Source organism: Erythrobacter sp. (assembly GCF_040217515.1).
Lineage (GTDB): Bacteria > Pseudomonadota > Alphaproteobacteria > Sphingomonadales > Sphingomonadaceae > Erythrobacter.
The window spans coordinates 54,867-109,826 of sequence record NZ_JAVJPT010000004.1 but is presented as its reverse complement, the minus strand read 5'-3'; the positions used below and the strand labels follow the sequence as shown (position 1 = coordinate 109,826).

At 65.2% G+C, this 54,960-nt stretch carries 52 protein-coding genes, 2 tRNA genes and 1 other RNA gene (1 of these 55 cut by a window edge); 32 read left to right on the top strand and 23 right to left on the bottom strand.

The genetic code is table 11. The annotated features are described in order from the left end of the window. A protein-coding gene (gene aroQ, locus RIB52_RS04530; protein ID WP_350173367.1) for a type II 3-dehydroquinate dehydratase crosses the window boundary here: on the bottom strand, positions 1-301 show its 5' portion. The gene continues 140 nt to the left of window position 1, outside the view; only the first 301 of its 441 coding nucleotides appear in the window; it begins with the start codon at positions 299-301; the stop codon falls past the left edge of the window. Positions 302-389: 88 nt separating this feature from the next. Here aroQ and RIB52_RS04525 point away from each other — a divergent pair, with 88 nt between their 5' ends. After that, positions 390-1,964 (top strand): phospholipase D-like domain-containing protein, encoded by a 1,575-nt coding sequence (locus RIB52_RS04525; RefSeq protein ID WP_350173364.1) that lies wholly within the window; start codon positions 390-392, stop codon positions 1,962-1,964. A 9-nt stretch (positions 1,965-1,973) separates the two neighbouring features. Here RIB52_RS04525 and RIB52_RS04520 read toward each other — a convergent pair whose 3' ends face one another. The 3 genes from RIB52_RS04520 to RIB52_RS04510 form a co-directional block, all read right to left on the bottom strand. Continuing rightward, complete coding sequence (locus tag RIB52_RS04520) at positions 1,974-2,387, bottom strand: holin family protein (RefSeq protein ID WP_350173362.1); 414 nt, start codon at positions 2,385-2,387, stop codon at positions 1,974-1,976. Between the two features lie 77 nt (positions 2,388-2,464). Next, the gene (locus tag RIB52_RS04515; RefSeq protein WP_350173360.1) at positions 2,465-3,385 is read right to left on the bottom strand and encodes an HpcH/HpaI aldolase/citrate lyase family protein; all 921 of its coding nucleotides are present in this window, start codon (positions 3,383-3,385) and stop codon (positions 2,465-2,467) included. 42 nt (positions 3,386-3,427) lie between these two features. Next, a complete protein-coding gene (locus RIB52_RS04510; protein ID WP_350173358.1) occupies positions 3,428-5,572 on the bottom strand; it encodes a TonB-dependent receptor plug domain-containing protein in 2,145 nt (714 codons plus the stop codon). Positions 5,573-6,104: 532 nt separating this feature from the next. Here RIB52_RS04510 and RIB52_RS04505 point away from each other — a divergent pair. The 3 genes from RIB52_RS04505 to RIB52_RS04495 are packed head-to-tail and all read left to right on the top strand — an operon-like array spanning position 6,105 to position 9,543. Beyond that, positions 6,105-6,431: a DUF3604 domain-containing protein gene (locus RIB52_RS04505; protein ID WP_350173356.1), complete on the top strand. Its 327-nt coding sequence runs from the start codon at positions 6,105-6,107 to the stop codon at positions 6,429-6,431. Further along, positions 6,371-8,224, top strand: a complete 1,854-nt coding sequence (locus RIB52_RS04500; protein WP_350173354.1) for a methyl-accepting chemotaxis protein — start codon at positions 6,371-6,373, stop codon at positions 8,222-8,224. The genes RIB52_RS04505 and RIB52_RS04500 overlap by 61 nt, the downstream gene beginning before the upstream one ends. A gap of 56 nt (positions 8,225-8,280) precedes the next feature. Further along, a complete protein-coding gene (locus RIB52_RS04495) occupies positions 8,281-9,543 on the top strand; it encodes an alginate export family protein (protein ID WP_350173352.1) in 1,263 nt (420 codons plus the stop codon). A gap of 160 nt (positions 9,544-9,703) precedes the next feature. Here the strand turns inward: RIB52_RS04495 and RIB52_RS04490 are convergent. After that, positions 9,704-9,780 (bottom strand) — tRNA-Pro (locus RIB52_RS04490). A 234-nt stretch (positions 9,781-10,014) separates the two neighbouring features. On the opposite strand from RIB52_RS04490, the gene yajC reads away from it, so the two are divergent. From yajC to secF, 3 genes are all read left to right on the top strand, one after another. Beyond that, positions 10,015-10,338 (top strand): preprotein translocase subunit YajC, encoded by a 324-nt coding sequence (gene yajC / locus RIB52_RS04485; protein WP_350173350.1) that lies wholly within the window; start codon positions 10,015-10,017, stop codon positions 10,336-10,338. 70 nt (positions 10,339-10,408) lie between these two features. Next, positions 10,409-12,007 (top strand): protein translocase subunit SecD, encoded by a 1,599-nt coding sequence (secD, locus tag RIB52_RS04480; RefSeq protein ID WP_350173348.1) that lies wholly within the window; start codon positions 10,409-10,411, stop codon positions 12,005-12,007. A 19-nt stretch (positions 12,008-12,026) separates the two neighbouring features. After that, positions 12,027-13,007, top strand: coding sequence for a protein translocase subunit SecF (gene secF / locus RIB52_RS04475; protein WP_350173346.1), 981 nt, complete (start codon positions 12,027-12,029; stop codon positions 13,005-13,007). 4 nt (positions 13,008-13,011) lie between these two features. Here the strand turns inward: secF and RIB52_RS04470 are convergent, their stop codons facing one another. Continuing rightward, the gene (locus tag RIB52_RS04470; RefSeq protein WP_350173344.1) at positions 13,012-14,199 is read right to left on the bottom strand and encodes a glycosyltransferase; all 1,188 of its coding nucleotides are present in this window, start codon (positions 14,197-14,199) and stop codon (positions 13,012-13,014) included. A 31-nt stretch (positions 14,200-14,230) separates the two neighbouring features. Next, complete coding sequence (locus tag RIB52_RS04465) at positions 14,231-14,809, bottom strand: helix-turn-helix domain-containing protein (RefSeq protein WP_350173342.1); 579 nt, start codon at positions 14,807-14,809, stop codon at positions 14,231-14,233. Positions 14,810-14,913: 104 nt separating this feature from the next. On the opposite strand from RIB52_RS04465, the gene RIB52_RS04460 reads away from it, so the two are divergent. Next, positions 14,914-15,387, top strand: a complete 474-nt coding sequence (locus RIB52_RS04460) for a DUF6456 domain-containing protein (RefSeq protein ID WP_350173340.1) — start codon at positions 14,914-14,916, stop codon at positions 15,385-15,387. Positions 15,388-15,390: 3 nt separating this feature from the next. On the opposite strand, the gene RIB52_RS04455 is transcribed toward RIB52_RS04460, so the two are convergent. Together RIB52_RS04455 and RIB52_RS04450 are read right to left on the bottom strand one after the other, a co-directional pair. Beyond that, positions 15,391-15,972 carry a uracil-DNA glycosylase family protein gene (locus RIB52_RS04455; RefSeq protein ID WP_350173338.1) on the bottom strand — a complete coding sequence of 194 codons (582 nt, stop codon included), beginning with the start codon at positions 15,970-15,972 and terminating at the stop codon, positions 15,391-15,393. Then, positions 15,969-17,783: an ABC-F family ATP-binding cassette domain-containing protein gene (locus tag RIB52_RS04450; protein WP_350173337.1), complete on the bottom strand. Its 1,815-nt coding sequence runs from the start codon at positions 17,781-17,783 to the stop codon at positions 15,969-15,971. Before RIB52_RS04450 ends, RIB52_RS04455 begins: the two co-directional genes overlap by 4 nt. Before the next feature lie 126 nt (positions 17,784-17,909). On the opposite strand from RIB52_RS04450, the gene RIB52_RS04445 reads away from it, so the two are divergent. From RIB52_RS04445 to RIB52_RS04415, 7 genes are all read left to right on the top strand, one after another. After that, complete coding sequence (locus RIB52_RS04445) at positions 17,910-18,644, top strand: SIMPL domain-containing protein (RefSeq protein ID WP_350173335.1); 735 nt, start codon at positions 17,910-17,912, stop codon at positions 18,642-18,644. 67 nt (positions 18,645-18,711) lie between these two features. After that, positions 18,712-19,050 (top strand): hypothetical protein, encoded by a 339-nt coding sequence (locus tag RIB52_RS04440; RefSeq protein ID WP_350173333.1) that lies wholly within the window; start codon positions 18,712-18,714, stop codon positions 19,048-19,050. 111 nt (positions 19,051-19,161) lie between these two features. Further along, complete coding sequence (locus RIB52_RS04435; protein WP_350173331.1) at positions 19,162-19,839, top strand: response regulator transcription factor; 678 nt, start codon at positions 19,162-19,164, stop codon at positions 19,837-19,839. A 100-nt stretch (positions 19,840-19,939) separates the two neighbouring features. Beyond that, entirely contained in the window at positions 19,940-21,313 is a 1,374-nt protein-coding gene (locus tag RIB52_RS04430; RefSeq protein WP_350173875.1) for a sensor histidine kinase, read from the top strand. A 108-nt stretch (positions 21,314-21,421) separates the two neighbouring features. Then, entirely contained in the window at positions 21,422-21,544 is a 123-nt protein-coding gene (locus tag RIB52_RS04425) for a hypothetical protein (RefSeq protein WP_350173329.1), read from the top strand. Positions 21,545-22,154: 610 nt separating this feature from the next. Next, positions 22,155-22,484, top strand: coding sequence for a hypothetical protein (locus RIB52_RS04420; protein ID WP_350173327.1), 330 nt, complete (start codon positions 22,155-22,157; stop codon positions 22,482-22,484). Between the two features lie 339 nt (positions 22,485-22,823). Then, entirely contained in the window at positions 22,824-23,261 is a 438-nt protein-coding gene (locus RIB52_RS04415; RefSeq protein WP_350173325.1) for a hypothetical protein, read from the top strand. 4 nt (positions 23,262-23,265) lie between these two features. Here the strand turns inward: RIB52_RS04415 and RIB52_RS04410 are convergent, their stop codons facing one another. Continuing rightward, positions 23,266-23,580, bottom strand: coding sequence for a chorismate mutase (locus RIB52_RS04410; RefSeq protein WP_350173873.1), 315 nt, complete (start codon positions 23,578-23,580; stop codon positions 23,266-23,268). A gap of 96 nt (positions 23,581-23,676) precedes the next feature. Between RIB52_RS04410 and RIB52_RS04405 the strand changes: the two genes are divergently transcribed. After that, positions 23,677-24,687: a polyprenyl synthetase family protein gene (locus RIB52_RS04405; protein WP_350173323.1), complete on the top strand. Its 1,011-nt coding sequence runs from the start codon at positions 23,677-23,679 to the stop codon at positions 24,685-24,687. A gap of 58 nt (positions 24,688-24,745) precedes the next feature. Here RIB52_RS04405 and RIB52_RS04400 read toward each other — a convergent pair whose 3' ends face one another. Beyond that, positions 24,746-25,558 carry a hypothetical protein gene (locus tag RIB52_RS04400; protein ID WP_350173321.1) on the bottom strand — a complete coding sequence of 271 codons (813 nt, stop codon included), beginning with the start codon at positions 25,556-25,558 and terminating at the stop codon, positions 24,746-24,748. Between the two features lie 175 nt (positions 25,559-25,733). On the opposite strand from RIB52_RS04400, the gene hrpB reads away from it, so the two are divergent. The 8 genes from hrpB to hbs all read left to right on the top strand — a co-directional run bounded on the left by hrpB (position 25,734) and on the right by hbs (position 34,482). Beyond that, a complete protein-coding gene (gene hrpB / locus RIB52_RS04395; RefSeq protein WP_350173319.1) occupies positions 25,734-28,166 on the top strand; it encodes an ATP-dependent helicase HrpB in 2,433 nt (810 codons plus the stop codon). A 113-nt stretch (positions 28,167-28,279) separates the two neighbouring features. Continuing rightward, entirely contained in the window at positions 28,280-28,558 is a 279-nt protein-coding gene (locus RIB52_RS04390) for an ETC complex I subunit (RefSeq protein ID WP_034900814.1), read from the top strand. 134 nt (positions 28,559-28,692) lie between these two features. After that, an RNA gene (gene ffs / locus RIB52_RS04385) (signal recognition particle sRNA small type) lies at positions 28,693-28,787 on the top strand. Positions 28,788-28,852: 65 nt separating this feature from the next. Further along, positions 28,853-30,712: a DNA polymerase III subunit gamma/tau gene (locus RIB52_RS04380; protein ID WP_350173317.1), complete on the top strand. Its 1,860-nt coding sequence runs from the start codon at positions 28,853-28,855 to the stop codon at positions 30,710-30,712. A 19-nt stretch (positions 30,713-30,731) separates the two neighbouring features. Further along, positions 30,732-31,073, top strand: a complete 342-nt coding sequence (locus RIB52_RS04375; RefSeq protein WP_350173315.1) for a YbaB/EbfC family nucleoid-associated protein — start codon at positions 30,732-30,734, stop codon at positions 31,071-31,073. Positions 31,074-31,102: 29 nt separating this feature from the next. Next, positions 31,103-31,447: a hypothetical protein gene (locus RIB52_RS04370; protein ID WP_350173313.1), complete on the top strand. Its 345-nt coding sequence runs from the start codon at positions 31,103-31,105 to the stop codon at positions 31,445-31,447. 105 nt (positions 31,448-31,552) lie between these two features. Continuing rightward, entirely contained in the window at positions 31,553-33,961 is a 2,409-nt protein-coding gene (gene lon / locus RIB52_RS04365; RefSeq protein WP_350173311.1) for an endopeptidase La, read from the top strand. Positions 33,962-34,209: 248 nt separating this feature from the next. Then, the gene (hbs, locus tag RIB52_RS04360; RefSeq protein WP_350173309.1) at positions 34,210-34,482 is read left to right on the top strand and encodes a non-specific DNA-binding protein Hbs; all 273 of its coding nucleotides are present in this window, start codon (positions 34,210-34,212) and stop codon (positions 34,480-34,482) included. Positions 34,483-34,610: 128 nt separating this feature from the next. On the opposite strand, the gene RIB52_RS04355 is transcribed toward hbs, so the two are convergent. Both RIB52_RS04355 and RIB52_RS04350 read right to left on the bottom strand, forming a co-directional pair. Then, positions 34,611-35,480 (bottom strand): hypothetical protein, encoded by an 870-nt coding sequence (locus tag RIB52_RS04355; protein ID WP_350173307.1) that lies wholly within the window; start codon positions 35,478-35,480, stop codon positions 34,611-34,613. Between the two features lie 34 nt (positions 35,481-35,514). Next, the gene (locus RIB52_RS04350; RefSeq protein ID WP_350173305.1) at positions 35,515-36,357 is read right to left on the bottom strand and encodes a TrmH family RNA methyltransferase; all 843 of its coding nucleotides are present in this window, start codon (positions 36,355-36,357) and stop codon (positions 35,515-35,517) included. 97 nt (positions 36,358-36,454) lie between these two features. Between RIB52_RS04350 and RIB52_RS04345 the strand changes: the two genes are divergently transcribed. Beyond that, positions 36,455-36,540, top strand: a tRNA-Tyr gene (locus RIB52_RS04345). Between the two features lie 21 nt (positions 36,541-36,561). On the opposite strand, the gene RIB52_RS04340 is transcribed toward RIB52_RS04345, so the two are convergent. From RIB52_RS04340 to RIB52_RS04315, 6 genes are read right to left on the bottom strand one after another with little or no spacing between them, the layout of a single operon-like run. Then, positions 36,562-37,296, bottom strand: coding sequence for an energy-coupling factor transporter transmembrane component T family protein (locus tag RIB52_RS04340; RefSeq protein WP_350173303.1), 735 nt, complete (start codon positions 37,294-37,296; stop codon positions 36,562-36,564). After that, complete coding sequence (locus tag RIB52_RS04335) at positions 37,293-39,479, bottom strand: ATP-binding cassette domain-containing protein (RefSeq protein WP_350173301.1); 2,187 nt, start codon at positions 39,477-39,479, stop codon at positions 37,293-37,295. Before RIB52_RS04335 ends, RIB52_RS04340 begins: the two co-directional genes overlap by 4 nt. Positions 39,480-39,490: 11 nt before the next feature. Beyond that, positions 39,491-40,225 (bottom strand): energy transducer TonB, encoded by a 735-nt coding sequence (locus tag RIB52_RS04330; protein WP_350173299.1) that lies wholly within the window; start codon positions 40,223-40,225, stop codon positions 39,491-39,493. Then, on the bottom strand, positions 40,222-40,635 hold the full coding sequence (locus tag RIB52_RS04325) for an ExbD/TolR family protein (RefSeq protein ID WP_350173297.1): 414 nt from the start codon (positions 40,633-40,635) through the stop codon (positions 40,222-40,224). Before RIB52_RS04325 ends, RIB52_RS04330 begins: the two co-directional genes overlap by 4 nt. Next, positions 40,632-41,042 (bottom strand): ExbD/TolR family protein, encoded by a 411-nt coding sequence (locus RIB52_RS04320; protein ID WP_350173295.1) that lies wholly within the window; start codon positions 41,040-41,042, stop codon positions 40,632-40,634. The genes RIB52_RS04325 and RIB52_RS04320 overlap by 4 nt, the downstream gene beginning before the upstream one ends. Further along, entirely contained in the window at positions 41,039-41,812 is a 774-nt protein-coding gene (locus tag RIB52_RS04315) for a MotA/TolQ/ExbB proton channel family protein (protein WP_350173293.1), read from the bottom strand. The genes RIB52_RS04320 and RIB52_RS04315 overlap by 4 nt, the downstream gene beginning before the upstream one ends. Positions 41,813-41,961: 149 nt before the next feature. Here RIB52_RS04315 and RIB52_RS04310 point away from each other — a divergent pair, with 149 nt between their 5' ends. Both RIB52_RS04310 and RIB52_RS04305 read left to right on the top strand, forming a co-directional pair. Then, on the top strand, positions 41,962-43,383 hold the full coding sequence (locus tag RIB52_RS04310) for a glutamate-cysteine ligase family protein (RefSeq protein ID WP_350173291.1): 1,422 nt from the start codon (positions 41,962-41,964) through the stop codon (positions 43,381-43,383). Then, positions 43,367-44,398, top strand: a complete 1,032-nt coding sequence (locus tag RIB52_RS04305) for a M14 family metallopeptidase (RefSeq protein ID WP_350173289.1) — start codon at positions 43,367-43,369, stop codon at positions 44,396-44,398. The genes RIB52_RS04310 and RIB52_RS04305 overlap by 17 nt, the downstream gene beginning before the upstream one ends. 69 nt (positions 44,399-44,467) lie before the next feature. Here the strand turns inward: RIB52_RS04305 and RIB52_RS04300 are convergent, their stop codons facing one another. Continuing rightward, positions 44,468-46,852, bottom strand: coding sequence for a YbcC family protein (locus RIB52_RS04300; RefSeq protein WP_350173287.1), 2,385 nt, complete (start codon positions 46,850-46,852; stop codon positions 44,468-44,470). 34 nt (positions 46,853-46,886) lie between these two features. Beyond that, a complete protein-coding gene (locus RIB52_RS04295) occupies positions 46,887-48,452 on the bottom strand; it encodes a proton-conducting transporter transmembrane domain-containing protein (RefSeq protein WP_350173285.1) in 1,566 nt (521 codons plus the stop codon). 102 nt (positions 48,453-48,554) lie between these two features. Here RIB52_RS04295 and RIB52_RS04290 point away from each other — a divergent pair, with 102 nt between their 5' ends. Continuing rightward, on the top strand, positions 48,555-49,436 hold the full coding sequence (locus RIB52_RS04290; RefSeq protein ID WP_350173283.1) for a LysR family transcriptional regulator: 882 nt from the start codon (positions 48,555-48,557) through the stop codon (positions 49,434-49,436). A 3-nt stretch (positions 49,437-49,439) separates the two neighbouring features. Here the strand turns inward: RIB52_RS04290 and RIB52_RS04285 are convergent, their stop codons facing one another. Next, complete coding sequence (locus tag RIB52_RS04285) at positions 49,440-50,603, bottom strand: hypothetical protein (protein ID WP_350173281.1); 1,164 nt, start codon at positions 50,601-50,603, stop codon at positions 49,440-49,442. A 144-nt stretch (positions 50,604-50,747) separates the two neighbouring features. Between RIB52_RS04285 and RIB52_RS04280 the strand changes: the two genes are divergently transcribed. From RIB52_RS04280 to pssA, 3 genes are all read left to right on the top strand, one after another. Further along, positions 50,748-51,893, top strand: coding sequence for a beta-ketoacyl-ACP synthase III (locus RIB52_RS04280; protein WP_350173279.1), 1,146 nt, complete (start codon positions 50,748-50,750; stop codon positions 51,891-51,893). 61 nt (positions 51,894-51,954) lie between these two features. Beyond that, positions 51,955-52,710 carry a phosphatidylserine decarboxylase gene (locus tag RIB52_RS04275; protein ID WP_350173277.1) on the top strand — a complete coding sequence of 252 codons (756 nt, stop codon included), beginning with the start codon at positions 51,955-51,957 and terminating at the stop codon, positions 52,708-52,710. A gap of 91 nt (positions 52,711-52,801) precedes the next feature. Next, positions 52,802-53,620 (top strand): CDP-diacylglycerol--serine O-phosphatidyltransferase, encoded by an 819-nt coding sequence (gene pssA, locus RIB52_RS04270; protein ID WP_350173275.1) that lies wholly within the window; start codon positions 52,802-52,804, stop codon positions 53,618-53,620. Here the strand turns inward: pssA and RIB52_RS04265 are convergent. Then, positions 53,562-53,819 carry a hypothetical protein gene (locus RIB52_RS04265; protein ID WP_350173273.1) on the bottom strand — a complete coding sequence of 86 codons (258 nt, stop codon included), beginning with the start codon at positions 53,817-53,819 and terminating at the stop codon, positions 53,562-53,564. The two genes, pssA and RIB52_RS04265, sit on opposite strands and share 59 nt — an antisense overlap. A 285-nt stretch (positions 53,820-54,104) precedes the next feature. Here RIB52_RS04265 and rpsB point away from each other — a divergent pair, with 285 nt between their 5' ends. Then, positions 54,105-54,878, top strand: a complete 774-nt coding sequence (rpsB, locus tag RIB52_RS04260) for a 30S ribosomal protein S2 (protein WP_350173271.1) — start codon at positions 54,105-54,107, stop codon at positions 54,876-54,878. Positions 54,879-54,960 lie beyond the last annotated feature (82 nt).

The following is a 54,960-nucleotide window of genomic DNA, read 5'->3' as shown; positions in this document are numbered from 1 at the left end:
CCTCGACCACCGGGGTGCGGATCGCTCTGATCGCGTCGAGCAGCGCGATCGAGGTATGGGTATATGCTCCCGCATTGAGCAACACGGCCCGCACCCCTTTGGCCTGCGCCTCGTGCAGCCAGTCGACCAGCATTCCCTCGTGATTGGTCTGGCGCATGTCGATCTCCAGATCCAGCTCGCGCGCCCTGTCCTCAAGCATGCCCGCGATCTCGTCGAGCGTCACCGAGCCGTAGATCTCCGGCTCGCGCAGGCCGAGCAGGTTGAGATTGGGACCGTTGAGGATGAGGACGCTCTTGCTCATGCGCCGCTGTTACCCTGACGGGCCGGGGCTGGAAAGGGACAGGACAGGGAACCCGGTGCCGGTCTCGCCGATTGGGAAGGGTAATCCGATGACGAAAGCAGGAACCCTCGACCCCCCCGGCGACGGCCGTTCACCGATCCATGCGACGCCGGTCACAGGGCGCGGGCCGATCCTCGTCGAGGGCGAGACCTGCTGGCGCAAGGTCGGCGCGAACCGCGTCTCCTTCATCGTCGACGCTGCGGGATATTTCGCCGCCGCCAAGCAGGCGATCCTTGAGGCGGAAAGCTGCGTCTATCTGATCGGCTGGGAATTCGATCTCGACATCCGACTGCGACCAGATCTCGACGATCCGCGCATTCCCGACCGGCTGCGGCAATTCCTCGAATATGCGGTCGAGCAGCGACCCGACCTCGAAATCTTCATCCTGCAGTGGGGCGGAGCGATGCTGTTCAACATCGCGCGCCAGCTGGGCAGCTGGCTCTCGCTCAAGGCGAGTGCCAATTCGCGGATCCATTTCCGGCTCGATAGCGAACACCCTGCCGGAGCCTGCCATCACCAGAAGATCGTCGTCATCGACGACCGGCTGGCCTTTTGCGGCGGGATCGACATGACATCCGGCCGCTGGGACACGTGCGATCATTCCGCCCAGGACGCGCGCCGAGGCGATACGGGCGAGGAGCCCATGCCCTGGCACGACATGACGCTGGCGATCGACGGAGAAGCGGCCCTCGCGCTGGGGGAGCTCGCCCGCCGGCGCTGGAAGATTGCAACGGGGCATGACCTGCCCGTGCCGGAGCACGTCGGAGGTATCTGGCCCGAATCGCTCGAGACTGATCTGAGCGATGCAACTGCGGGGATCGCGCTAAGCAGCCCGGAATATGGCGGCGAGCCGGCTATCGACCAGATCGAGAAGCTTTGGTGCCGCGCGATCGCATCCGCAAAGCGATGCATTTATATCGAAAACCAGTTCCTGTCCTCGGGTCTTATCGGCGAGGCGCTCAAGAAGAGGCTCGAGGAGCCGGATGGCCCCGAAATCGTCATATTGCTGCCCCGGACAGCCGAGACCTGGCTCGAGAGCGAAGCTATGGACACGCGCCGCACGCTGATCGTCGAAGACCTGCGCCGGGCGGACCGCGACGGGCGGCTTGGTATATATCATCCGGCCAATCGCGAGGGCCGCGCGATCTATGTCCATGCCAAGCTACTGGTGATCGACGATGAATTCGTCCGTGTCGGTTCCTCGAACATGGCGAGCCGTTCCTTCGCCTGCGACAGCGAATGCGACCTCGCCTTCGAGGCGGCGGACCAACCAGGCCTGCGCGCTGTCCTCGCCGCGCTGCGCACGCGCCTGCTGGCCGAGCATCTCGATGTCCCTGAACGCGAATTCGAGGCGGAGGTCGAGCGAAGCGCCGGGCGACTGGTCCCGGCGATCGAGGCGCTGCGCCGGGACGAGGGTCGCTCGCTTCGTGTGCTGGCGACAGCCACGCTCGGTGAGGCCGAGATTGCGCTTGCCCGCAGCCGCCTATTTGATCCCGAGGATGCGCTTGGCCCGACCCAGCGGATTGCCGATTTCGCCAAGCGGCTGGTCAGACGCAAACGAGTGACCGTAACGGCGGGCGCATTGGCCCTGGGCGCTCTCGCTTACGTGCTGGGGCGCAGGTGAGACCCGCGCCTAGCGGTCGACGCCCTTGATCTTGCCCCATTGCCGCGCCGCCGTGTAGCCGAGATAACCAGTGCCGAAGAGCGCATAGAGCGGTTCGGGTAGCCCGGTGAGATAGTCGTTCATGCCCGCGGCGATGTCGCGCGCAGCGGCGGGGTTGAACGCGCTCAGCACGCCCATCGGAAGGGCGGTGAGGAGCAGGATATACATGACGTAGAGAAAGCTCGGCCGCGCGCGGCTGGTCCACGGATCGGGCGAATTGGCCTCGGCCACGATCGCTTGCAAGCGGGCCTCGATCAGCTGCATTTCCTGCGAGCCCTCCAGCCGGAGCAGTTCGAGCTTTGCCCGGGCGCGGGCTTCCTTGTCTGGGATGATCTTGTCGATGATCGAACTGATCGGTCCGATGAGGGTTTCGATTAGGCCCATGCGACGCACTCCTCATTGGTTGTCGAGTCGCGCAGTCCGTAACCCATATGGATAAAGTAGGAAAGATTTCCAACCGCTCAGCAATTGTCCGCCTCCGCCAGCAGGCGCTGGGCCAGCGCGAGATGCGGTCGATCGAGCATCGCGCCGCCGAGCGCTACCGTTCCCGCTCCCGGATTGTCCGCGAAAGCCTGCACGATTGCCCGGGCGTGGGCGATCTCGTCAGCTCCGGGCGTGAAGGCCGCATTGATCGGACCGACCTGCGCCGGGTGGATCGCCAGCATCCCCCGAAAACCCTGCGCGCGCACGGCCATGGCGCGGCGCTCTAGCGCCTCGGTGTCTTTGAATTCGGGCTGGACCGTCTCGATCGGCGCGACACCGGCCGCGACCGCGCCCAAGAGGCAAAGACTGCGCGCCATTTCGTAGGTGTGCGCATAGGCCCCGTCATCCCCCCGCTGTTCACGCGCGCCCAGTTCACTGGAAAGGTCTTCCGCCCCCCAGCTCATCGCGACAAGTCTTTCGCGCCCGGGATAGTCGCCCGCATAATCGCCGGTGCGGAACATCGCCGCCGCCGTTTCGGTGACAAGTGCGGCGATCCGCGTTGCACCCGGCTCGACCCCGTTCGCCGCTTCGAGCGCTGTCAGGTAGTGATGGAGCTCGGTAACGTGATGCGCGCCTTCCGCTTTCGGCAGGAAGACCCCGCCGGGCCGTGCCGGCATTATTGCGGCGAGGTCCCTGACCGCGTCAGACCCTGAAAGCGGATTGATCCGCACCCAAACGCGGGTGCGCTGCTCTGCCGCGCGGAGCGCTTCGCCGACCGCCAGGCGCGCCGCTGGCTTGTTGTCGGGAGTTACGGAATCCTCGAGGTCGAGCAGCGCGATGTCCGCCTCACTCGCGATCGCCTTCGCCATCTTCTTCGCACTGTCGCCCGGCGCGAACAGCCAACTGCGCATCCTGCGCGGGGTTTGCTTCTTATCGGCCATGGCTGTCGTCCTCTTCATGCGGCCCGGTTAGGCCGACGCCCGCACCCGCGCAAGCGCGCGTCAGAAGGAGCCTTCGACCTCAAACGTGAAAATCATCCCGAACCGGCGCTCGCGCGCCTCGGAGAAGGCGATCAGGCCGGCGGAGCGATCGGCGAAGACGGTGCGCTCGAACCGGTTCTTCCGATCAATGAGATTTGCCATATTGGCACGCAGCGTCAGGCCACCCACATCCTTGTTCTCGATAAAGGCGGAGACAAAACCGAAACTCTCCGTTCGGAGCGCCACCTCGTCGAGACGCACGACAGGCGCATTGTCCTCCCAGTTGGCCGAACCGCCCAGCGCCCACACGCCGCCCGCGAAATCGTGACGGATATCGGTACTGATATCGACGATGTCGTTGCCGCTGAGCTCGCGCGGCGTGCCGAGCAGCGGATCGCGCACCGATGAGCCGAGGAAGGAGAAGCCGACGTCAAGCCGTGTGCCTCGCCAGCCGAGCGGCTCGGACAGAAGGGTCAGGTCGCCGTCCACGCCGTAACGCTCGGCCGAGGCGAGATTGCCGGGCGCCTGCCCGCCGCCCCCCAGCGGGATCTGGTCGACGATATCCGAAATGTCCTCGTAGAAGGGACGCAGGTTGAGCGAACCGAGCGCGCCGAGCCCGAGATTCGCCTCCATTTCCACCACCCAGCTTTGCGGGGGGACGAGATTGGCATTGCTGGCGTTTTCGCGGTCCTGGTCGAGATCGACAGTGGCGATGAAATCGAAGAAACTGAGCTGGCCAACGGCGCGCTCGATCCGCCCGGAAAGGTTCAGCCCCGGCGCGGCCTTCCAGTCCAGCGCGACGAAACCCTTCGGCCGATAAAAGCTTCGGGTCAGGCCGAACGGCCCGCTCTGGCGAAGCTGCGAATATTCCGCCCCGCCTGAAGCTTGGAATTGCAGGCCGCGAGCAAGCGAGCGGCTATAGGTAAGGCCGAGATCGGCGCGGTCTTCCTCGACTCTCGCATTGGCCCCCGGCAGCGGCACGGGGGCGAGGTCGCCGTCCTCGTCGCGCACTTCCAGCGCGGACTGGATCGCAAGCGAATTGCGCACGCCCTCTGCCGCCAGCAGCAGGTCGCCGCCCAATGCGGGGAAGGCATATTCGGCCCGGGCGATCGTTTCGCCTTCGTCGGCATTGCGTGTGAAGACGCTTTCCTCCGGGGGCGCGCCATCAGTGAATTCGGTTCGCTGGATCGAAAAGGTCGGGCTGTTCTCGTAGCGGTGATAGCCGATCAGTTTCAGTCGCCCGGCCCCGAGGCGGAACTGGTAATCCGCGCCGACCTCGAAATTGAATTCATCCTCGCCGCTTTCGAAGAACCGCGTGCGATCGATCGGGGAAATCGCACCGGACCTTTCGGAAATCTCCGTTTCGCGCCGGATGAAGCCGTTCACCTCGCCGGACAGGTTGAGCACGTTGCCATTCGCCGCAACGCGCGAATAGGACCCCGACAGGCCGAAGCGATCGAAATTCTCGTTGCGGACCTCGTCGCGGCGGTCGATCAGGGCGCCCGCGCCGTCGAAGACCAGCTCGGGCCCCTCGTCTCCAAGGCGGTTGGAATTGTTGGCAAGCGACAGAGTCCAGTCGTCTTTCGCCCCGCCACCCGCGATCGCGATCGAACCATCGAGCAGCCGTGCGGGCGTTCCGAAACTGCGGAATTGCGGAGAATAGCGAAACTGGCCCGAGATCCCGCCCGAGGCCTTCGTCACCACATTGAGCACCTGTCCGGTGAGCCCGCCGATGTCGAGGCTCGCCCCGTCGACCAGTTCGAGCCTGACCACTTCCTCGGTCGGAATCCGCGAAAGCGCATCCACGGGGCCGTTCGATTTGCCCGAAATGCGCCGTCCATTGACGAGCACATTGGTGTCGGCCGCGCCCAGCCCGCGTGCGCCGCCGCCTTCGCGGATCGAAAAGCCGGGCACCTGCCGCGCCATGTCGAGCGCGCTGCGCGGGGCGAAGCGGGCGAAATCGTCGGGGCTGAAGGTGCGCCGTGTTCGTGGGTATCCCGGCTGCGTGGCGCTCTGCTCTCCGGCAGCGACCGGTTCGACCGGTTCGTTTGCAACGGCGCTCGCTTCCTGCCCGGACGCCGGTTCCTGCGCACAAGCCGGGCCGAATGGCGCGAGCAGGGCAGTCGCGAGCGGGAAGGCGAGAGAGGAAGAGGGTCTGGGCAACATATTGAACAAGGGCATGAAATCCGCTTGCGCGGGGCGGCAACGGGCAAAAAGCGGCAATCGACGAATACTCCATGCCATTGGACGACCGGATTCCTCCCTGCCGCCGCAAAAGCGGGCGTCCGAGCCTCGTGTCAAGCCTGTCGCGTTAGGTAAGGCGCGGCGGGTTTTCGAGGCGAGAGAGGACGAAGAAAGAGTCGGTAAAGGGTGTCTTATCGGGGGTGCTCGCCCGTGCGTCGGCGCTTGGCCTTGCGGCTCGTGGGGACGAACAGGAGGCTGCAGAACCGACGAAACGGGCGACGGCGCAGAAGCCGTCGCATTCGGCGAGTTTCCGGACAGACCCTGTTCTATCGATGCCCACCTGCTTACCGACAATTCCATCGACGCGTTCGGCTTCGCCGGCGGCGAGTAGGTGTTCGCGATCACCGGGGCGGAGGCGCGGCGTCCGAGGCCGTTCGGTTTCCTCGTCATCGCCGATCATCGCGACGGACTGGCGGGACCCTGCTTCTTGAGCCCGCCGTAGCCGAGGCCCTCGGTGATCCGGAAGAAGCGCGCGTGCGCAACCGGGCTATCTGGAAAACCACCCTTCGCGTACCGCCTGAACGAGCCGGGCGGCTTCACCGCGCTCGCCGGATTCGAATGGACCCAGATACGAGGCGGCAACAATCACGACCGGGTCGTCCGGCCCGTATCCAATCGTTTCGTTGAACATAAGCAATGCTCCGCGCCCAGCGGAAAGGCAAACGATCATACGTTCCAGCTACCGGTGCGCCCCCTTCTCACGGAAAGATGGGCCGCCTTATGCAATCGTTCAAAGACAGCATCGCAGACTTCAGCCTTTCGACAAGGATTGCCGGACTAGTGGTGCTCTCGCTAGCCATTCTGGCTCTGGTAAGCATCGGCGTGATGACATTCGCCCTGACGTCCGAAGCCGAACGGCTTGCGCAGGAACGCCAGGAAGCGAACATGCGGGTCGCGTGGAACGTGCTCGGCCAGTATGGCGATGGCTTCGTCGAACGCGGCGGAAAGCTCTATATCGGTGAGCGGCCTCTCGACGGTTTCTACCAGCCGGTCGATCGGGTGCGAGAGCTGGTCGGCGGATCGGCGACGGTCTTTCACCGGGACCTTCGCATCACCACCAATGTCCAGAAGGCCGATGGCTCGCGCGCGGTCGGAACCCGGCTCACCAGTCCCGAAGTGCGCGATGCCGTGCTGGTCCGGGGCATCCCCTTCCGCGGAGAGGCCGACATTCTCGGCGTGCCGCATTTCACCGCTTACGACCCGATCAAGAATGCGCAGGGCGAGGTGATCGGTGTGCTTTATTCGGGCATTCCCAAGGCCGAATTCCTTTCCGGCGTCAATGCGACTGCATGGATGTTCGCGCTTGTATTCGCCGCCGCGACCCTGATCATCGGCTGCGTCATCCTCGTCGTGCTGCGCCGCAGTTTCGCACCATTGGCCCGACTGTGCGGCCTGATGGACCGGCTGCGCAGGGGTGAGCACGGTTTCACCGTCGATTTCACGAACCGCAAGGACGAGATCGGCACGATCGCCTCGTCGATCGAAGCCTTTCGGGATACCGCGATCGCCAAACAGCGCGACGAGGACGCCCAGCGTGACGTGGTCGCCACCATCGGCGAACGCCTCGGTCGCCTCGCCGAGGGAGATCTCACAGCGCGGATCGCAGAGCCGTTTCCCGAAGCGTATGAACCGATCCGGCGGGACTATAATCGTGCGCTCGAGGCGCTGGAGAAGGCCATGCTGGCCGTTGTCGGCGCCAGCAATGCGATCAATACCGGCGCGAACGAGATCCGGCAGGCTTCCGACGATCTTTCGCAGCGTACGGAACGCCAGGCGATGAACCTGTCGGAGACCGCAAACTCCATGGACCGCATCACGGAGATCGTCCGGGATTCGGCGGACAAGGCGGCCAATGCCAATGGCAAGGTCGACGCAACCCGCAGCGATGCCGAGCAATCGGCCGAGGTCGTGGGCCGCGTGATCGATGCGATGCGGGCGATTGAGCAGTCGTCTGGGGAGATTTCCGAGATCATCGCGGTGATCGACGGGATCGCCTTCCAGACCAACCTGCTCGCTCTCAATGCCGGGGTAGAGGCGGCGCGCGCGGGCGAGGCCGGCAAGGGCTTTGCCGTGGTTGCCTCCGAAGTCCGCGCGCTTGCGCAGCGCTCGGCCGAGGCGGCTGCCGACGTCAAGAGCCGCATCTCGGCATCTGCGCAGCAGGTCGAATCCGGCGTCCAGCTTGTTGGCGAAGCGAACGAGTCGCTCGAGCGGATCTTCCGCAGCGTCGAGGAGATCAGCGAGGTCATCGCCGGGATCGCCGATGCCGCCCAGAATCAGGCAGGTGGGCTGCAACAGGTCAACCAGTCGGTCACCGAGATGAATTCGGTCACGCAGCAGAATGCGGCGATGGTCGAACAGGCCACAGCCGCCGCACGCAGCCTCGCGGACGAGGCTGGAACGCTCTCGCGCGAAATGGCCCGTTTCACGCTCGCCGGATCCGATTCAGGAACTTTGGAGAATCCGCGTTGGGAAATGGGCGATCGCGCCATGCCGCTGCGTCGGGCCACCCAGGTCCCGCAGGCGCAAGGCTCCGCGGCAATCGCTCTCGCTGCGGACGATTGGTCCGATTTCTGACCCCTGGGCCCAGCGTCTGCCTTTGCCCCCCGTTTTCGAATGACGAGGACATTGCCATGCCCGCTTTAACCGTCCCGCATCGCCGGCTTGCCCTTTCGACCCGGACCGCAATGCCGCTTCGCGCCGCAGCTGCGCTGCTTGTCGGCGCACTCGCTCACCCCGCCATTGCGGGAGAGATAGAGGTCGAGCCGCTGATCGATGCCCGCCTCCAGCTCGAAACGCTCGACGTCGACAGCCTGCCGGAAACCTCCGAGGCGCTGACATTTCGGATTCGCACCGGTGCCGAAGCGACAAGCGGGCGCTGGACGGCGCGATTCGAAGGCCAGGCGAACATCGCGATCGTCGACAATTACACTGACGGTCTCGACGGGGTCACCGATCGCCCGATCATCGCCGATCCGGAGAATCTCGCCGTCTACCAGGCCTATCTCGGATACGAAGCGCCAGGCCTTGCCGCCAAGGTCGGGCGGCAGGAGATCAGCCTGGACGACGAACGCTTCATCGGCACTGCCCCGATCCGCCAGAACGCCCAGAATTTCGACGCGGTGCGCATGGTCTGGACGGGTCTGGAGGGGCTGCGAGTCGATGCCAGCTATGCCTGGTCGTTCCGTCCGTTCTGGGGCAGAGACGGCTTTGGCTCGCGCCCGGAATCGGTCGGGGGCGACAACCTCTTCATTAACGTCGCGGCCGAAACGGATATCGGTACGATTACGGGCTTCGCCTATATCGTGGATCTGGACAACGAAAACGCGCAGTCCTTCCGTCTCTCAAGCCAGACCTATGGCGTGCGTCTTGATGGAAAGCAGCAAGTCGCGGAAAACCTCGCGCTATCCTATTTGGCAAGTTTCGCGCGGCAATCGGACAGCGGACGCAATCCAAACGATTACACCGCCGATTTCCTGGTGGTCGAGGCGAATGCACATACCGGAAGATGGAAGCTCGGAACCGGGCTCGAAATCCTCGGTGCGGACGATGGCGTGGCCTTTGCATCGTTTCAGCGGCCCTTAAATACGGGGCTGAAATTCCTCGGTCTGGCGGGTCGATTTCTGCCCACGCCGCCCGACGGTTTGCGCGATTATTACGCGACGGCGGACTATGCACCGGGCCGTGTCGGCGCGCTTGACGAGGTGACGCTCAAGGCGGGGTTCCACCATTTTACCAGCGATCGCGATCTGCGCGTCTACGGTAACGAGATCGACTTGCTGGCAAGCGCCCGGATCGCCGGAACGGACCTGGCGCTGCGTTATGCCGATTACCGCAGCAGCGGATTCTCGGCCGACACGCAGCGCTTCATGGTCCAACTGGCCTGGGTCTACTGATCAGGCTGGCACGCCTCGAGCGAGCGAATTCGATCACTCAACCGAACGGGCGAACGAATGCTTGCCCCTCTCGGCCAAGCTCCAATCGCTCGCCGACCTAAAGATTTCGATTGAAAGAGCCGAGCTCCGCTAGTCGGCTGAGTGCCGGGGGATGCTCCACTGGTCGGGACGACTGGATTCGAACCAGCGACCCCCACACCCCCAGTGTGATGCGCTACCAGACTGCGCTACGTCCCGGATCCAGTGGAGGCGCGCGCTATAGGGCGGGCGTTTGCGGCTGGCAAGACGATTTGCCCGCTCCTGCGCATGAAGGACCGACCGAAAGGCAGGGAACGCCAATTGCCGGGCGCTTGCATTGCTGCTAACCGCGCCCACTTATGAGGACGGCGAGCCGCGGCCGAAGCCAGACGGGCTCGCGGCTCGATGCCTCGAGCCGGGATCGATAGACACATTCTGACGGGTTCAGTGACCATGATTGACATTCTCGCTGCGGGCGCGGGGGCTGCCGAAGCCCCGCCGGCATGGATCAACCTCCTGCCGATCGTCGGCATGGTCCTGATCTTCTGGTTCCTCATCATTCGCCCGCAGATGAAGCGGCAGAAGGAACACCAGCAGAAGATCAGCGAATTGAAGAAGGGCGACCAGGTCGTTACCGCCGGAGGGCTCGTCGGCAAGATCACCAAGGTCGACGAAACCTATGCCGATATCGAACTCGCCCAGGGCGTGCGGGTGAAAGCGGTCAAGTCCACGATCGGCGACGTCATCCCGCCCGGCGGCAGCGCCGCGAACGACTGATCCGGCAGGCGTTCCGCGCTTTTCCGATCGACCCCAGAACAAGAACCAAGCAAGGCAAGATCCAGCGGCAATGCTCGATTTCCCTCTCTGGAAGAAACTCATGCTGTGGGGGATCACCCTCGCAGCCGTGATCGCGGCCCTGCCGTCGCTCACCAATTCGGCCGGCATCGACTGGCCCGACGAACTGCCCGACCCGATGGTCAATCTCGGCCTCGACCTTGCGGGCGGTTCGCACCTCCTGCTGGAGGCCGAGGTCCGGGAGATTGGCGCGCAGCAGCTCGAGAACATGGAAGAAACCGTGCGGCGCGAAATGCGGGGCGCGACCCCTCGCATCCGCATCGGCGACATTTCGACACGGGACGGCCAGCTCTCTTTCATCTTGTCCGAAGCAGCCGATATCGACCGTGCGCGCGGCCTGCTCGAACCCTACATCATGGGCGACGGGCTGACCCGCGAATGGGATCTCGAAGTCGTTGACACACAGCGCATGGTGCTGACCCCGACAGAACAGGGGCTCGAGGCCCGCATCGACGATGCCATGGAAAGCGCGACCGAAGTCGTGCGCCGCCGGATCGACGATCTCGGCACGCGCGAGCCGACCATCATCCGCCAGGGCGACACGCGCATCGTCGTGCAGGTGCCGGGACTCGAGGACCCGGATGCCTTGAAGGATCTGCTCGGCCAGACCGCGCAGCTCGAATTCAAGCTGGTCGACAAGGACGCGCTGCCAAGCAACGTGCAGGCTGGGATCGCCCCCCCCGGCAGCCAGATCGTGCCCTATGCGCCTGGCACCGGATTCGAGGGCCAGTTCGAAGCGGTCGAGCGCCTCGGCGGCATCCGCGGCGACAGCCTGACCAATGCGCAGGCGGGGGTGGACCCGCAGACCAACGAGAATGTCGTCGATATCACTTTCGATGCGCAGGGCGGGGCGCGTTTCGCCAAGCTTTCGACCGAAAATGTCGGCGAGCGTTTCGCCATCATCCTCGACGGGGAGGTCATTTCAGCGCCCTATTTCCGTGAGCGTATCTTGGGCGGGAGGGCGCAGATTTCGGGCAGCTTTACCGCCGAAAGCGCCAACAATCTGGCGATCTCGCTGCGTTCGGGCGCGTTGCCGGTTCCGCTGACGGTGATCGAGGAGCGCACGGTCGGCCCGGACCTGGGCGCGGATTCGATCCGGCGCGGCATGATCGCCATGCTGATCGGAAGCCTCGCGGTCATCGCGCTGATGATGGCGACCTATGGCCGGTTCGGCGTCTATGCGACCATCGCGTTGGTTTTCAATGTCGCGATGCTGCTGGGCATCATGGCCGTGCTCAACACGACGCTTACCTTGCCCGGCATTGCGGGCTTCGTACTGACCGTGGGTGCGGCGGTCGATGCCAACGTGCTCATCAACGAGCGGATCCGCGAAGAGCGCAAGCGCGGGCGCAAGGTCGTGACGGCGGTCGAGACGGGCTACAAGGAAGCCAGCCGGGCGATTTATGATGCGAACATCACCAATTTCATCTCCGCCGTGCTGCTGGGCCTGTTCGGCTCGGGCCCCATCCGCGGATTCGCGGTCGTCCTGATTCTGGGCCTGTTCACGTCGGTTTTCACCGCCTTGCCGCTGACCCGGATGTGGGTCGCCGGATGGCTCCGCAAGACCCGCCCGGCCGATCTCAATATCTGAGCGAGGGACAAAAGCACCCATGAGACTCCTCAAACTCGTCCCCGCGGATACGAACATCAAGTTCCTGAAGCTGCGCGTGCCGTTCTTCTTCGCGAGCGTGCTACTGGTGGCGGCAAGCTGGGGGCTGGTTTTCTTCAACGGGCTCAATCTCGGTGTCGATTTCGCCGGGGGACAGGAAATTCAGGCGACCTTTACCGACAGCGCAGAAGCGCCGGTCCCCGAATTGCGCGAAAGTATCGGTGCGATCGAAGGCGTCGGCGATCCCGTCGTCCAGCGCTTCGGCGAGGCAAACCAGGTCTCGATCCGGGTCAAGCTCCCGCCCGAGGCCGAGGGCAATCCGGCCTTTGCCGACGAGCTGACGACACGCATTACCGGCGCGCTCGAGGCGGGATATGACGATATCCAGATCGACGCGGTGAATTCGGTGTCGGGCAAGGTTTCCGGCGAATTCCGGCAGGACGCGATCCTCGCGCTGCTCGCGGCGATGGTGGCGGTCGCGCTCTATATCTGGATCCGGTTCGAATGGCAGTTCGGGGCTGGCGCGCTGTTCGCGCTGTTCCATGACGTATCGCTCACGCTTGGCCTGTTCGCGCTGTTCCAGCTAGAGTTTTCGTTGCAGATCATCGCCGCGATCCTCGCCATCATCGGCTATTCGCTCAACGATACGATCGTCGTGTTCGATCGCATCCGTGAGAACCTCAAGAAATATCGCAAGATGCAGCTGCCCGAACTGCTCGACCTTTCGATCAACGAGACGCTGGCGCGCACCGTGATGACTTCGCTCACCCTGCTGGTCGCGCTTTTGCCGTTGCTCCTTTTCGGACCGGCGAGCCTGTTCGGCCTCGTCGCCGCTATCACGTTCGGCCTTTTTGTCGGGACCTATTCGAGCGTCTATCTCGCCGCGCCGATCCTCATCTGGCTGGGCGTGACCTCGAACAGCTTCGTGCCGCAGGAAAGCGAGGCCGACCGGCAGGAGAAGATCGCCCGCGGGGAAGCATGACGCTTCATTCTTGCTCGGCCACAAGCCGACCATAATGGTCCGCCAGCCGGGCCGCGTTTTCCTCCCAGCTGAAACGTTCGACAAGTTCCGCTACTGCCTGCCGAGGCGGGGGATCGTTGAGCACTGTATTGATTCCCGTGGCAACCGCACCGGGTTCGCGCTTGACGAGCCGTCCGGCAAGATCGCTCGTGATGAGTTCGCGTGCCCCGCCCACATCACAGGTCACCACCGGGGTCCCGCAGGCGAGTGCCTCGACCCACGCATTGGCAAGGCCTTCATTGGCGCTCGGCAGGACCATGACATCGGCGGCCGAGAGCAAGAGGGGAAGCACGTCGTGGTCCAGCAGGCCGACGAAATGCACCCTCTCGGCAAGACCGAGCGCGCGCGCCTGCCCTTTGAGCTGGGCTTCCTGCTCGCCGCGCCCGACAAGGACAAGGTGCGCACCTGGCACTTCGGTCAAGGCGTCGAGCGCGATATGCTGTCCCTTGCGCTCGATCAGCGCACCGACAGAGACGAGCAGAGGCGCGTTATCGGACATTAGGAAGCCCAGTTCCGCGCCCAGCTGCGCCCGCAACTGCGTGTGGGCGAGCGGACGGAAGCGGTCGCGGTCCAGTCCGGTATAATGAACCGTGATCTTTTCGCGTGTCATCCCCAGAATCGCCATTTCGCGCTTCAGGGCTTCGCTCACGGTCAGCAGACCGTCCGCCTGATGTGCCGCACGGAGCATCTGCTCGCGCGCATAATCGACATGGCCCCAAAAGGTAATGTCGCTGCCGCGTGCCTTGATCGAAAGTGGGAGTTCGAGCGAGTGCGCGATGCGTGCGGCGGCCGGTCCGTCGGGGAAGAAGAATTGCGCGTCGATCAGGTCAATCGGATGCTCCGCGTGGATCGCGCTGACCAGCGGCATGGCGCAGCGTGCGATCGCCGCCGCGTTGCGCCGGCCGCCGATCTTCGGGATCAGGGTGAATCGTGGGCGATGGACGGTGATGCCGCCTTCATCGGCCTGCTCCTCGATACCCGACAGCTGCCGGTAACGACCAAGCGCGATAGGTGGCAGGCCGATAGGGTTGATCACGGTCACCCGCCAGTCCCCGCGTCTTGCAAGGGATTCGAGCGAGCGCGCAACGAAGGTGCCGAAGCGCGGGGCAACCGGGTTCGGCCAGAGCGTGCTGATCGAGAGAACGTGCCTCATCACCGCGCACTCGCAAGCCGTAGCGCGGGGCTCACAGTTCGCGCACCAGCATCACCGCGAGACCGATCCAGGGCGGGTTGTCCACGATAAGCTGTTTCTGTCCCGCACCGGGCGGAAGCAGGCCGATTCGTGCACCCTGGCGGTCGATCAGGCGTCCGAACGCAAAACGCCCGCCCGCGCGCGGGACAAGGCAATCGCGGTTGATCGCCTGCCCGGATTCCTGCGGATCGATCCGCCGCAGCCAGAGCCGGTCGCCCGGACGATACTCGCCCATGCTCGCGGTGACCTCGAGCACTGCCAACGCGTTTCCGTTCGCGGCTGCAAGATCGGTCGGCAGTAATGCCTCGCGGGGGGCAGTCAGCGCTTCGGCTCCGTTGGCACCGAGTTCAGCGACGACGCTAGCCGCCGGGGCTTGTTCGGACCGAACGAGGCTTTCCGGGTCGACGCCCAGCGCCTTTGCAATGCGGTCCATCCACTTGAGCGAAAGGTTGCGCATGCCGGTCTCAAGTCGCCCGATCGTCTGCGCTGTGGTTGGCGGGTCGCAGGCCTGGGCGAGTTCGGCCAGCGTCAGCCCCTTGGCCTTCCGGATATCGCGGATACGGTTGATCATGAGTGGGCTCGCGCAATGCATATTTTACCAGATTGGTTTGGGACTTTCCTACAGCCCGCCCTCTTTGGCAAGTCTTCCCTTGGCCGGAAAAAGGGAGGACGGGCATGAAGCGAGAGCTGGTCGAACGCGAACTGACATCCGAAGGCCCCCGCCGAGCGGGCGATGCGCGGGGAAAGCGGCGCACGGTGACGGTGAACCTGCGCGAGTCGCCGCTCGCCTGGCTCCATTCGCGCGGCCATCTCGAAAATCGCCTGTTCGATGCTGGAGAGGCTTTGCGAAACGATTATGAGCGCGCCCAGTTGTCTGCGAATGTGACGATGCGTTGGGACCCGGTCAGGGTGAAAACAACAGGCGATCGGGGTCTTTCGCCGACCGAGCGGCAGGTCGCTGCCAAGCGCCGATTCGACGAAGCGATGTCGCATGCGGGCAAGGGGCTGGAAGACATATTGTGGCGCGTGGTCTGCGCGAACGAGGGTCTTCCCGATGCCGAAAAGGCGCTTGGCTGGCCCGTGCGCAGCGGCAAGCTGGTGCTCAGGATCGCGCTCGACCGCGTGGCGGAATATTACCGCATCGCCTAAGGGTCAGCCGAGCGCGCGCGCCACGGCACGGCGCAGGACAGGAAGGGTCTCTGCCTCGAACCAGGGATGTTTCGCCATCCACAGCCGCGCACGCCAAGCCGGATGGGGAAGAGGGAAAAGCGATCCGAACTGGTCCGCCCGGCGGACGCGCTCCGTCATGGTGAGGCGGCGCGTTTTGGGCAGGTAGGCTGCCTGGGCGTAGGTCCCGACGAGCAGGGTCAGGCGGTCCTCCGGCAGCAGGGCGAGCACCCGCTCGTGCCAATGCGTCGCGCATTCACGGCGCGGCGGGGCGTCGCCGCCCTTGCGCCTGCCGGGATAGCAGAACCCCATCGGCATCAGCGCCACTTTCGCCGGATCGTAGAAGTTACCTCGCTCCATCCCGAGCCAGCTGCGCAGGCGGTCGCCGCTGTCGTCGTCCCACGGAACGCCGCTTGCGTGTACTTTCGTCCCCGGCGCCTGCCCGATGATCAGCACGCGTGATGAGGGCGTGAACTGAACGACCGGGCGAGGACCCAGCGGGAGATGGTCGGCGCACAGGGTGCAGGCGGAAATTTCGCGGTGAAGGTGATTCGCTGCCTCGCTCACCCCTCGACCTTTTCGGCGAGGTCGAGCCAGCGTTCCTCGGCGGTCTCCTTTTCGGCGCGGGCGTTCTCGATGCCTTTGGAAATCGTGGCGAACCGCTGCGGGTCCCTCGTGAAGAGATCGGGATCGGCCAGGATCGCCTCGCCTTTCGCGATCGCCGCCTCCAGTTCCTCGATCCGCTGCGGCAGAATCTCGTAGTCGCGCTGGTCTTTATAGGAGAGCTTGTCGGCCTTTGGCGCTGCGATGGCGGGCGAGGGGGAGGGGGCGTTCGCCTTCTGCTTCGAGCTGCCAGCGACCGGCTTTCGACGTTTCGCCTGCCAATCCTCATAGCCGCCGGCGACGATATCGACCGTCCCCGACCCGTCGAGGCCCAGCGTCACCGTCACGGTCCGGTCGAGGAAATCGCGGTCGTGGCTGACGATCAGCACGGTCCCGTCGAAATCGGCGATCACCTCCTGCAGCAGGTCGAGCGTTTCGAGGTCGAGGTCGTTGGTCGGCTCGTCGAGCACGAGCAGGTTCGCCGTGCGCGCAAACTCGCGGGCGAGCAGGAGACGCGAGCGCTCGCCGCCCGACAATATGCCGACCTTGGTGTCGACGATGCCAGGATCGAACAGGAATTCCTTGAGATAGGCCTGGACGTGCTTGCGCCTGCCCTGCACGTCGATCCAATCGCCGCCTTCGGCGAGAATCTGGCGGACGCTCGCATCGGGTTCGAGCAGCTTCCTCTGCTGGTCGATCATCACGCCCGAAAGGGTTCTTGCGTGCGTAATCGTGCCGTTGTCGGGCTCTATCTCTCCGGTGAGCATTTTCAGCAAGGTCGTCTTGCCAGCGCCGTTCGCGCCGACGATCCCGATCCTGTCACCGCGCTGGATCCGCAGGGTAAAGGGCTTGATAACGGTGCGTTCACCGAAACTCTTGGTGATGTTTTCCGCGACGATTACCGATTTCGACTTGAAGTCCTCGTCGCTCGCGAGCTTGAGCTTCGCCGCCCCGCTGGTCGAGATCATCGCCGCGCGCACGGCCCGCATCTGATGAAGTTTTTCGAGCCGCCCCTGGTTGCGCTTGCGCCGCGCCGTCACGCCGCGTTCGAGCCAGTGCGCCTCGATCTTGAGCTTGGCGTCGAGCTTTTCGGCGGCCCGTGCCTCCTCCGCATAGACCTGTTCTTCCCACGCCTCGTAGCCGCCGAAGCCGACCTCCTTGCGCCGCAGCGTCCCCCGGTCCAGCCACAGCGTCGCGCGCGTCAGACGCTTGAGAAAAGTGCGATCGTGGCTGATCGTGATGAAGGCGCCCTTGTAGCGGCTCAGCCAGTCCTCGAGCCAATCGATGGCGGACAAGTCAAGGTGGTTGGTCGGCTCGTCGAGCAGCAGCAGGTCCGGGTCCTGCGCCAAAGCGCGGGCGATGGCGGCGCGGCGCTTCTCGCCGCCGCTCGCGCTCGCCGCCTCACGGCTCATGTCGATGCCGAGCTGGCCCGCGATCGCCTCGACCTCGTGGCGCTCGGGTGCGTCTTCGCCGGCCAGCGCGAAATCCATCAGCTTCGCCGCGCCGCTGAAATCCGGGTCCTGTTCGAGAAACACTATCCGCGTCCCCGGCTTCAACCGCCGGACCCCGCGATCTGCCTCGATCCGCCCGGTGATCAGCCGCAGCAGCGTCGTCTTGCCCGCCCCGTTGCGCCCGATCAGCGCGAGCCGGTCGCCCGGCAGGACATGGAGATCGATCGGCTCCGGCCCGTCCGCATTGGCGCCGCGCCCGAACAGCCAGCGCCCGCCCTGCTGGAGGGAGAGGTTTTCGAGGCTGAGGATCGGGGGCTGTGCCATAGGGACGGTCAGGTAATCGCTTGCATCCCGCCTCACAAGGCGGTTGAGTGTGCGCGGTTCAGCGTGCGGAAAGTCGGCCTTCGCGATCGAGCGGAACATGTCGCGCACCCAAGGAAGGATATTGCCATGAAGACCGCCGTTACCGCTGCATTGAGCGCTGGGCTGCTCGCAGTTCCAGCCGCTGCAGCCGATGTCGAGATCGAAGCCGAAGGCCCGGTAATCGAGCTCAGCGTTTATGAAAGCATCACCGCCGAGCCCGACATCGTCACGATTGGCGCCGGTGTCACCACCCAGGCACCTACAGCGGTCGAGGCGATGCGACAGAATGCGCGGGAGATGACGCGCGTGATCGAGCGGATCAAGACGCTGGGAGTCGATGAAAAGGATATCCAGACGACAGGCATCAACCTGTCGGCTCGGTATGACTATGATCGCGAAAATCGCGAACAGGTGTTCCGCGGCTATTCCGTCTCGAACCGGGTGAGCGTCAAGCTTCGCGACATCGAGGGTACCGGCAAAGCGCTCGACGCGCTCGTCGAAGCCGGGGCGACCGACATTTCGGGACCGAATTTCGGGCTTGAGGATGATGCCGCAGTCAGGGACGAGGCCCGTATGCGCGCCGTGCAGCGAGCCGGGGCGCGGGCGCGGGCCTATGCCGCGATGCTTGGCTATGACGGTGTCGAGGTGCTCCGGATCAACGAGACGATCCGGGGAAGAGGCCCTTCACCTGCCAATGCGATGCGATCCATGGATGCCGAAAGCGTCCAGGTCAGCGCGACCCCGGTCCAGCCCGGAATAGTCGAAACGGGCGTCAGCATTTCGATCACTTACGAACTGGTCGATGACGAGGATGAAGAATGACCGGTGAAGGGCTGCTGCGCTCCATTCACAGCCCGTTCAATGCCTTGCCGATATTTACGCGTCGACCATGAAACGCATACGCTCCCTTGTCGCCGGCTTCCTCGCTGCCCTTGCGCTCGGCGCGCTAGTCGCCCCAGCCGGGGCGATCGATGCTGGCGGGGCATTCGCCCAGAACCAGTCGCGCACCGACCAGGGCGAAGCCCGCAAGGCCATGAAGGCGGGCAACATCAAGACCATCAGCGAAATCGAGCGGCTGGTCCTTCCTCGCATGCGCGGAGCGGAATATCTCGGCTTCGCTTATGATGCGACCGCGCGCGCCTATCGGTTGAAGTTTATCAAGGATGGACGTGTGATCAATGTCGATGTCGACGGTGCGACCGGCAAGATCATCAGCCGATCGCGCTGACGCGCTTCGGGTCCGGGCGGTGGACACGGGAGCCACGCGACCCCACGTGAGTTGACGAAACAAAGCCGAAAGCCCAACGAAAAGGGCCAAGCAAACGACAAACGGTGGACAATGCGCATCCTGATCGTCGAAGACGAACCCACGCTCGGCCAGCAGTTGAAAACGACGCTGGAGCAGAACGGCTATGCTGTGGATCTTTCCACCGATGGCGAGGATGGACATTTCCTCGGCAGCACCGAGGATTACGACGCGGTTATCCTCGATCTTGGCCTGCCGGAGATCGACGGACTTACCGTGCTCGGCATGTGGCGCAAGGAAGGGCGCGATTTCCCCGTGCTCGTCCTGACCGCGCGCGACAGCTGGTCGGACAAGGTCGCCGGGCTTGATGCCGGCGCTGACGATTATCTCGCCAAGCCGTTCCAGACCGAGGAATTGATCGCCCGCCTGCGCGCACTTATCCGCCGGGCTTCCGGCAATACCTCCAGCGAGCTGACGGCGGGCGACGTGCGGCTCGATACGCGGTCGGGCCGGGTCACCCTTGCGGGCGAGCCGGTCAAGTTGACAGCACAGGAATACAAGCTGCTTTCCTACCTTATGCACCACAAGGGCAAGGTGGTCAGCCGAACCGAGCTTATCGAGCACATTTACGATCAGGATTTCGACCGCGATTCCAACACGATCGAAGTCTTTGTCACCCGTATCCGCAAGAAACTCGGCGCAGAAGTGATCACGACGATCCGTGGCCTCGGTTACAGCCTCGACGACCCGGCGGACGCGCCGCGGGCCTGAGCCCGTCGGCAGTGCCGCGACCTCGCCCGAGGGCGGGGCCGGAAGTGCTGCGAGCGTCGAGGACGGAGCGGTGACGCCTGCTCCCGGTCGCCCGCTCGCCATGCGTCCGCGCGGCAGCCTTGCCCGGCGCATGGGGCTCATCGCGACCGCCTGGATCCTCGTCCTTCTGCTGGGCGGCGGGATCGCGCTCGAACGCACGCTGACGGGCCAGGTCGAGGAAAATTTCGACGAGCAGCTGGAATACATCCTCACCGCCATGATCGCCTCGGCCGAGGTGCAGCCGGGGGGCGAGGTGTCGTTCTACCGCGTGCTGGGCGACCAGCGCTTCCTCGAGCCGGGCAGTGGGCTCTACTGGCAGATCGACGGGGAGGGGCAGGACCCGTGGCCCTCGCGCAGCCTGTGGGACCGTACGCTCGAACTGCGCGGTGTGGTCGACCGCGCCGGCGGGGCAAATGGCGGGCAAGGCTTCGACAGCGAGCCGGTTTTCTACAATTCCGACCAATTCGAAAGCGAGCCGCTGCGTATCGCAGAGCGAACCGTAATCCTGCCGGGCAGCGACACGCGCTGGACCTTCGCCGTCGCCAGCGCGACCGAGGAAATCGACGCGCAGGTGCAGCGCGTGCGGCTGATCCTGATCTGGAGCTTCGCGGTCCTCGGTCTCGGCCTCATCGCCATGGCGCTCCTGCAGATTCGCTACGGCCTCTCGCCGCTGCGGCGGGTGCGGGCGGCGATCCAGAAACTGCGCACCACGGGCGAGAACCGGATTACCGAGCCGCTGCCCGAGGAGGTCCAGCCGCTGGTCGAGGAATTGAACGCGCTGCTCGCTCACTCGGAACGGCAGGCCGAGGAGGCACGGCGTCATGCGGGCAATCTCGCCCATGCGCTCAAGACCCCGCTCACAGTGCTTACCAATGCCGCGACTGCGCGCGCACCCGACCTGTCGGATGCCGTTTTCCGCGAGACGCGGGTGATGCAGCGCCATGTCGACCACCATCTCGCCCGTGCCCGCGCGGTCGGGCGGCGTGCGGTCGGCCATGCCCGCACGAATGTCCGCGCCAGCGCCGAGGCCGTTCGCCGCGCGGTCGAGCGGCTCCATCCCGAAGCCCGCTTCGACATAGCCGGGAGCGGCACCGCCGAAGTCGCGATCGAGCGGCAAGACCTCGATGAGATCCTCGGCAACCTGATCGAGAACGCAGCGAAATATGGCGGGGGCAGCGTTTTCGTCACGATCGACCAAGAACCGCAAGCCGGGCAATGTTTGATCTGGATCGAGGATGACGGACCAGGCATCCCCGAGGCCGATCGAACTCGCATCTTCGACCGCGGAGCGCGGTTGGACACAGACAAGCCGGGCACCGGGCTCGGCCTTGCGATCGTGCGCGACGTGGTGGAAATCTACGCCGGCTCGGTCAAGCTTGGCCAAAGCGAGGACCTTGGCGGACTGCTGGTCGAACTCAGCCTTCCACGCGCCTGAGCGCGATTTTCCTCGAGGTCCGCGAAGGGTTTCGACAACCTTGCGCGGCATTGGGTGCGAAGCCGGAACCCATTGCCCAAGCCAACGGGGCCATTTGCGCGAGACAGGATGAAGGGCAACCTCGCTTCGATGCCGACGGGCCGTATGCCCGCCGAGGGCAGCGATGATGCGACGCTCGTCGCGCGACTCGCCGCGCGCGAGGAAGCCGCGCTGCGCGTTCGGGTAGCGTAGCGATGAGCGCACGGGCCATCGCATCGCGCTGATCCGCCTCGATCATCGTGCCCGCGCGGCGCTGAGGAAGGCGTGCGAGGCGCAGGAGACTCTCAATGCCACTGAAGGGCGTGCGAAATGAGCGAACCTGCCGAAAGACCGTCGTTTTCCGATCCGCCCCGGCGAACCGCTCGACAACGTGCTCGGTGATTCGCCGCCGCTCCCGTCCGATTTCGCGGACCGTGTGCTCGAGCGGCGAGAGCGGAGGATCGACCGCCGGATCGGGGGCATAATCGAGCATAGCAGGGGATCGCAGGAAGCGGTCGAAAACCCGGGCGATATCAACCGGGCTTCAGACGGTTCGTAATTGGTATCGGAAAAACCCACGGGGCCCGCGAAGGGTAGTGATGGGCTGCCTCGTTTGCCTCATGTCCACGACCGAATGGTGGAAGCCGGGCGGGGATGAGCAAACAACCCCCCCTTGGTCCCGCGAGGAAAGGAGATGCGACCCACTATCCCTTCTTCCGCCGTTTTAACCATCGCCTTCGTCGCAATCCCAGTGCATGCGCAGGCCCAAGACCGAACGCGCACCCATGACGGCCCCAATGCCACCGTTACCCAAACCACTACGGTGAGTCGGGAGGCTGGTACGCTCGCGCGGGAGCGAAGCGCGATCCACGAGCAGAGCGGTAAGACGGCCTCTACCAGGCGCGATCGCCAGCGCACCGAGACCGGCTGGACCGTAAGCCGCAGCCAGACCGGGCCGGGCGGCAAGACCCACTCTTTTACCCGCGAACGCGACCGCGGCGAAATGGGGGCGAGGGCGAGCTTTTCCGGTACCGTCGCCTCGCTTCGCGACGAGCAGTATGGCCTGTCTGCAAGCCGCAGCCGCAGCCGCAGCCGCAGCCGAAGTCGCAGCCGCCGCCGCGACGGGGCAATTCGTCGGCGACCCAGCGCCTGACGGGGCCGGACGGTCAGACGCTCTACGCTCGTGACGGCATCACGAGCCACTCGCGCAGCGGACCGGGATAAACCCAACCGATCGCAGTATCAGCCGCAAGCGCGATGCGAGTTTCCAGCCCCGGCGGTCGGGCCAGCGCGATCAATCCACCGCGCTGAAACCGGTCGAGCCGCACATCTCCGGGGGGGTGCTCCCAGCCCGGAGCACGCAGCGACCCTGCGGTTCGGCCGACCGGTTCGTGCATGGCCTGGTGGTGTGCACTTTTCGAATCGACCATTAATCCCGCGTTCAAGCGGTCTCCCCGAGCATCAATAGCTGTTCAATTGCGGAAGGCGCGCCGTGAAGACACAAGCCTGTATCCTTCTGGCCATTGGCTTCGCACTCGCCTCCTGCGCGTCACCAAGCTCGCGCGGCGGTCTCGCGGGCACGCGCACCGTGTTTCACAACCCTTTCGCGACGATGGAACGGTTCGAGGACGAGATGCGCCAGGGCATTGTCCTCCCGGGCTCGGGCCGGGTCGCATTCGACCGCGAAGGCAATCCGATCCGCCTTAGGCGCGAAGAGCGCCGCGCAATGCGCGACCGGGCGGCAGCGGTGCGCTCGACGATTATCCTGCGCGAGGCGCTGGAGAAGGGGCAAAGGGTTCCGGTTCCGCTCGATGCGCCTTCGCGCTCAAAGGATGGAGGTGGGGCGCCCGCGATGGATCCGTCCCTCGGTGCTCTCCCGGTTGCGGTGCCGGTCTCGCTTCCGGCTCCTTCTTCCAAAGAGTCTCGCTGAAGAATCAGCCCGAGCGTGCCTTTTCGTGATGGCGGATGACCTCATCGATGATGAAGCGCAGGAATTTCTCGGAGAATTCGGGGTCGAGATCGGCCTCTTCCGACAATTTCCGCAGCCGGGCGATCTGGCGTTGCTCGCGCGCGGGATCGGCGGGGGGCAGGGTCACGCGCGCCTTGTATTCACCCACCGCCTGGGTGATCCGAAATCGTTCGGCGAGCATGTGAATGATTGCCGAATCGATATTGTCGATGCTCTTACGGTAGGCCGTCAGGACCGGGTCGAGCGCGGGCGCACGCTCGCTTTCGGAGGGCGGCGTCATCGTGCCGGAGGTGTGCGTATCGTCGGACATGGCTTGCAAAGCTAACAGCAATTTGCGGCTTGCCAAGCGTTCCTGCCTCGCCCACATGCACCGCCCATGACAGCCGACGTCGTTCCCCTGCCGCGAAAGCGGCCGACGCTCGATCCGATGCTCTCGCTTACCGCGAGCGGCATGAATGCGGTCAACACCGTCATTCTGGAGCGGATGCAGAGCGAGATTCCGCTTATCCCGCGACTTGCGGGGCATCTCATTTCCGGCGGCGGGAAGCGGCTGCGTCCGATGCTTACGCTCGCCGGGGCCGAACTGGTCGGTTATAATGGGACGCGACATCACAAGCTCGCCGCAGCGGTCGAATTCATTCACACCGCGACTCTCCTTCACGACGACGTCGTCGATGGGAGCGAGCTTCGCCGGGGCAAGGCGGCAGCGAATATCGTCTTCGGCAATCCGCCAACGGTGCTGGTCGGCGATTTCCTGTTTTCGCGTGCCTTCGAATTGATGACCGAAGACGGCTCTCTGCGCGTGCTCAAGATCCTGAGCCATGCCAGCGCCGTGATCGCGGAGGGGGAGGTTTCGCAATTGACCGCACAGCGCCAGATCGAGACCAGCGAGGAACGCTATCTCGACATCATCGGTGCGAAGACCGCTGCGCTGTTCGCTGCCGCGAGCCAGATCGCCGCAGTCGTCGCGGAATGTTCCGACGAACAGGAGCGCGCGCTCGAGGATTACGGGCGCAATCTGGGTGTCGCATTCCAGCTCGTCGACGACGCGATCGACTACGATTCGGATGCTGCGCAAATGGGCAAGGACCGGGGCGACGATTTCCGCGAAGGCAAGATGACGCTGCCCGTCATCCTCGCCCACGCCCGCGGCTCGGATGGTGAGCGCAAGTTCTGGCGCGATGCGATCCTCGGCCACCGATCGAGCGACGAGGATTTTGCTCATGCCATCACGCTGATCGACAAGCACGACGCGCTGGAGGACACGCGCGAGCGGGCGCGGCATTTCGCGCACCGGGCGATAGATGCGATCTCGATCTTCCCCGACGGCAAGGCTCGCTCGGCGATGACCGAGGCGGCGCAATTCGCCGTCGCGCGCGGGTTCTAGGCGCGAAAAACCCCGCCACCTGGGCTGCAGGGGCGGGGCTCTTCGCAATCAGGTCGCCTTACGACTGGCGCGTCGCGCTCCAGCGAACCACGCTGTCGTCGCTGAGGTCGGTCGAGACCGCGGAAACCGTGTCGCCTTCGATCGTGAGGTCGAGCGTCCCCTCCGCCTCGCCGTCGCGCATGTAGGTTTCGCGATAGGTGTTCTCGCCGGTCTTCTCGATCTTGATCATGCCCTCGGCATTGTCGCCTTCGAGCGGCACCGGATCACCGCCGAGCGTGGCGGTGTAACCCGACCCGTTGCCCCTGTAGGTAATGGTGTCGCCATCAACTTCGTAGGTCACCATAAGTCCGGCATCGCTCATCTCGCCGACGCTGACGGTCTTCCATTCGCCCGAGGCCGCGTGCGACCCGTCAGGGCCGGCGGCGACGCGTTCGAACATGGTGGAGCCTTCGACCACTTCATCGCCGCCCATATTGGTCCAGTTGACCGTCATGGCCTGGCCGTCTTCGCTCACGGTCCAGGTGGATTCGCCGAGCTGCTCTTCCCCCATGCGGCTCGCCGAGGTGACTGTGGCGTCATCGACAACCGTGAACTTGACCCCGTCGATGCCGGGACGGTCTACCTCCTGCCATTCGCCGTCCGCTGCGACCGAATAGGGCGGATCACAGCTCTCGCAAGTGTATTCGCCGTCGGCGATTACGTAGCTGCTGGTAGCGTTCTCGAACTGGGCCGAAGCCGGGTCGAGCTTCCAAGTGCCTGCGAGCGAAGCGCCTTCGGTGGCTGCCGCGGTGGTTTCGGCGTTTTCTTCCGCGCACCCGGCAAGGCCCATGGCCAGCGTCATCGCGGTCATGGCCGTCATCATCTTCTTCATCGATTTTCCCCTCTGTTGGCCGCCCGCGCCGCCTGTTGAACTGATCGCGAGCCTTCCTTGCACTGCGCCCGGGAGGAGCGGTAGCACCGGTTTGCGTCTTTTCCAATTCGCTTCGCTTGGAAGAGAGCGGGTGCAGGCCCTTGCGGCCCCGCGCAAATCTGCCACATCCGCGCGCATGTCCGACGACCTGCCGATCCGCGAAGTTATGCCGCAGGTGCTCGCCGCCTTGCGCGAAAGCGGGGCGGGGGTGCTTGTCGCGCCGCCCGGGGCGGGCAAGACCACGGCGGTCGCGCCGGCCTTGTTGGATGAGCCATGGTGCTCGGGGCAGGTCATTCTCACTTCCCCTCGCCGGGTCGCCGCGCGCGCTGCGGCCGAACGGATGGCGGCCATGCTTGGAGAGGAGCCTGGCGCCACGGTGGGCTATGCAACGCGGCTCGAAAGCCGGGTTTCGGCAAAGACACGCGTGCTCGTCGTGACGGAGGCGATCCTCTTGAACCGACTGGTCGAGGACCCGGAATTACCGGGCGTTTCGGCGCTTCTGTTCGACGAGGCGCATGAGCGGCATCTCGACAGCGATCTCGGGCTTGCCCTTGCGCTCGAAAGCCGTGCGGTACTGCGCGAAGACCTACGCCTGCTGGTGATGTCGGCGACAATCGACGGGGCCCGTTTTGCGCGGCTGTTGAGTGAGTGTGCGACGGTGATCGAAAGTAAGGGGCGGAGCTTTCCGCTGAAAATCAAATGGCTTGGGGACGATGGCTCGCGGCGGATCGAGGACCGGGTCGACGCTGCCGTGATGCAGGCCTGGCGCGAGGAGACGGGCGATATACTTGCCTTCCTGCCGGGCGTGCGCGAGATCGAGCGCGTGCGCGGACGCCTCGCCACGCGGCTGCCAGACACGCCGATCCTCCCGCTTCACGGGCAGGTCGAGACCGGCGCCCAGCGCGCCGCGATCGCCCGCGACCCGAAGGGCCGCCGCCGCATCGTGCTGGCGAGCGCTATCGCGGAGACCTCGCTGACATTGGACGGGGTTTCGGTCGTGGTCGACAGCGGCCTTGCGCGGCTTGCCGAGTTCGATCCCGCCGCCGGGACCACCCATCTCGTCACCCGCCGGGCGCGCCGCGCCGCCGCCGACCAGCGCGCGGGCCGGGCCGCGCGGCTGGGTCCGGGTGTCGCTTACCGATTGTGGGAAGAGGGCGGGCATCTCGGCCGACCCGAATTCGCCGCGCCCGAGATCGAGACGGCGGACCTTGCTCCCCTCGTCTTGACGCTGGCGCGCTGGGGACAGGGTGATCCGCTGGCGCTGCCTTGGCTGGATCCGCCGCCCGAAACGGCGATCGCGAGCGCGCAGGCCCGGCTGGCGGCTATGGGGGCGCTCGATGACGACGGGCGAATCACGCCATGGGGTGAGAAGCTCGCGGTGCTCCCGATGGCGCCCGATCACGCCGCAGCGATTCTCTTCGCGGCGGAGGCGGGATGCGAGGAAGACACCGCGCAGCTCGTCATGCTGCTGCAGGAGCGCGGGCTCGGCGGGCGTAGCGAAGATCTTGCGCAGAGGCTGGGTGGATGGGCCAGGGCGCGCGGCAAGCGGGCCGAGGGCGCGCGTCGCACGGCAAGGGGCTGGGCGAAGCGCGGACGGTCATTGGCGAAGCGGGGCGAGCGCGATCTCGACCCGTTCGAATGCCTTGCTCTGGCACGGCCCGACTTCGTGGCGCGACGGCGCGATGCCTCGGGCGAACACTGGCTCGCGTCGGGCGGGCGGGGCTTCCGGCTCGACCCTGCGTCGCCGCTGGCCCGCGCCGAGTGGATCGTGATCGGCGATGCACAGGGGCAGGCGGCAGGTGCAAGGATCACGGGCGGAGCGGAACTCGCGCCGGAGCGGGTGACGCGAATCTTCGCAGATCGCATCGAGGAATCGCTCACAAGCCATTGGGACGCAGAGCGGAACCGGGTGCTGGCGCAACGGTGGCGGCGGTTCGGTGCAATCACGCTGGCGAGCGTGCCGGAGCCTTCGCCGGACCCCGCTCTGCTTGTGGATATCCTTGTTGAAAAGGCGTTGGAGAAGCTGGGGACGGATAGCGGCCTGTTGCCCGAAGGTTTCTTGGCTCGCGCCCGCTTCGCAGGTGTCGAAGCGATGTCATCGGAAGCCCTGCGCGAGAACGCCGCGCTCTGGCTCGCCCCCCTGCTGGAAAGACGGCGCGATCTCGACATCGCGCCCGGCCGGGTGGCCGAGGCGGCGATGGGCCTAATCGATTGGGAAAGCCGCCAGCGGCTCGAGCGCGAGGCTCCGACCCATTTCACCTCGCCCGCAGGCACGCGCCATGCGATCGACTATGCAGGCGAGGACGCACCGAGCGTCGAAGTCAGGGTGCAGGCGCTGTTCGGCCTCGACGCGCATCCGATGATCGGTGCGGTGCCACTGCTCCTCAAGCTCACCAGTCCCGCGGGCCGTCCGGTACAGGCGACCCGTGACCTGCCCGGCTTCTGGCGCGGGAGCTGGGCGGACGTCGCCAAGGACATGAAAGGCCGCTACCCCAAGCACCGCTGGCCCGAGCGCCCGTGGGAGGAAAAGCCGAGCCTGAAGACCAAAAACGCCTTCAACCGCGAGTGATTCTGGATTATCGCGACCCCGGAAAGACAGCCCCGGCGCGCAGCGCCGCAAGGCCGACCGGCCGCCCGCAGCGATGCGGCCGTCAGGCCGCGTGAGCGAGGAAACGCAAAAAAATGCCCGCAGTGATCTACCAGCAGCCCAAGAGCGCTATGCAGTCCGGTAAGGCCAAGACCGACACCTGGGTGCTCGAATTCGAGCGGTCCGAGGCGCTGCGCCCCGACCCGCTGATGGGCTGGGCGGGCAGCGGCGACACCCAGGCGCAGGTGCGGCTGAATTTCCCGACCAAGGACGCCGCGAAGGCCTATGCCGAAAAATACGGCATCCCTGCGCGTGTCCATTCCACTCCGCCCAAGCGTCTGAAGCTCCAAGCCTACGCTGATAATTTTAAATGATATCCTCGCTCATGCGACCTGACGGCCGCATCGCTGCGGGCGGCCGGTCGGCCTTGCGGTCGCTGCGCAACCGGGAAGCGCGAAACGCGATACGCAACTGTTGAATTCGCAAAACTTTCGCGCCATATGCCCGCTTGGGAGTCGGGTGGACGTTTGCGTTCGCTCACCGGGTCAGGTCCGGAAGGAAGCAGCCCAGGTGAATTGCGGCGGGTCGCTCGGCTCCTTTTCCCCCGCGCACCATTTTTCCGTATCCCTCGCCATGACAAACGGGTGCCGAGCGCCTAGCTTATCGGCGTGAACGATTCCGACCCAGACCCGCCCGAGACCGAGGACAAGGACCGCCCGAGCGCGGCCGAGCTCGAGGCTGCGGGCCAGAATTCGATGTTCGGCGACGCTCCTGCACCTTCTCCCGTGCCCACGACCCCGTCCGAACCTGCTTCGGTCCCTGCAGCCGCTCCCGCCGCGCCCGATCCGGGGCAGCCCTATCGCGTGCTCGCGCGGAAATACCGCCCGCAGACCTTCAGTCAGTTGATCGGGCAGGAGCCCATGGTGCGCACGCTCGCCAATGCGATCGAGCGGGACCGGCTCGCCCATGCCTTCCTGATGACCGGGGTGAGAGGGGTCGGCAAAACCTCGACCGCGCGGCTGATCGCCAAGGCGCTGAACTGCGTCGGCCCGGACGGAACCGGCGGCCCGACGATCGACCCCTGCGGCATGTGCGAGCCGTGCCGCGCGATTTCCGAAGGTCGGCATATCGACGTGATCGAGATGGACGCTGCCTCGAACACCGGGGTCGACGATGTGCGCGAAATCGTCGACGCGGTTCAGTATTCAGCCGTTTCGGCGCGTTACAAGATCTATATCATCGACGAGGTCCACATGCTCACGCGCAATGCGTTCAACGCATTGCTTAAGACGTTGGAAGAGCCTCCGGCGCACGTGAAATTCCTCTTCGCCACGACCGAGGTCGAGAAGCTGCCCGTCACGGTCCTGAGCCGCACGCAGCGGTTCGACCTCAGGCGCATTCCGGCGGACCTGCTAGCCCAGCATTTCGCCTGGGTGTGCGGCCAAGAAGGCGTCGAGGCGCAGGAGGAGGCAATCCGGATCATCGCCGCTGCAGCGGAAGGATCGGTTCGCGACGGGCTTTCGATCCTCGACCAGGCGATCGCCCACGCCGATCTCGAGGCAAGGAGCGAGACCGGCGGGACAGTCACTGCGGAGCGGGTGCGAGACATGCTCGGCCTTGCCGACAAGAGCGCGCAGCGCCGCCTGCTCGGGCATCTGTTAGAAGGCGAGGCAAAGGCGCTGCTTGCGGGCGTTGACGAGCAATATGCCCTTGGGGTCGAACCGCTCGCCCTGATGCGCGCGCTGATGGATCTGGTGCATCGCATCACCGTGGCGCAGATCGCCCAAGCGGCGCCCGATGCGCCCAGCGAGGAAGAGCGCACCGCGCTTGCCGACTTCGCCGCGCGGCTTGGGGCGGGGGAGCTTCACCGCCTGTGGCAATTGCTGCTCAAGGGGCATGAGGAGGTGCGCACTGCGCCCGATCCCCTGGTCGCACTAGAGATGGCGCTGTTGCGCGCTCTTCATGCGAGCGAGATGCCCGATCCCGGCAAGCTCGCGCGGCGGATCGAGGACCTGGCCCGAGGGGCGGCGCCGCAGGGCGCGCATCAGGGCGGGGTGCCTGCCCGGGAACCGCCGGGGGAAAACAGCGTGGCGCGCGCTGGTGAGGGAGAGGACAACCCGCCCGCCGATGGTATGGAGCAGGACGATTGGGCCGCGTTGGTCGAGCGGGTCGACAGCGCAGGCCACCTGCGCGTCGCCCAGATCATGCGCGATCGTGTCCGGGTGATCGAACTGGCCCAGGATCGGTTGGTCTTCGAGCAGGCGGACAGCTTTCCCGAAGATCCCGCACCCGAAATCCGCGACGTGCTTCTGAAGCTGACGGGGCGGCGCTGGCAGGTCGAGAAAGGCGAAGGCGCGGCACGGCCGAGCCTGCGCGAAACCGCGAGCGCCGAGGCCAGCGCTGCGCGGGAGCGGGTGGCGGCCGATCCGCTGGTCAAGGCCGCACTGGAGGGGTTTCCCGAAGCCGAACTGCTCGCCGATGAAGACGGTGAGTCGGCCAATGTCGCGCGCATGGGCCGCGCGAGGTGAGCAATATGGAGATGACGCGATGAAATCGATGGAAGAAATGATGCAGGCCGCCCAGCAGGCGGCCGAGACGATCCAGAAACAGATGAACGAGATGCAGGTCAAGCTCGACAACATGGAGGTCGAGGGCCAGTCGGGCGGCGGTCTCGTCAAGGTCCGCGCGAGTGCCAAGGGCCGTATCAAGGGCGTGACAATCGACGACAGCCTGATGAAGCCGGAGGAAAAGCAGGTACTCGAAGATCTCGTTACCGCCGCGTTCAACGATGCGCGCGACAAGGCGGACCGGGTCTCGGCCGAGGAGATGAAGGAGATGCAGGGTTCGATGGGCCTGCCGCCGGGGTTCAACCTGCCGGGCATGGGGTGAGGCCGTGAGTGAGGACGCTCGTAAAGCGGATGTCCCTCGCCGATGTGGTCGGCGTGACCTTGGTCGTCACGGTGGGAACGCTGACTGCCCTCGATCCCGATCCGGGCGAGGCCATCATGCGGTTCTATCTCGTCCTCGTCGGTTCGCAGAGGCTCTTCATACCCGCGCTCGCCACCGCACCCGCGCGGGCGCCGCCGGTTTACGGCAACCTCACCCGCGTCGTCCTGCTCGGCTCGCTGATTCTGGGGGCGTTGGTCGCCCCTCTCGACATGCGACTTGGCGAGGCCATCGCTGCGGGAGAGGGAGTCTCCTTCTGCATGTCCTTCCTGCTGGCGAGGAACGACAACCCGGCTCGCCATATTGAGCAGGGGTGAGCGCTCGCTTCCACAGCTTCCTGACGCTCGCCATTGCGGCCCTGCCCGCCGCTACCCATATTTCCTGCAAAGGACGGCCCCAATGGCCGCCGCGGACCTATACTCATGACCCAGACCTTTCCCCTCCTCCCCTTACGCGACATCGTCGTTTTTCCCGGCATGGTCGTCCCCCTCTTTGTTGGGCGCGATAAGTCTGTCGCCGCACTCGAGGCGGCGATGGAGGGTTCGAAGGACATCTTCCTGCTCGCCCAGATCGATCCCGGAACCGACGATCCGGCTGGCGACGATCTCTACGATGTCGGCGTGGTCGCGCAGGTGCTTCAACTGCTGAAGCTGCCCGACGGCACGGTGCGCGTGCTGGTCGAAGGCACGCACCGCGCGCAGCTTTCGGCACTGAACGATGCGGAGGATCACGTCCTCGCCGAAGTCGATCTGCTCGATCCCGAAACCGTGGGGGGCAGCGAAGTCACCGCCCTGATGCGGCAGGTGACCGAGCAATTCGGCGAATATGCCAAGCTCAACAAGAAGCTCGGCGAGGAAACCGATATCGAACTGGGCGATGTCGACGATGCCGGCCAGCTTGCCGACATGATCGCTGCCGCGATCAGCGCAAAGGTGTCCGACAAGCAATCGCTGCTGGCGGAGGGCAATCCGCTCAAGCGGCTCGAACTCGTCATGGCTTTCATGGAAGGCGAGCTGTCGGTGCTGCAGGTCGAGCGCAAGATCCGCGGGCGCGTGAAGCGCCAGATGGAGAAGACGCAGCGCGAATATTACCTCAACGAGCAATTGAAGGCGATCCAGAGCGAACTGGGCGGCGGCGACGGCGAGGACGGGGACGAGATCGCCGAGCTGACCGAGAAGATCGAGAAGACCAAGCTTTCCAAGGAAGCGAAGTCCAAGGCGCAGGCCGAGCTGAAGAAGCTCAAGGGAATGCAGCCGATGAGCGCGGAGGCGACCGTCATCCGCAATTATCTCGATGTGCTGCTGGGCCTGCCCTGGGGCAAGAAGTCGAAGATCAAGAAGGACATCGCCAAGGCGCAGGAAGTGCTCGACGCGGACCATTACGGCCTTGAAAAGGTCAAGGACCGGATCGTCGAATATCTCGCCGTGCAGGCGCGCACCAACAAGCTGAAGGGGCCGATCCTGTGCCTCGTCGGCCCTCCGGGTGTCGGCAAGACCAGCCTCGGCAAGTCGATCGCGAAGGCGACGGGCCGCGAATTCGTGCGCCAGTCGCTGGGCGGCGTACGTGACGAGGCTGAAATCCGCGGTCACCGCAGGACCTATATCGGCTCGATGCCGGGCAAGATCGTCAGCAACCTGAAAAAGGCCGGTACGATCAACCCGCTTTTCCTGCTCGATGAAATCGACAAGCTCGGCCAGGATTTCCGGGGCGATCCTGCGTCGGCCCTGCTCGAGGTGCTCGATCCCGAACAGAACAACAAGTTCCAGGACCACTATCTCGAGCTCGACCTCGACCTCTCGGGCATCATGTTCGTGACCACCGCGAACAGCCTCGACCTGCCGCAGCCGCTGCTCGACCGGATGGAGATCATCCGCCTCGAAGGCTACACCGAGGACGAAAAGGTCGAGATCGCCAAGCGCCATCTCCTGCCCAAGCAGATCGAGGAGCATGGCCTCAAGGACGGCGAGTTCGAACTGACCGAAGAGGGTCTGCGCGACCTCATCCGCTATTACACCCGCGAAGCCGGGGTGCGCACGCTGGAGCGCGAGATCGCGCGGCTGGCAAGGAAGTCCTTGCGCAAGATCCTCGAAGGAGATGCGGAAAGCGTAACGGTGACGCCGGAAAATCTCGGCGACTTCGCGGGCGTGCGCAAGTTCAAGCACGGCATGAGCGAGGAAGAGGCGCAGGTCGGCGCGGTCACCGGGCTTGCCTGGACGCAGGTCGGCGGCGAACTGCTCACGATCGAAAGCGTGACGACCCCCGGCAAGGGCGAGATCAAGACGACGGGCAAGCTGGGCGAAGTGATGAACGAAAGCGTCGCCGCCGCCTTCAGCTTCGTCAAGGCGCGCGCGCCCGCCTACGGCATCAAGCCCTCGATCTTCCAGCGCAAGAACGTCCACATCCATCTGCCCGAAGGCGGGGTTCCCAAGGATGGGCCGAGCGCGGGTGTCGGGATGGTCACCTCGATCGTCTCGACCCTGACCGGCGCGCACGTGCGTCCCGACATCGCCATGACCGGCGAAGTGACCCTGCGAGGGCGGGTGCTGGCGATCGGCGGCCTCAAGGAGAAGCTGCTGGCCGCGCTGCGCGGCGGGATCGGGACGGTTCTCATCCCGGAGGAAAACGTCAAGGACCTCGTCGAGATCCCGGACAATGTGAAGGATGGACTTGAGATCGTCGCGGTGAGCCATGTCGACGAAGTGCTCGAGCGCGCGCTCATCGACCTGCCCGCTCCGATCGAATGGACCGAAGCCGACGACATCGCGTCGCACCCTCATGCCGGCAGCACTGGGGAAAATCCCGCCGTTTCCGACGTGCCAACCGCGCACTGAACGGCTAGGGAAATAAGGCTTTGCCGCGAATCGCGGTGAGGGTCGCAAGAACTCGGGACAAAGGGCAACATGATCCAGTCATGGGGCAGGCACGGTTCGTCGCATATGCGATACGTTCCTACCAAAAGCGCGATTTCCCGGGAGATTTGCCTTTGACAGCCTCTCGCAAAAGGTCTCAAATCATGGGCTTTCGGGGAGGCGATTCACCGAATGAACGAATTGATCTCTAGAATGAGGGGGTTCCCAAGATGAACAAGAACGATCTGATCAGCTCCGTTGCAGAAACCAGTGGCCTTTCCAAGAACGACGCCTCCAACGCGGTCGAAGGGGTGTTCGACGCGATCACCAAGGCGCTGTCGAACGGCGACGAAGTGCGTCTGGTCGGTTTCGGCACGTTCTCGGTTGCGAAGCGTAAGGCGTCGACCGGACGCAACCCGCGCACAGGCGAGGAGATGAAGATTCCGGCATCGAACCAACCGAAGTTCAAGGCCGGAAAGGGCCTCAAAGACGCCGTAAACTGATCCGGCTTCTATTTGGCGCGACAGCGACCAACAATCGCGCTGCGGAATCAAAACCCCGCCATCCGCAAGGGAGGCGGGGTTTTTCGTGGACGTGTCCCCGCAAAGGGACTTTTTCGAGCCGCAAAGGCTCAGGGCGTAAGGTCGACGAGCGCCGTCGGCGCCGCCTTGGTGCGCGGGGAAATATCCCACATCAGCACCTCACCGGTCGGCGTCGGGTTTGCGCCCTCATCGGTGTTGTTGGCGAGGATTTTCATGCCGCCCTTGGTGACGATCGAGAAAGTCCCCTCGATCTGCGGGAGAGCCGGCATTTGCGGTGCCTCGTTCGACCCGTTTTCCTCGCCCAGCGCAGCGAGCCCGGCCATCGCTCCCATCCCGCCCATCATCGCCGCCATGGGATTGTCGTCATTCTGAGCCGCGAATGCCGGCGCATTGATGCGCACCACATCGCCGTCGCGCAGGATGAACTGGACAAAGGGGCTAGTGGTCGGGAAGCCCTCAATCATCGGAAAGAGGAAATCGTGGTCCATCGTCCCTGAAATGGAATAGCTCACCTCGAATACGCCGTCGCCCTTGGGCACGACTCGCTCCCAGCCCTTCTGGCGCGTGAGCAATTGGGCAAGCTCCTGCGCAGCCTCGGGATCGGACGGGTCGATGCCGCCCATCATCGCGGACATCTGCTCCGCCTGCTGCTTTGCCTGGGCGGCGCGCTGGCCGGCATTGGCTTCCCATTCGGCCCGCTGTTCGGCGATCTCCTGTTCGCTGCATTCGTCGGGAGAGCAATCCGGTTCGAACGTCTCGGCGGCGGCACCCATCCTTGAAAGGCCGGAAAGGCCGAGAAAGAAGATCTCCCCGTCATAGGTAAAGGTGAATTCACCGTCTTGGCCAAGGAGCAGCGCGCTGTCGAACTTGCCCGGGGAGACGAAACAGCCCGACAGGACGAGCGATAGACCGGCGACAAGTGCCGCGGCGGCGAGACGGATCGGTGAACGGCGTGTCATGGCTTCATTCTCCCTAGAAAGCGTTAGGAAGTGGTTAGGTCCTGATTGCCGCCGCATAGAGCGCGACGGCGGCAGCGTTCGAGACATTAAGGCTTTCGATGGCGGAGGAAATCGGCAGCCGGGCCAGTGCGTCGCAATGGGCCGCGACATTCGCGCGTAGCCCTTCGCCTTCGGCCCCCAGCACGATCGCAAGCGCGCCCGCAGGCATGCTCTCGGCAAGCGTCGCCTCGACGTCGCCTGTCATGCCGATGCGCCAGTATCCGGCCTCCGCCAATTCGTCCAAGGCACGAGCGAGATTCACGACACGCACCCAGGGCACGGTCTCCAGCGCGCCGGATGCCGATTTCGCCAATACCCCGCTTTCGGGTGGAGCGTGGCGGTCCTGGGTAAGGATCGCGGCGGCATCGAAGGCCGCTGCCGAGCGCAGAATCGCGCCGACATTGTGCGGATCGGTAACCTGGTCGAGCACCACGAGCGGGCGCACCGGATCGCCGGTCGCCACGTCGGCAAGGAAAACATCCTCCAATGGCAGGCATTCGAGCACGAGCCCCTGATGCGGCGCGTCCTTGGCGACAAGGCGGGCAAGATCGACTGCATCGGCATATTCGACGGGAAAATCGGGCGGCAATTCGCCGTCGAGGCTGTCGATCCCCTCGCGCGTGGCCCATAGCTTGCGGTGGTCGCGCGCGGGGTTCTTGAGCGCGGCCTCGACCGGGTGACGACCCCACAGTCGGACGTGCCCCGCGCTCGCCCGGCCGGACCCGCGCCCGCCTTTCATGCGGCCTGCGCGGCCTCTGAGCGCGCGCTTGCGTTCCTGTTTCGCCATCGGCCTTTCCGTTGCTGCGAGCGTGAAGCGCTCCCCTGCCAGCAGGGCCATTGACAGGCAAGGCTCGCTTCGCCATTGGGGCGCCTCTCGGCAGCGCGGGGCCCTCCGCTCCGCGTCTCGCCGCCAGCGGCGGCTTTTGGCACGGTGTGGACAGGTGGCCGAGTGGTTAAAGGCAGCAGACTGTAAATCTGCCCGCGCAAGCGTACGCTGGTTCGAATCCAGCCCTGTCCACCACCCCTCCCGTTTTCACGGCTTTCACCACAGCCCGAGCCGCGCGGTCAGGGCCGCCGTGTTCGCGAGCAGCGCTGCGGCCACCACGATCCAGTCCCATACATCGAGAGCGACGCGGTCGGGGGAGGCGATCGTCTTGCCGAAGCCGCGCGTTTCCAGCGCCGCTGTCATCGCCCCGCCGCGTCGCATGATAGTGAGCAGCGCGGGAATGAACAGGCGAGGGACATTGCGCAGGAAGGAGATGGGCCGGTTTGCTGCCAGCGTCATGCCTTTCAGGCGCATCGAATCCATGATTTGCGCCAGATCGCTGAGGCTGAGATAGATCAGCACAAAGGCATACCCGACCACGAACGCCGCCCCATGGGGCAGGCCGAGGCCGCTAAGACCTTCCACCAGTTCGTCGATTTCCATGGTCGAGAACAATCCGACCCCGATCAGGATTGCGGCGATCCATCCGAGCGAGAGCCGCAGCCCGAATTCGAATTCCGCATTGAAGGCGAAATCTTGGCCCAGCATCGGTATCACGACCAGCGCGAGGATGGTCGGCGCATGGATCAGCAGCATGAGCGCGAGCCAACCCATCGGTGCGCGCGCGCTCGCCGCGACACCAGCCCCCACCAGCACCGCCCCCGCCATCCAGCGCCAGTCGGGTGCGATGTAGATGAGCGCCAGGAAAAGCAGGAATGTCAGCCATTTAACCCGCGGATCACGGTCCCTCCAAAAGCTCGGACGGCCGGTGTTAAGGACGGGAACCTTCACCCGCTTGTTCCTTCCGATTGGGGCAGATTGGGGGCGTATATCTGCGAGGGCGGCTCGAGATCGAGCGCGCGCAGCCGCGCTTCGTTATCGGGCGCGAAAGCCTGGTCGGGCGGGCCCGCATCACGCAATCTGCCTCCCTCGATCAGCCCGACCCGCGTAGCGGTGGTGGCGAGGAAATCGAGATCGTGATCGAGCACGATCACCCCGCCTCCGCTTGAAGCGAAATCGGCGACGACCGTGGCGAGGCGGGTGCGTTCCCGAGGGTCAAGCCCCGGTGCGACCTCGTCCAGCACCAGCACCGGAGCGCCGCGCGCCATCATCGCGCCTGTCTGAGCGATCCGCGCGCTCCCGGGTGGGAGCAGGCCGGGGTCGGTATCAAGAATGTTCTCGAGGCCAAGTTGACCCGCGATTTGGGAAATGCGCTCATCGATCGCGTCTGCTTCGACGCCGCTCCCAGCCAAGCTCCGTTCAATCTCGGCGCGCAGGCACGGTTCGCTGAAAAAGGCGCTCGGCGCGTGCAGCACGATCGCGGCTCCGGATGGTCCAGGCTCGTTCGCCCCGGCGAGCTGGATCGTGCCCGCCTGCGGAGCAAGCAGGCCGCCGAGCAATTTTGCCAGCGTCGTCTTGCCCGCTCCGTTGCAACCCGCCATCGCGAGCACCTCGCCCTTGGCGAGCCTGAGATTGAGCCCGCGCCACACCTCGACGCTTTCATGACCGGCATCGGGATCATGGGTGAAGGCAACGTCGTTGAGCTCAAGCAGGACCTCGCCGGAATGAGGCGCAGAAAGGTCATGCGCGCGGCGAGCGGGCGGGTGGGCCAGACCGAGTGCGCAAAGCCGTGCTGTATCATCGATCACCTCTTCGGCCGATCCGAGCACGGCGACCTGTCCCTCTGCAAGCACGAGCACCCGATCGGCCCATTCGCGTTGGCGCTGGGCCCGGTTATCGACCAACAGCACGGCCCCGCCGTCCGCTGTTACCTTGCCGATCGTGGCGCGCACACGGGCAAGGCCGCTCGCATCGAGCCCGCTTGTAATTTCGTCGAGGATGAGGACGTGCGGCTGCTCGGCGACAGCGGCGGCCAGCGCGACCAGCATCTGCTTGTGCCCCGGCAGTTCCCAGATATAGCGCCGCGCCTCGCGTTCGTCGATTCCGAGCGCGGCGAGCTGATCCAGCGCGCGCCGTTCAGCCTCCGCACGCGCCAGGCCCAGATGTTCAAGCGAGGCTTCGACCTCCTTTACTGCGCGCGTGCGGGTCATCATCGCCGCCGGGTTGTCCGAAACATAGCCTATATCGACGGCCTCCCCGCCAAGCCCCACCCGCCCGGCCAGCGCGCCCCCGGTGGCGAGCGGTGCGACTCCGGCCATGATCCGGCACAGCGTCGATTTGCCCGATTGGGAAGTCCCCATGAGGCCGAGCACTTCGCCGGCGCGAAGGTCGAAGGAGATGCCCCTTAGCACCGGCGCGGCGCTCGAAGGGTAGCGGAATTGCAGGTCCGCCGCCCATGCCCGGGCGTTTTGCGAAGGCACGAAACCGCTGTCGAGTTCGGCGAATGCTTCGATGTGACGCCGGTCTCCCTTCGTTGGGAAGCCGAGATAATGCTCGAAACGGCCATGCAGTCTCGGCACGAGGAAGAAAGCCGGTATCGCTCCCCAGACAATGCCATGAAGGAGCGTGTTGCCGAGCGTCGACTGGATGAAGATACCAAGGCTCTCTTCACCGAAAAGAAGGAAGGACGATGCCTCTATCGCGGCCTGAACCAAGGCGCACAGGATCGAGGCGAACAGGATCGCAAGACGCGTCGGCGGCTGTTTGCCGAACAGCGTGCTGGTGAGCGCGAAGGCGAGGAAATAGCCCACGAAGCCGATCGGGTCGTCCAGCTCGTAGCCTTCCATCATGTCGCGCAGGAATTCGCCCAGGGCAACGCCGAGCCCGATCGCGATGCCGACCCGCCCGCCCGGCAACAGGGCGACGAGGACGAGCGGGATGAAGAACGGCTTGCTGTCTATGTCGACCGGAATTTCCGGAATCGCCTCGAGCGGGAGCAGGCCGAGGAAGAACAGGACCGCCGTCACCCCGATCAGCATGACGAACCGCGACGGCGCTATCGCCCCGGATTCGCCTTGCCCATGAGCTCCGGGGGCGTGGAGCGGGGAGACAGGGGATGCGGCGGCTTCGGTCATCCCCTGCGCTCCTATTGCGGATCGAAATATTCGATCGCGAATGTGATCGGTATGTCGACCTTGGCCTCGCTCCGGGCGAAATTGGCGGGCAGCGGGTCGAGACGGGGAACCAGCTTGGCGACTCTCTGGATCTCGCGATCAAGGCGTCCATGACCGGTCGAACGCACGATGTCCCAGTTCTTCACCTTGCCGTCGCGGGCGATGGTCACCCGCAGCACGCCCCGCCCCTCTTCGCCGCGATCGAGTGAGGCACCGGGATAGATGATCCTGCTGGTGTAGGCGCGGATAGAAATCTCGACGAACTGGCGGCTGACCTCGGTGATCCTTGGGGGCGGTGGCGGAGCGGGAGGCGGCGGTGGCGGCAGGGGTAGGGGTGGGCCGGAGCCGATCCCGCCTGCGCCCGAACTGGCTCGCCCGTCACCATCCGCAGCGCCGGCGACGACGCGCGCTTCGGTCGGAGGCGCTGGTGGTGGCGCATCTTCGGCGCGCTCGGCAACGACGGGGGCTTCTTCGGCGGTCTGGACTTCTTCGGGCGGTGCCTCGAGCCGCCGAGCGGGACCGCCGAGCGAGACGATCACGCTATCCTCTTCGGCCGCGAGGATGGTCTCATCGCTTCCCGCATAGCGCAGCGAGTAGGCGACGAGCGTGAGCGTCGCGCAGGCGATCCCGGCCGCCCAGTGCCAGCGCTGCGGGACCGGCGGCGGGCTCGGCGCGATCGCGCTTGACCAGGCTTTTGTCGCGCTCATCCGGCGACCTGCCCGGCTCCGACGGTCAACAGCACGATATAGGACGCTCCGCCATTGCGGATCTCCTCCATGATCGCGATCACGTCCTTTGCCTCCGCGCGTGAATCCGGCTTGAGTTGGATCAGCACTTCGGGATTGCCGGTCAGGATGTCGCGGACTTCGCCCTCCAGCGCATCGCGCGGGACCGATCGGTCGTTGATGGCGATTTCGCCTTCTTCGCCGACCAGGATCACGAGGTCCTGTACATCGCCGCGCAGATCGCTCGATGAAGCGGTCGGCGTGACCGCGAAGGCATCCTCCGGCTCGATCGATCCGGCCAGCATGAAGAAGACCAGCAGGATGAAGACCACGTCGATAAGCGGGGTGATGTTGATGAGTTCGCGCTTGGGCTTCTCGCGCGGCAACCTCATTGCGCGGCCTCCTGCGGGCTGGTTGCGAACGAAACCGCATAGGCCCCGGCATCGCGGGCGAGCTGGAAGGCGTCGACCGCCTCCTGCATCGTCACCCCGTCTTCGGGCCGTATCAGGAAAGTGCGCCCGGGATCGACCTCGACCAGCGCGCTCACTTCGCGCGCGACCTGCTCGGGCGTGGAAGGCTCGCCATCATAGGCGAGCGTCCCGTCGCCGTTGACCCGGATCACGATCGCCGCGGTAGCATCTTGCAGCACCTCGCGTTCCTGCGGTGTATCGATCCCGATCAGGCGAAAGCGCGCGAAATTGGTCGTGAGCATGAAGAAGACGAGCAGGATGAACACCACGTCGATCAGCGGCGTGACGTTGAGCAGCGCTATGTCCGGGCGCTTGCGGCGGAAGATCATGCCGGTTGGGCCGCCAGTTCCGCTTTGGGTGCCGGGGCCGCGCTATCGACCGGGGCGGCAGCGTCGTAAAGCGGGATGGTGAAGACCTGCGTCGCGGCATCTTCCATCCGCTGTGCCTCGACATCGACCGAGCGTTGCAGCCAGGTGAAGAACACCGCGGCCGGGATCGCGACCGAAAGGCCGGCCGCCGTCGTCAGCAGCGCTTCCCAGATGCCGCCCGCGAGGACCGCCGGCTCGATCCGGTCGCCGACCCCTTCCATTTGCTGGAATGCCTCGATCATGCCGAGCACCGTGCCGAGCAGGCCGAGCAGCGGGGCGATCGTGGCGATCAGGCTGAGCAGGGCGAGCCCGCGCTCCATCGCATCGAGCTGGGCCTGGGCGACCCGGGTGACTTCCTCTCGCACGACCGTGTCGTCCATCAACGGGTCGGCCTTGCCGCGCACGGCGGCGGCCATCACCTTGGCGACCGGGCTGGGGCGCGGCTCGAGCCCTTCGAGCGCCTCTTTCCAATGATCGACGCGCAATTGACTGACCACATCGGCGACGAAGCCATGGCGACCGACCCCGATGCGCAGGAACTGGACCAGTTTTACGATTGCCACGCCAAGCGCGACCACCGCGAGCACGGCAAGGATGACGATGATCGGCCCGCCAGCTTCGAAGAATTGCGCCAGCGGCGATGCGGCGGCATGCGCCGGTGTAGCCAGCACGCTGCATCCGGCGACCGCGACGAGCTTGAAGCGAAAACCCGAGACGAATTTCGAGATCATCAGCACCCTCCTTGCTAAGGACGAAGCCTAAGGGGGCTTAGCGATAGATTTGTGACATTCGGGCCACGAATTTACGACGCAAGCGGGCTGGAAACCTGATGCGAAACAGCGCAGGGTTGTGAAAGAATCCGGCTGGAGAGAGGGAAACTATGGGCCAGGACATTCTTGCCGAAGGTTTCACGCAATCGGATTTTGCGAGATTCGACGCCCGGCTGGCCGAAGAGACAAAGGCGCTGCGCAATGCCTTTGCCGCCGGTAAGCTGGCCGATAACGGCCCGACCATCGGCCTCGAACTCGAAGCCTGGCTGATCGACCACAATTTCTTCCCCGCGCCTTTCAACCAGAGTTTCCTGGAGCGCCTCGGCGATCCCAATGTTGTCGCGGAACTCTCGCGCTTCAATATCGAGATCAATGCCCCGGTGCTCGGCCTTGCCGGACGCGATCTTGAGCGGCTGCACGAACATCTTAGCGAAACCATGCGGCGCTGCGCAGCCAATGCGCATGAGGACGTCTCGACCGTGGTCGCGATCGGCACCTTGCCCACCTTGCGCGAAGGCGACCTCTCGATCGAGGCGATGACGCCGACGAACCGCTATGCAGCGCTCAATCGCGAACTCGAGCGCTCGCGCGGGGACGCACCGGTGACGATAGACATCGCCGCGCCCGAACCCGGGGGCGAGCGCTTCACCGCATCCTATCGCGACGTCATGCTGGAGGCGGCAACGACCTCGCTGCAACTGCATCTGCAGGTCCCGGCGAAACGCACCTGGCTTTACTATAACGCCTCGGTGATCCTTTCCGCACCGCTGGTCGCGATTTCGGCAAATGCCCCTTACCTTTTCGGGCGCAAATTGTGGCAGGAGACCCGCATCCCGGTTTTCGAGCAGGCGCTCGGCGGGGTCGAGGGGCCGCCACGGGTCTCGATGGGGGATGGCTACATGGAGCCCGACCCGACCGCGATCTTCGCCCAGAACATCGCCCTTTACCCCTCGATCCTGCCCGATTGCGGTGACGAGCGGTCCGAGCGTTTCCCCTGTCTCAGGCTCCATAACGGGACAATCTGGCGATGGGTGCGACCGATCGTCGGCTTCGGCGAGGAAGATCGGCCGCATGTGCGGATCGAACAGCGAGTGATGGCGGCCGGGCCGAGCGTTTATGACATGATGGCCAATGCGGCGCTCTATTTCGGCGCGGTCCATGCCCTTGCACCGAGGGTCGAGCGGATGATGCGCGCGCTGCCCTTCGAGGTGGCGGAGCGCAATTTCTACGAGGCGGCGCGGCATGGGCTGGATGCAGGCTTCGAATGGCCAGGCGCGGCGGGCGGCATTTCGGCGCGGGCGGTACTCGATGGCCTCCTGCCGCTCGCCGAAGAAGGGCTGCGCGATCTGGGCATGGATAGCGCGCTGATCGACAAGTATCTCGGAGCCATCGTCGCGCGGCCCGCCTCGGGCCGCACCGGCGCGGCTTGGCAGGTGGCAGCGCGAGAGAAACACGGCGATTTTCACCGTATGCTGGCAGCTTATCTCGAAAACCAGCGGCTCGGCCTGCCGGTGCATGAATGGCCCCTGTGAGCGCGCAGCGCCCGTGCTGAACCGCTGCGACACGCTGCCGCCGGGATTTCTCGAGGCCCGCCCGCACGAGCTCGCCGACCTGCTCGGCGGGCCGACCCTGATCGAGCTTCCGGGCGAATGCGAGGCGCCGCTGTTCGTCTCGATCCTGATGCATGGCAACGAGGATGTGGGGCTCGGGGCGATCCAGCGCGTGCTGAAGGCATGGCGCGGGCGAAGCCTGCCGCGCGCGCTCATGGTTCTGGTCGGCAATGTCGCGGCCGCCGCCGAGGGGGTTCGCAGGCAGGAATTCCAGCCGGACTACAATCGTGTCTGGCCCGGCACGCTCGACCATATCGGCACGGCCGAGGCGCAGATGATGGCCGAGGTGCACGAGCGCGTAATCGCGCGCGGTGCCTGTGCCGCGATCGACCTCCATAACAATACCGGGCGCAACCCGTTTTACTCGGTGATCTGCGAGCGTTCGCCCGAAGTGCTCGCGCTGGCCGGTCGCTTTGCCGGGCGGGCGGTCTTGTTTCGCGGGGTTCCGGGAACACAGACCGCGTCTTTCGCGGGCCGGATCCCCGCCATGACCGCCGAATGCGGCAAGCCCGCCGCCTCCGCCCACGAGGAGTGGGCGGCGCAATTCGTGACTGGCGTGCTGGAGAGCCGGACGCTTTCTCCGGGTGAGGGGGAGGATGACTTGGAACTCTATCGCACGCTCGGCGTGGTGCGGGTGCGCGAGGACGTTTCGCTGTCTTTCGACGGAGAAGCCGCCGATCTCATCCTAGCGCACGACATCGACCGGCTCAATTTCGTCGCCACTCGCCCCGGGCAGATGCTTGGGCGTGCGAACCATGCAATGCCGCTGACCATGACCGACGGGGCGGGCCGCGACGTGGCGGGCGAATTCTTCGTGGTGGAGGGGGGCGACCTGCGCCTGTCCCGCCCGGTCACTCCCGCCATGCTGACAGGAGATCCGCGCATCGTGAGGCAGGATTGCCTCGGATACTTGATGGAGCGGCTCGAACCCGCCTGATGGGGCAGTCGAGTGTTTGGGTCCTGCCGGCGCGCCCCGGTCGCGCTAATGGGCGCGCCGGCAGGGGGCTTACGCTGCGATGGCTTCCTTTGCCTGATCCTGCCAGGCAAGGCCCGGCAGGTAGCGGGCATCGACCCGGCCATCCTTCAGCGTGAACAGGTGCAGCCAGCCATTGTCGAACAGCTCTGCAACACCGGGGTGGCGTTCGAGCACGTCGATGATCGCCTCGCGCGGGGCTTCGATCATGACCGACAGGCGCAGCGGCTCGTGGGCGAGCTTTTCGCCGTCATGGACGCCCTGCCAGGGAAGGCCGGGGCGCAGGCGACCGCTATTGCCTTCGATGACGCCGATCCCGCCGACGACATTGTGGATCAGCTTGTTCCCGCCGCCGAACACGTCCGGAGCGACTGAAGAGCCATAATATTGCAGGCTGATCCAGCTCGCCACGACCACCGGAGCGGTGATGATAAGCTCGAGCGTCGCGAAGCCTTCGTCCGCCTGCCAGTCATAGCTGTGCAGGAACGCCCGCCCGCCGAGATCGCGCCCCGTCGTCGCCTCGCGCGGGGCGGCGATGAAGGCGGCGCACCCGGCAAGCCCCCATTCCGGACGGATTTCGGCCCAGTTCGCGGCGCGGGCCGGGACCGTGCTGGCCTTGGCTCCGGGCATCCTGATCGCGCGCTCGGCCCGTGTGATCTCGCCGGCAGCGGAGAGCCACTTGCGGATCGTGACAAGGTCGCTTTCGCGCCCGGTGGTCTGGCCGTCCTCGTAGATGGTAATCGCGTCGGTCGTCGTGTCATGGAGCCCGGCGACGAAAAGCGTGTCCTCGGGCACCTCTATGCCGCGTTCCTTCAGCCCCGCACGGGTTTCGGGATCGTTGAGCAGCACGGCGAGCAAGCGGGCCGAAACTTCGCCGGTGTAACCGCCGCATGCGCCGCAGTGATAGGCGCTTTCATGCGGGTTGTTGGTGACGTTGCCCCCATGGCCCAGCAGCAGGACAATCTTGCCGTGACCCTTGGTGAGGCTCATTGCCTTGAGCACGGCAGCGCCCGTCTCACCCTTGGTCTGAGCGTCGAGCCCGCCGATGACTTCGGGCGTCGGCTCGGCCTTGCCGCCCTTGCCCGCAAGGCCGAGAGCCGAGCGGATCAACTTGACCGAATAGAGCGGGCCCATCGCCTCGACAAAGGCGAAGGAGGACACTGCCGCCTGTCGGAACCGGCCCCAGGCGCGGCTGGCGCGGGCCGAGATGCGGTCCGCCCGGTCCTTTTCGGGGTCGCCCCGGCTGGTGGTTTCGATCGCCGGGTTGAGCAGAACCGGAAGCCGTGCCTCGATCGTGTCCGAAGCGTGACTGCGGTGTGCGAGCGGCAGGCCGAAGAAGCCCGCAAAACCGATCGTTTCGATCCTGTTGTCGACGCTCTCGAGCGCGCGGCGGAAGACTTCCGAGCGAACGTCGATGCAGAAGGCGGCCTGCAGTTCGGGCCGTTCGGGCGCGTCGGCCGCGCCGTCGAGAGCGGCGACAAGCTGGCGCTGGTGCGCGCGATCGGCAGCGTCCTGCATGATGGCGAGCACCACCTGATCGGCGGTCGGTTCAACCGGCTGTTCGTGGGCGACGATCGTCTCGGCCCAGCGCTCGGCGATGGCGGGGACATGGGCAAGCAGCGCCTCCTCCCAGATCAGCCGGATCGCGAGCAGGTCGGCCATGGTGCGGTCGGTGTCCTCCTTGAGCTCTGCCTGCCAGAGCATCCAGCGGGCGTGCTGCGACCATCCGCCAAGGCTCATGAAAAGCCGGTGGAACGCGGTCTCGGCGGCCGCGTCGGTGATGCCGAGGGCTTCGGAAGCGAACAGGATCGCGCGTTCGGCCGTGTCGGGTGCTTCGGCGACGTGGGCGCAGAACCCTTCGAGTCCGGCGATCTCCGGGGTGAGGTCATGGATCGCCCATTCGCGCCAGGCGGCAAAGGCATCGGTTCCCGGTGTCGGAGTCCAAAGCGCCTGGCCGCGGTCGAAATGACCCGCTGCCCAAAGGCCGAAGGTCTTTTCGATCACCGAAGGCCAGTCCGTGCCGGTCGCCTCGGCCGCGAGGTCGGCGACAGTCGGAAGGGCGCGCGGGGCAGGCGCGGTCTCGGCATTGCCGGCCGCGACCTTGAGTGCCGATACGCTCTTGGGTTTGAGCGATGATGTCGAAGCCTCGAGCGCGGCTTCGAGATCGGCTTCGATGATGCGTCCGGCGCGGATCGCTGCCGTGTAATCGGCTGCCGTCCGGGTTGCGCGGGCTCCTGTCACGCGGGCCAGGCGCGCGGCAGCGGTGGCGAGGTCCTCGCCGGTCTGGCCGAGGAAGGGATTGACAGCGACCGTCGCATCGAGCGGGAAGGCCGGGGGGATCGCCCGAGCGGCGGCTTCGGCGCCTTCGAGCACCTTGGACAGCTGGACCGGTGTGATCTGTGACTGCTTGAGGAACATGGCTTGTCTCCGGTGAAATCGGGTGTTCTTGCGATCAGTTCGAGCGCGTGATGCGGAAGCCGCCGATCGCCCGGTCGAGCAGGGCGTTCATGTAAAGCCCGTTGGCGAGGTGCACGCGCAGTCCTGCGGTCGAGGGATGGTGCGCCCATTGCGGGAAGAGCGCCTGCGCAAAGGCGACCACGCCGAATGAGGCGACCGCGATCACGATCAGCGCCCATTCGAGATCGCCCGGAACCGGCGTTTCGGGAAGCAGCGGGCCCCATGCCGCCTCGGCCAGCGCCTGGAAGGCGAAATAGCCGATCGCAGCGGCGAGCGAGGCCATGGCGGTGCGCTTCGACAGGGCCATGGGGGCCTGGTCGGCAAGGCCCTGCGCGACGAGATAGGCGACCCCGAAGATCAGGATGCCGCCGAGCGCCAGCGCCTGCGGGGTCTTGGGGCCGAACGCGGCGGTGAAGGCGGCGGCGATTCCGGCATAGAGCAGGATGGCGAGCCCGAAACTCTTGAGAACCGCACCGAAATCGGCCGGGGCGACCGGGCCGGGGCGCCGAATCTTGGCGACATCCTCGACCGCACCGCCCGAGGAAAGGAAGGCATGCGCCTTGTAGAGCGAGTGCGCGACGATGTGCAGCAGCGCCAGCGTCCACAGGCCGAGCCCGCACTGGAGCAGCATGAAACCCATCTGCGAGACGGTCGACCAGGCGAGCGCCGTCTTGACCGCGCTTTGGGTGAGCATGACCGCCGCGCCGAACAGGGCGGTGAAGCCGCCCAGCATGACGAGCGCGGCCATCGCGCCCGAGCTCGACTGGACGAGATCGGCATTGGCGATAAGCAGCACGCCGCCCGAGTTGATGATGCCGGCATGGAGCAGGGCGGAGACCGGAGTGGGCGCTTCCATCACCTCGGTCAGCCAGCCGTGCAGCGGGAAAGCGGCGGTCTTGAGGCCTGCGGCGATCACGATGCAGGCGATGGCGGCGGTGGTGGCGAGATCGATCCCCTCCGCCTGCACGATCGGGCCGAGCGCAACGAGCTGCGTGGTGCCGTGGGTCAGGGCGAGGATGCCCGCCGCCACGACAAGGGCGATGTCGCCGACATGCCAGACGATCGCGAACTTGGTCGCCGCGCGGTGCGCCTCGCGTCGCTCGGGATAGAACAGCAGCAACTTGCGAAGCGTCAGGCCGACAAGGAAAGTGGCGATGGCGAGCGTGGTGAGGCTCGTGGCTTGGGCAAAGACAAGCACTGCCGCGAGCGTCGCCAGCATCAGGCCATGGAACAGGCCCTCGCGCTCCTCGCCGTCGAGATAGGTCCGGCTGTAGCGCATCACGATCCAGCCGATGAAGCCGACCAGCATCGCCATGGTGGCCGCAACGAGATCGGCCCGCAAGCCGACGGCGAAAAGGCCTGATCCCACCATAAGACCCACCGGTTCGGCAAGGATGACCTGCACCAGCCCACCGATCGTCAGAAGGAAAGCAAACAGCGCCGCCGTTTCCGAAAGGCCCGGCACGAGGCCCGGGCGCATCCCGCCATTGGCGAAAGCGGGGAGGGCTGCGAGCAGCAGGACCAGCGGGGCGATGAAGGAAAAAGACAGGTCGAATGGCATGATCGGTCTCCGTTAAGGCAGTGGGAGAGCCAATAGACGGCGGCTTACATTGATAAAATTTCATATTTTACCGATTACTGTTCTGTTATATGGAAGCATGCCATGCTCAATCTCCACCATCTCCGCCTGTTTCGCGCGGTCGCGCGCGAGGGCACGCTGACCGGGGCCGCGAAGGCTCTCAATATCTCGCAGAGCGCGGTTTCGACCCAGATCAAGGCGCTTGAGGCTTCGCTCGGCCACGACCTGTTCGAACGGCGCGGGCGCAATCTCGTGCTTTCGGAAGCGGGGCGGATCGCGCTCGACCATGCCGACGAGATATTCAGCGCCGCAGACCATCTCACCGCGACGCTCAAAGGCGCGGGCGGGCAGCGACGCGTGCTTCGGATCGGCGCGCTTGCGACGCTGAGCCGCAATTTCCAGATGCAATTCATGGGCCCTCTGATCGGACGCGAGGATGTCGAGGTGGTCCTGCGATCGGGAACGCAGGCGAGCCTGCTGCGCGCGCTCGAAGCGCTCGCGCTCGATGTCCTGCTGACCAATCTCCAACCGGCGCGCGATGCGGCGAGCCCCTATCTCGTTACCCGCCTTGCCCAGCAGGAGGTAAGCCTTGTCGGCCCCGCTGCAACGCGGGTTCACGGCGGCCTCGCCGAATTGCTTGGGCAAGAGCCGCTCATCCTGCCGACGCCGGAGACCGCGCTGCGCGCCGGATTCGACGCGCTGCTCGATCGCATGGAGATCGTCCCTCGGATTGCCGCCGAAGCCGATGACATGGCGATGCTGCGCCTGCTGGCGCGAAGCGGCGCGGGGCTCGCGGTGATCCCGCCGATCGTGGTGCAGGACGAACTCGCGAGCGGTGCGCTGGTCGAGATTTCTCGCCTGCCCGAGATAACCGAGGTGTTCTATGCGGTCACGATCCGCCGACGCTTCCCCAATCCGTTGCTGGGCGAAGTGCTGGAGCGGGCCGATGGCGATCCGGCCGGCTGACCGTCACCACCCCTGTCGCTCGAGCAGCGGGACCATCAGCGCGCGCAGCGAGCCCGCAAGGAACCGGAGCAGCGTGCGGCGCAAAGGGGATAAGTGGCGCGCATCGACGGCCATATACTCGATCACGCCATGCGCCCCGCGATTGCATTTGAAAGTCCCCGCCCCGGCCGAGCCGTGAAGGCGCAGTCCCCGCTCCATCGCCCATTCCGAGAACAGATAGCTCGCAATTCGGTAGAGCCCTTCGGATTGCGGGCGATCGGTGTCGTAGCCGAGCAGGGGGACGGTCGCGATCCCGCCCGTCGCACGGATTCCGGCGGCGATCATGATCGTACCCTCTTTATTGCGGGCAAGCCGCCAGTGCAGGAGGCCGCTGCGCGCGCTGTCAGCGACGAAGGCGGGGGTGAAGACCGGGTTTATCGCCGAATAGCGGCCGACATAAAGCTGTCGATAGAGCTGCGCGATGCGTTCGCAATCTTCATGGTCCAGGTCTTCCGGTTCCTCCACCGTCAGCCCGGACCGGCGCAGGGCGCGGCGATCGTTGGCGCAATTGTTGCGCGGCCGCCAGTCGCGAGCGAGATCGTCGGTCACCCAGATCTGGCGCGCGGGCAGCAATTCCCAGCCATCGGCGCGCACCGCCGCGAGCAGGTCTGGGCACGACCATGGATCGAGCGAGCGCAAGATCACGAAATGGTCGGGAAAGCGTGCGGCCAGCTGCGCGCGCATATCCGCGATGCCGCGCCCGTCCCATTGCCCGTGCAGGTTTGTCGAAAGTAGCCAGTTGTCGAGGTGCACCGCCCGGTTGATCCGCATGGCGCGCAGCAGGCCGTCCATCGCGCCCAGCACGCCCTGCGCGCCCCAGCGGCCCCAGGTCATGCCGATAATGTCGATCTCGTCGCGGGCATAAAGGACATAGGCGCTGTGCGGGCTGGCGACATAGCTGCGCCCGATGCCCGCATCGTCGACCGTCACCGGCAGGTCGATACCGCAATGGCGCAAGAGCAGCATGCGCGAGGTCGCGTTGCGGATCATCGCCGGTGTTCCAAGCCGTGCGAACGCGTTGACATGGCGTGCGGCGAGACTCTCCTGTCCGGAAAGCATCGCCGGATCCTCGATCAGCACGGGATCGGGCGCGGTATCGGTCGTAGCGGAGAGGGGAGCCCGAAGCATGGACTGCGCTTGCCTGACCGTTATGCAGCGTTTGTGACGTTCGCGACGAATTGTCTCACCGCCCTTTCGCGCCGTCCCGGCGGCTCGGGCTTGCGGCGCACCTGCGTGGGCAGTAAGGCCGCGCGCTCCATCCGAGAGGCCTTCATGCAAGAGCAGAACATCGCGCTCACCGGGCGCCCCGTCATTTCAGCAAGCGGCCTTTTCACCCCGGCCGAGACGATCACCAATGCCGAACTGGTCGAGAGCTTCAACCGCTTCGTCGACCGTCACAACGCGGCGAATGCGCAGCGAATCGAAGCGGGAGAGGTGGAGCCGCTGTACTATTCGTCGTGCGAATTCATCGAGAAGGCGAGCGGGATAAAGGCGCGCCACGTCATGGCGAAGGAGCCTGTACTCGACCCGGAGGTCATGGCTCCGCGCTGGCCCGAAAGAGGCGATGACGAGCTTTCGATCATGGCCGAAATCGGCATCGCCGCCGCGCGCGATGCGCTGGAGCGGGCCGGGCGCGATCCGAAAAATGTCGATGCAGTGCTGTGCGCGGCCTCCAATATGCAGCGGCCCTATCCCGCGATGGCGATCGAGATCCAGCAGGCGCTCGGGATAGACGGCTTCGGTTTCGACATGAACGTGGCCTGCTCTTCGGCAACTTTCGGCATTCAGACGGCAGCCGATTACATCCGTTCCGGCAATGCGCGATCGGTGCTGGTGGTGAGCCCGGAAATCACGTCGGGGCATCTCAACTGGCGCGACAGGGACAGCCATTTCATCTTCGGCGACGTCGCGACCGCAGTGCTGGTGGAGGATTCCGCGCTCGCCCCCGGCGCGCATTGGGACATTCTCGGCACCAGGTTGAAGACGGTGTTTTCAAACAATATCCGCAACAATTTCGGCTTTCTCAATCGCGCCCATCCCGATACGGCCGATGCGCCTGACAAGCTTTTCGTCCAGGAAGGGCGCAAGGTTTTCAAGGAAGTCGTGCCGATGGTCGCCGCCATGATCCTCGAGGAGGCACAGCGGCTCGGGCTCGATCCGCAGGCACTCGGACGGCTCTGGCTCCACCAGGCCAATGCGGGGATGAATCGGCTGATCGCACAGAAGGTCCTTGGCCACGAGGCGAACGAGGACGAGAGCCCGACCGTGCTCGACACCTACGGCAACACGTCGAGCGCGGGCTCGATCATCGCCTTTCACCTCCACAACGAGGATATGGAAGCGGGCGATACGGGGCTCATCTGCAGTTTCGGTGCGGGCTATTCGGCGGGGGCCGTGTTCGTGCGCAAGGCTGGTTGAGCGCCAGACGGCCGGGCAGGAGCAGCTTGCGGCAGCGCATGCCAGACCCTAGATGCTGCCTATGGCAGGCGAAATTTCCGACAATCAGGGCCGCGGCGATGCCGCCTGGTCTTGGCCCCCGATCCATCCGGAGGGGCGCAAATTCGGGCTCATCGCGGTCGCGGTTAGCCTTTTCTTCCTCTCCCCTTGGATCGATATCGAGATCATCGGCTGGCCGCTGCTGCTGCTTTCGCTCGGCGTGTTCGCATTCTTCCGCGATCCCGAGCGGGTCGTTACCCAGGCCGAGAACGCGATCGTCGCGCCGGCCGACGGTCTGGTCTCTCTTATCACGCAGGTCGAACCGCCCGAAGAAATGGTCGCGGATGACGGGTCGGGCCATGCCGGCCTTTCGCCGGGGGCGGTAACGCGCATCTCGATTTTCATGAGCGTGTTCGACGTCCACATCAATCGCGCGCCGATCGCGGGCACGATCCGCCGACTGGTCTACATCCCGGGCAAGTTCATGAATGCCGATCTCGACAAGGCTAGCGAGGAGAATGAGCGCCAGCACATTCTCGTCGAACGCGCCGACGGGGTCTCGATCGCCTTCACCCAGATCGCCGGACTGGTGGCACGGCGCATCGTGCCCTTCGTCAAGCCGGGGGACACGGTCGCCAAGGGGCAGCGGGTCGGCCTGATCCGGTTTGGCAGCCGTGTCGATGTCTATCTTCCGGCGGGTACTGATCCAAAGGTGCTGATCGGCCAGAGCGTGGTCGCGGGCGAGACCGTCCTGGCCGAAATAGGGTCGCAGGGGCTCATCGAAGGGATTGCGCAATGACTCTCTCGCGCCGCCCCGTAGATACCGTTGGAGTGAAGACCCGGTGAGCATTCCGCCACGCCGGGATTCCCGCCCTGTCGTTCCCGCTCGCGTGGGGCCCAAGGCGGCCGAGGACGAGGACGGAAAGGCAGGCAGCGACGCGACCGGGCTGACGCTGCGCGCGATGCTGCCCAATGCGATCACCGCCGCGGCGCTGTGCTCCGGTTTGACCGGTATCCGCTTCGCGATCGAGAGCGAATGGGCCTATGCGGTGCTGGCGGTGCTCCTGGCCGGTGTGCTCGACGGGATCGACGGGCGAATTGCCCGGCTGCTCAACGCCCAGTCGCGTTTCGGGGCGGAGCTCGACAGTCTTGCCGACTCGCTGTCTTTCGGCATGGCACCCGCGATCATCATCTACCTTTGGTCGCTGCAGGATTTCGAGCGGTTCGGCTGGTTTGCCGCGCTGGCCTTCGCGATTTGCTGCGCACTGCGGCTCGCGCGGTTCAATGCGCGCATCGATGTCGACGAGCAGCCGCACAAGTCGGCCGGTTTCCTGACCGGCGTTCCCGCACCCGTCGGCGCGGGGCTCGCCTTCGCGCCGTTTTATCTTTGGCAGGAGACCCAGATCGCCCTGCTGCGCGACGCGGTCGTGCTTTCCGCCTGGCTAGCGCTGATCGCGGTATTGATGATCTCGAACATGGCAACGCTCAGCTGGGCAGTGGTTCGGCCGCGGCGCAATATCCGGCTTTTCCTGATCGCGCTCGCGGCTTTGTTCTTCGCTGCGCTGCTGCTCGAGCCGTGGTGGTCGCTTGCCGCGCTCAGTGCGGGTTATCTGGCGATGATGCCCTACGGTCTCGTTCGCTATGGCCGGATCAAGCGGCGCCGCGCAGCCGGCGCGCGCGAGAGGGCCGATCCACAGGAGCAAGGCTAGGGCGAAGCGCTCGCGCCCGGCTACGCCGCAGCCGCATTTCGCGATGTTCGACCTCGGGAACGAAGCCCGCCGCGAGCAGCGCGCGTTCGCGCCGGATCGAGGCCAGCGCGCAGCGTGCCCGCAGCCAGGAATCAACCAGCGTCAGGGCGGTGGCGATCGCGGTGATGGTGACGAGAGCGGCGATGGCGGTTGCGATCATGGCGGGTTCCCCTGATTCGTGAGTTCAATCTTTGTTCCCCACGCTTTGTTCCTTAAGTGTTCTTGCGGGTCAAGCAATTTGTTCCGCGAATGTTCCACGTGTAACATTTCGGTGGCGTTTCGTCGGCCAAGCGGTTAAGGCCCGCGGCACTCGCGACGGGTGATGGGCGAATCGTTCCTGTGCCGGCCGCGAAATTCACATGGAAAGCGCACATACCGGTGCCGCGCGCGGGCGATCCGCAGGCGGTTCCAGCTTTCCAGAGGAACAACCGGAAAGGAATTACTTATGGCGGCCACCACCGTCACCATGCAGCAATTGATCGAGGCCGGCGCGCATTTCGGCCACCAGACCCACCGCTGGAACCCGCGGATGAAGCCGTATATCTTCGGCGCCCGCAACGGTGTTCACATCATCGACCTGTCGCAAACCGTGCCGCTGTTCTCGCGCGCGCTCGATTTCGTCGAACAGACGGTTCGCGCAGGCGGCAAGGTCCTGTTCGTCGGTACCAAGCGTCAGGCGCAAGAGCCGATCGCCGAAGTGGCGCGGAGCTGCGGCCAGCACTTCGTCAACCATCGCTGGCTGGGCGGGATGCTCACCAACTGGAAGACGATCAGCCAGTCGATCCGCCGCCTGAAGAACCTCGAGGAACAGCTTGCCGGAGACACCAGCGGCCTGACCAAGAAGGAAGTCCTCCAGCTCACCCGTGAGCGTGACAAGCTCGAGCTTTCGCTCGGCGGCATCCGCGACATGGGCGGCATCCCGGATGTCATGTTCGTGATCGACGCGAACAAGGAAGACCTCGCAATCAAGGAAGCGGCCGTTCTCGGCATTCCGGTGATCGCGGTGCTCGATACCAATGTCGATCCGACCGGCATCGCCTTCCCCGTGCCCGGCAATGACGATGCCAGCCGCGCAGTGCGCCTTTACTGCCAGGCAGTGGGCGATGCGGCGGCTGCGGGTCGCGGCGGCGCGGTCGCGGATTCGGGCGAGGATGTCGGCGCGATGGCCGAGCCCCCGGCGGAAACAGCAACCGAAAGCGCGCCTGCCGAAAGCGCCTGAGGCATCTCGCGCGTCAATCGCGCGTCACATTCACCGATTAGCGCACCGGGCATCGTCCGAGGGGCAACCCGCCCAAAGGACA

Bases quoted from the DNA above. Each gene is read 5' to 3' on its own strand.
- lon (WP_350173311.1), top strand. From the start codon at position 31,553: ATGACCCAGACCTTTCCCCTCCTCCCCTTACGCGACATCGTCGTTTTT.
- RIB52_RS04410 (WP_350173873.1), bottom strand. From the start codon at position 23,580: ATGACGCCGCCCTCCGAAAGCGAGCGTGCGCCCGCGCTCGACCCGGTC.
- RIB52_RS04355 (WP_350173307.1), bottom strand. From the start codon at position 35,480: ATGACACGCCGTTCACCGATCCGTCTCGCCGCCGCGGCACTTGTCGCC.
- RIB52_RS04370 (WP_350173313.1), top strand. From the start codon at position 31,103: ATGTCCCTCGCCGATGTGGTCGGCGTGACCTTGGTCGTCACGGTGGGA.
- rpsB (WP_350173271.1), top strand. From the start codon at position 54,105: ATGGCGGCCACCACCGTCACCATGCAGCAATTGATCGAGGCCGGCGCG.
- hbs (WP_350173309.1), top strand. From the start codon at position 34,210: ATGAACAAGAACGATCTGATCAGCTCCGTTGCAGAAACCAGTGGCCTT.
- RIB52_RS04440 (WP_350173333.1), top strand. From the start codon at position 18,712: ATGAAACGCATACGCTCCCTTGTCGCCGGCTTCCTCGCTGCCCTTGCG.
- RIB52_RS04520 (WP_350173362.1), bottom strand. From the start codon at position 2,387: ATGGGCCTAATCGAAACCCTCATCGGACCGATCAGTTCGATCATCGAC.
- RIB52_RS04300 (WP_350173287.1), bottom strand. From the start codon at position 46,852: ATGTTCCTCAAGCAGTCACAGATCACACCGGTCCAGCTGTCCAAGGTG.
- RIB52_RS04335 (WP_350173301.1), bottom strand. From the start codon at position 39,479: ATGACCGAAGCCGCCGCATCCCCTGTCTCCCCGCTCCACGCCCCCGGA.
- RIB52_RS04515 (WP_350173360.1), bottom strand. From the start codon at position 3,385: ATGAAGAGGACGACAGCCATGGCCGATAAGAAGCAAACCCCGCGCAGG.
- RIB52_RS04435 (WP_350173331.1), top strand. From the start codon at position 19,162: ATGCGCATCCTGATCGTCGAAGACGAACCCACGCTCGGCCAGCAGTTG.
- RIB52_RS04445 (WP_350173335.1), top strand. From the start codon at position 17,910: ATGAAGACCGCCGTTACCGCTGCATTGAGCGCTGGGCTGCTCGCAGTT.
- RIB52_RS04450 (WP_350173337.1), bottom strand. From the start codon at position 17,783: ATGGCACAGCCCCCGATCCTCAGCCTCGAAAACCTCTCCCTCCAGCAG.
- RIB52_RS04375 (WP_350173315.1), top strand. From the start codon at position 30,732: ATGAAATCGATGGAAGAAATGATGCAGGCCGCCCAGCAGGCGGCCGAG.
- RIB52_RS04280 (WP_350173279.1), top strand. From the start codon at position 50,748: ATGCAAGAGCAGAACATCGCGCTCACCGGGCGCCCCGTCATTTCAGCA.
- RIB52_RS04275 (WP_350173277.1), top strand. From the start codon at position 51,955: ATGGCAGGCGAAATTTCCGACAATCAGGGCCGCGGCGATGCCGCCTGG.
- RIB52_RS04500 (WP_350173354.1), top strand. From the start codon at position 6,371: ATGCAATCGTTCAAAGACAGCATCGCAGACTTCAGCCTTTCGACAAGG.
- RIB52_RS04425 (WP_350173329.1), top strand. From the start codon at position 21,422: ATGAAGGGCAACCTCGCTTCGATGCCGACGGGCCGTATGCCCGCCGAG.
- RIB52_RS04460 (WP_350173340.1), top strand. From the start codon at position 14,914: ATGAAGCGAGAGCTGGTCGAACGCGAACTGACATCCGAAGGCCCCCGC.
- RIB52_RS04405 (WP_350173323.1), top strand. From the start codon at position 23,677: ATGACAGCCGACGTCGTTCCCCTGCCGCGAAAGCGGCCGACGCTCGAT.
- yajC (WP_350173350.1), top strand. From the start codon at position 10,015: ATGATTGACATTCTCGCTGCGGGCGCGGGGGCTGCCGAAGCCCCGCCG.
- RIB52_RS04290 (WP_350173283.1), top strand. From the start codon at position 48,555: ATGCTCAATCTCCACCATCTCCGCCTGTTTCGCGCGGTCGCGCGCGAG.
- RIB52_RS04510 (WP_350173358.1), bottom strand. From the start codon at position 5,572: ATGTTGCCCAGACCCTCTTCCTCTCTCGCCTTCCCGCTCGCGACTGCC.
- RIB52_RS04265 (WP_350173273.1), bottom strand. From the start codon at position 53,819: ATGATCGCAACCGCCATCGCCGCTCTCGTCACCATCACCGCGATCGCC.
- RIB52_RS04525 (WP_350173364.1), top strand. From the start codon at position 390: ATGACGAAAGCAGGAACCCTCGACCCCCCCGGCGACGGCCGTTCACCG.
- RIB52_RS04430 (WP_350173875.1), top strand. From the start codon at position 19,940: ATGCGTCCGCGCGGCAGCCTTGCCCGGCGCATGGGGCTCATCGCGACC.
- RIB52_RS04390 (WP_034900814.1), top strand. From the start codon at position 28,280: ATGCCCGCAGTGATCTACCAGCAGCCCAAGAGCGCTATGCAGTCCGGT.
- RIB52_RS04470 (WP_350173344.1), bottom strand. From the start codon at position 14,199: ATGAGGCACGTTCTCTCGATCAGCACGCTCTGGCCGAACCCGGTTGCC.
- RIB52_RS04330 (WP_350173299.1), bottom strand. From the start codon at position 40,225: ATGAGCGCGACAAAAGCCTGGTCAAGCGCGATCGCGCCGAGCCCGCCG.
- RIB52_RS04400 (WP_350173321.1), bottom strand. From the start codon at position 25,558: ATGAAGAAGATGATGACGGCCATGACCGCGATGACGCTGGCCATGGGC.
- RIB52_RS04305 (WP_350173289.1), top strand. From the start codon at position 43,367: ATGAATGGCCCCTGTGAGCGCGCAGCGCCCGTGCTGAACCGCTGCGAC.
- RIB52_RS04295 (WP_350173285.1), bottom strand. From the start codon at position 48,452: ATGCCATTCGACCTGTCTTTTTCCTTCATCGCCCCGCTGGTCCTGCTG.
- RIB52_RS04495 (WP_350173352.1), top strand. From the start codon at position 8,281: ATGCCCGCTTTAACCGTCCCGCATCGCCGGCTTGCCCTTTCGACCCGG.
- RIB52_RS04350 (WP_350173305.1), bottom strand. From the start codon at position 36,357: ATGGCCCTGCTGGCAGGGGAGCGCTTCACGCTCGCAGCAACGGAAAGG.
- RIB52_RS04325 (WP_350173297.1), bottom strand. From the start codon at position 40,635: ATGAGGTTGCCGCGCGAGAAGCCCAAGCGCGAACTCATCAACATCACC.
- secF (WP_350173346.1), top strand. From the start codon at position 12,027: ATGAGACTCCTCAAACTCGTCCCCGCGGATACGAACATCAAGTTCCTG.
- secD (WP_350173348.1), top strand. From the start codon at position 10,409: ATGCTCGATTTCCCTCTCTGGAAGAAACTCATGCTGTGGGGGATCACC.
- RIB52_RS04465 (WP_350173342.1), bottom strand. From the start codon at position 14,809: ATGATCAACCGTATCCGCGATATCCGGAAGGCCAAGGGGCTGACGCTG.
- RIB52_RS04320 (WP_350173295.1), bottom strand. From the start codon at position 41,042: ATGATCTTCCGCCGCAAGCGCCCGGACATAGCGCTGCTCAACGTCACG.
- RIB52_RS04310 (WP_350173291.1), top strand. From the start codon at position 41,962: ATGGGCCAGGACATTCTTGCCGAAGGTTTCACGCAATCGGATTTTGCG.
- hrpB (WP_350173319.1), top strand. From the start codon at position 25,734: ATGTCCGACGACCTGCCGATCCGCGAAGTTATGCCGCAGGTGCTCGCC.
- RIB52_RS04285 (WP_350173281.1), bottom strand. From the start codon at position 50,603: ATGCTTCGGGCTCCCCTCTCCGCTACGACCGATACCGCGCCCGATCCC.
- RIB52_RS04315 (WP_350173293.1), bottom strand. From the start codon at position 41,812: ATGATCTCGAAATTCGTCTCGGGTTTTCGCTTCAAGCTCGTCGCGGTC.